Origin of the sequence: Psychrobacter sp. AOP7-A1-24 (genome assembly GCF_052376235.1) — a bacterium.
Classification (GTDB): domain Bacteria; phylum Pseudomonadota; class Gammaproteobacteria; order Pseudomonadales; family Moraxellaceae; genus Psychrobacter.
This window is the reverse complement of sequence record NZ_JBQSVM010000021.1, coordinates 1-57,671: the sequence shown is the minus strand read 5'-3', so window position 1 is coordinate 57,671 and position 57,671 is coordinate 1. Positions and strand designations below refer to the sequence as shown.

The window sequence follows — 57,671 nt, the reverse complement described above, 5'->3', positions numbered from 1 at the left end:
CTGCTGTATCAGGGAAGTTGGCAGTACCACTGATAAAGAACCAACCTTTAAAGACGAAGATATAAATCAAAATAGTAGTCAAACCTGTCAACATACCAGCGATCGCGCCAAGGTTGTTGATACGTTTTGAGAATATACCCATCATTAATGCAGGGAAGAGGGAAGCACCAGCGATACCAAATGCCAACGCAACTACCTGTGCGGCAAATCCTGGTGGATTCATACCCAGGTAAGTAGCAACTACAATCGCGACACCCATCGTAATACGCGCGACCTTGAGCTCCCCTTTGTCAGTGATGTTTGGATTCAGGTTCCGTTTGATTAAATCATGACTAATCGCTGACGAGATAGCGAGCAATAGGCCGGCAGCAGTTGATAGTGCAGCAGCGAGACCACCTGCGGCGATTAGACCAATAACCCAAGAGGGTAGTTGTGCAATTTCTGGGTTAGCCAATACTAAGATATCAGCGTTGACGTCGAGCTCGTTACCAGCCCAGCCTGCATCTGCAAAGCGGCCATCAAGTTCTAAGTCGTGCGCAGCACGTGCTGTTTCAACTGCAGTTGTTGCAGCGCCTACATCACCACCTTCAGTCTGTGCATTGGTCAGTGCCACTTCTGCAGCGCCCAGTCCACTATCGTTGTACATCTGAATACGACCATCATTATTAAGGTCAGTATATTTAATCAAACCAGTATCTTCCCAAGTCTTCATCCAGTCTGGACGTTGATCATAGTCGATTGCAGGCTCTGCAACACCTTGAGGGTAGATAGTATCGATAAGGTTTAAGCGTGCCATTGCGCCAACAGCAGGTGCTGTGAAGTATAGTAATGAAATAAATACTAACGTCCAACCAGCGGTCCAACGTGCATCGGCAACCTTAGGAACTGTGAAAAAGCGAATAATAACGTGGGGAAGACCCGCTGTACCAATCATGAGTGACAATGTGAACAGCACCATGTTTAGTTTGTTAGGTACGTCAGCTGTATATGCCGTGAATCCCAAATCGGTCACAACTTGATCAAGCTTGGTGAGGATAGGGATACCAGAATCGACATGGTTTGAAAATAAACCCAAACCTGGAATTGGATTGCCTGTTAATTCAAGTGAGATAAAAACAGCAGGAATGGTATAAGCAATCATCAGAACCACATACTGCGCAACCTGCGTGTAGGTAATCCCTTTCATACCGCCAAGAACCGCGTAAAAGAATACAACAATCGCAGCAATAATAAGACCTGTATCGTTCTCTACTTCTAAGAATCGTGAAAACGCAACACCAGCACCTGTCATCTGACCAATAACATACGTGGTAGAGGCGATAATCAAACAAACCACGGCAATCATTGCAGCGGTTTTTGAATAAAAGCGATCTCCAATAAAATCAGGTACAGTGAACTTGCCAAATTTACGTAAGTACGGAGCCAGTAGCATGGCTAGTAGCACATAGCCACCTGTCCAGCCCATTAAGTAGGTCGATGCGCCATAACCGCCAGCAGCAAGCAAACCTGCCATAGAAATAAAAGATGCTGCACTCATCCAGTCAGCAGCTGTCGCCATACCGTTGACTACGGGATGTACACCACCGCCCGCTACATAGAACTCACTGGTCGTCCCAGCCCGAGCCCAAATCGCAATACCAAAATACAGAGCGAAAGATAGGCCTACGAAAATAATATTAACTAAATACTGACTCATGGTCTATTCCTCATCTACGCCATATTGTTTATCTAACTTATTCATACGCCATGCGTAGAAGAAAATTAAAATGATAAACACCCCGATGGAACCTTGCTGGGCGAACCAAAAGCCCAAGTCAGTGCCCCCGACTTTGATGCCGGCCAACAGAGGACGCAATAAAATAGCAAAACCATAAGAACATAGTGCCCAAACTACTAGGCTACCTAAGATGAGACGGACATTGGCACGCCAATAACCGGATGGATCGTTATGACCTTTCATGGGACAACTCCTTTTGTCTTCCCTAAAAAATACCAACAATATAAAGCAGTACCTGACTATTTTTTATCAAACAAGCATAAAAAATAGTCAGGTACTGCTTTATATAGTGAAAACGATGATATGTGATAAGACATTTATAGTTCGTTAGTTCTCTACTTCAAGTAAGATAACGAACACTTTAAACATCACATTAATCTAAACCATCGAATGGTAAAACAATATTTCTTGAGGAAGACAGAAGGGTGGACTATCCAGTGTCTTTTTAACAATCTCGTCTTCCTGACAAGAGTTTTAATGTTCGTAACGTTCTAACCTATTGTGCTGACTAACAATATTGATAACTATAAAACAGCATAAGCGGATATAAAATTTATATTAGCACGGTTTAATAAACATTATTGCAAATAACTAAGCATGAGTTATAGATAAATTACCAAAAATTAGTTTGCGCCGTATTCGTTAAAAAACCTAACGTTACGGAAACAGTACGGCAGTCGTGTAGTTTATGCGGTTAAATTGTCACTTAATCTATTCTATATAATATCAAACATAAGCATTATTTATTTTAAAAATAATTATACGAAGTCGATAAGTAAACGTGATGGTCGCACGTCGCTCAATATCTATATCATGCACATGTCTTTTGGTATCAGGTGTTTTGCGTAGAGTCTTGTATAGTCTATAGCAATCAAAATATGATATCGATACGAAACTTAAGTAATGCATATAAAGAGTGAATAAGGAGCCCATATGAACGAGGGGATAGTAGGTTGGTTTAATAACATCGTAAATTATGGTGTCGGTATTATCTGGGGTAACAATGACTGGCTGATTGCTAGCAACCCTTGGTATGGACTACTGATGTTCTTACTAATTGGTGCGGGTCTTTACTTCACCGTCGCGACACGTTTTATTCAGTTTCGCCACTTTGGTCATATGTGGAAGTTGTTACGTGTGTCGAACCAAGGACGCAAAGATGGTGGCATTAGCTCATTTGAAGCATTGATGACGTCACTAGCAGCGCGTGTCGGTACTGGTAATTTGGCAGGTGTGGCAATTGCAATCTATTTGGGTGGCCCAGGTGCTGTATTCTGGATGTGGATGACGGCACTTGTCGGTATGTCGACCAGTTTTATCGAGTCAACCCTAGCACAGGCATACAAAGTACCACATAATGATAATGTGTACCGCGGTGGCCCTGCTTATTATATCGAAAAAGGTCTAGGCAAACGCTGGCTCGCAGTGTTTTTCTCATTATGTTTGTTAGTAGCCTTTGGTTTGGCGTTCAATGGCGTACAGTCAAACACCATCGCTCAAGCGACCAATGAAGCTTTTGGTGTGCCAACGTGGATGACGGGTTTGGTATTAGTTGTACTGGTAGCACCAGTGGTGTTCGGTGGTTTGCGCTCAGTAGCTCGTATCGCGGGTAAAATTGTACCAGTGATGGCTATCTTGTACATTTTGCTAGCAGTATTTATTATCGTGACTAACTTCAGCCAGTTCCCAGCAGCGATCGCGTTGATTGTAAAATCAGCATTTGGCTTTGAGCAAGCGGCAGGCGGTGTTATTGGTTATGGTATTGCGCAGGCAATGATCAACGGTATCAAACGTGGTTTGTTTTCTAACGAAGCAGGTATGGGTTCAGCGCCGAATGCTGCAGCAACGGCAAAAAGTCATCCTGATCATCCAGCAGTGCAAGGTTTCATGCAGATGCTAGGTGTATTTATGGATACCATTATCATTTGTACCGCGACGGCATCGATTATTATCTTGTCTGGCGTGGTCGATCCTAATGTCGAGCAAGAAGGTATTCAGCTAACTCAGTTGGCTTTATCACAGTATGTGGGTGACCTAGGTGTGGTGTTCGTGGCGATTGCGATTTTCTTCTTCTCATTTACGTCTATCATCGCCAACTACAGCTATGGCGAATCAAATCTTGAATTTATTTCTGGTACTAAAAATGCCAAAGTAATGATCATGATTTTCCGCTTTCTTGTGTTAGGTATGGTATTTATCGGTGCAGTTGCCAGTCTACCTGCCATATGGAACTTCGCTGACTTATCTATGGGTATGATGGCGATAGTTAACTTAGTGGCTATCTTAATGTTGTCTCCTGTAGCATTAAGAATACTGCGTGACTATGAGCGTCAGGTAAAAGAAGGTAAAACAGGCGATCAAATTAAGTTTAATCCCGATGACTTTGTAAAACTCAAAGATGAAGCCAATCGTGATGCTTGGACAGATTAAGCAGCATAGATGAGTAAAAACCGTTTGTTTTAAGCACTAAAAAACCGCCTTTCTCTTCATGAGAGAAAGGCGGTTTTTATTGGAGCACAGTTTTAATAATACTAACTGTCATTGCTTAAACTAGCATTATTTTGATTTACATGTTTGGATAGTTAGGACCGCCGCCACCTTCTGGGGTTACCCAAGTGATGTTTTGTGAAGGGTCTTTGATATCACAAGTTTTACAATGCACACAGTTCTGTGCATTAATGACAAACTTAGCACCTTCAGCGTCTTTGACCACTTCATATACACCGGCTGGGCAATAAAGACGAGCAGGCTCAGCGTACAGTGGTAAATTGATGGATACAGGCACTGTTGAATCTGTAAGTTTTAGATGCGTTGGCTGATCTTCTGCGTGGTTGGTGTTCGAGATGAATACCGACGACAACTTATCAAATACCAGCTTACCATCAGGCTTGAGGTAGGTTGGTTGATAAGCATGATTAGCGCGATCCAACTGATCGTAGTCTGGGATATTGTCATGCAAAGTGAGTGGCATTTTACCTTTTAACAAGTTGTGCTCGATAAAGGTGAAAGCGCCACCCATGAGCAGACCCATACGGTGAATCGCAGGCGAGAAGTTGCGCGACTCATAGTTGTCTTGATACAACCATGATTCTTTATACATTGTACTATAAGCAACCACTTCATCATGCTGACGTTCAGCTTGCAACGCCTCAAAGATAGCTTCGGCTGCGAGCATGCCTGACTTCATCGAGGTATGAGTACCTTTGATTTTTGCTGGGTTTAGGAAACCAGCGTCATCACCTACCAACACGCCACCTGGGAAAGTAAACTTCGGTAATGAGTTTAGACCACCTTTGGTCAGAGCACGTGCGCCGTAAGAAATGCGCTTACCGCCTTCTAAAACGTTTTTGATAACAGGGTGCGTTTTCAAGCGCTGCATTTCATCAAATGGAGACATGTAAGGGTTGTGGTAAGACAAATCAGCCACAAGACCAAAGCTTACTTGGTTGTTTTCATCAAAGTACAACCACCAGCCACCAGTAGAGCCAGTTTCAGTCAATGGCCAGCCAAGACCATGCATAACAACGCCTTGCTCATGCTTTTCAGGCTCAACTTCCCACAGCTCTTTTAGACCAATACCATAATGCTGAGGATCAGAGTCTTTATCTAGATCGAAGCGGCTGATTAAGCGTTTGCCTAAATGCCCACGGCTGCCTTCGGCAAAAATAGTATATTTGGCAAGAAGTTCATAACCAGGCTCAAAACTTGGCTTGGCTTCACCATTGGCGGCCACACCCATATCACCAGTTAATACACCTCGTACTGAACCGTCGTCATTGTATAAGATGTTATCAGCAGGGAAGCCTGGGAACATCATGACTTCAAGCTCTTCTGCTTGTACTGCTAACCAACGAACGACATTACCTAGCGAGACAATATAGTTGCCATCGTTATGCATCGGACCTGGAATTAAAGAGTCAGGCACTTTGGTTGAGCGTGTGGCAGAGTTTAGATAATAGAAACGATCTTCTGTCGCTGGCACGTTAAGCGGTGCGCCTTTTTCTTTCCAGTCAGGAATCAACTCATTTAGAGCGCGTGGCTCAATGACTGCACCAGACAACGTATGGGCACCAAACTCAGAGCCTTTTTCGACCACACAAACCATAAACTCATCATTACCAGCTTCAATAGCAAGCTGGCGCAAACGTATGGCAGCAGATAGACCTGCAGGTCCACCACCAACGATGATGACATCGAACTCCATTGATTCTCGTTCGATTTCAGGTTCCGCGGCAACTGGCTCTACGACTGGTTCTGCTTTATCTAGCGTTGCAGTATCTGTCGCTACTGGTGCGTCAGCATTCACAGTATTACCATCACTAACTGGCGTTTGATTGTCTTGCTCTTGCATACCTACTCCTAAACTTTTAGTGGCTTATCTCAGGGCATCATTAGCTTAACAACTGAATAATAGACTTGCGGCGCTAACGTCACTCAGACATATGGCTGCCCGATAAAACTGTCTTTGCGGCATCAATTGACCCGTTATGGTTAATACCAATTTATCTAAGGATATCAACGCATAACGTAAGATGTGTCATCAATACAACACCCACTTGACCATTTCAATAAAAAATCGTTACTCATTATAAAAGAAAAGTCCTACAAACACGATACGCATTTATGAGTATCGATGCTAAGGTAATGTTAAGAAAATGAAGTTGTTATAACGATAAAGTTTCATCATACCTGAAACAAAAATTTATAGTAATAACAGATAAGCCAAACTTTGAATACTAAATAAAGGGATTAACAATGAATAACGATAATAATAGCACTGAAGACAGCCATAAAAAACTTACAGAGTCCCCAGCCAGTGAGCCTTCCGGCCTAGATAGCTTAGACAATTTGGATGCATTAAACCAGTATATTAAGTCTACTAAAGGCACTCGTGAAGGGCGTGCGATACCACCGCTTGAAAGGTGGCATCCTGAAGATATTGCTGACATGGATTTGACTATCAAAGCAAATGGAGAGTGGTGGCATGAAGGCGGGAAAATGACCCGTGAGTCATTGGTCAGCTTGTTTGCCACGATACTATGGAAAGAAGAAAATAATGGCACTACTGAGTACTTTCTAAAAACCCCTGTACAGAAAATCCGTATCCAAGTAGAAGATGCACCACTTCTGATAAATGATGTCGGTATTATCCATGAAGATGATATGAGTTGGTTGGAGTTTACAACGACGACAGGGGACGTAGTTCGCTTAGACGAGGAGCATCCGATCGTATTAAAGGCGTATAATTCTAATAAGAGCGATTTTAATGACAGCGACTTTAATAATAAAACGAATCAGCTGAATACAACTGACGATGTTGTAGACTCTCAAAATTTAGCGTCTGCAGAACAAGTACGCCCCTACATGATGGTTAGAAATGGCTTGACCGCGCTTATCGGTCGTAATACTTTTTATCACCTGACTGAAATCGGAGCGTTAACAGAAGCCAATGGTAAGACGATATTAACGCTACAAAGTGGCGACCAGTCTTATTCATTATCAATGTCTACTGATTAGGTATTATGTTTATCTATTAATTGCTGTATGCCGATGAGTGCTATAATTTTATAGTGTCGTCTAAGCATGGGTTTGAAAAACTCTTATCATCTAAAGACGGCTAATAAACAGCCGAGATAGAGTAATGCCATACACACTATATATAGCGCATTTAATTGGGTAATGAAATTGATGAATAATACGATAATGGCATTCGCATAAATATGGACATCATGAATAATCAGACAGCCGAAAAATTTAGAATACGTGCCGATATATCTGTTGACCGGAGTCTAAAAGCTATTGATCTAGTAGATATCAATAAATATGCTGGTAACACAGTTGTAAGCGATAAAAACCGTAGCGCGCCCATTGGACTGTTCGATTCTGGTGTTGGTGGTTTGTCTGTTTACTTGCACTTAGCACAGCAACTGCCTACTGAGCGTTACATATATTACGCTGATACGCTAAATGTACCTTATGGCAATCGTGATAGCGAAGATATTGAAGTACTGACGTTAAAGGCTGTAGAGTGGTTACATCAGCAAGGCTGTAAGCTAATTGTTATTGCTTGCAATAGCGCTTCAGCATATGCGCTAGATACTGCCCGACGCTGCTATCCGCACATACCTATTGTGGGTCTTGTTCCTGCATTAAAACCTGCGGTATTGTCGAGCAAGAGCGGTCACGTAGCGGTGTTAGCGACCAAAGCGACTTTGAACGGTACCTTGTTAAATGACGTTATTCTCAATTTTGCTAAACCTAATAACACAGTAGTCACTAAATACTTTGATCCACAACTGGTGCCTTGGGTGGAAGCAGGTATGTCAGAACAAGACGAGACAGCCGAAAGATTACGTCAACAGGTACGAATATTTGCTAATGAAGGTGTCGATCAGTTAGTGTTAGGGTGTACACATTATCCATTTTTTAAGACATTTTTATTAGCTGAGATTGCACAACAGCAGCTATCAATACAAGTCATTGACTCTGGTCAAGCGATTGCTGAACGGGTTAGACAGCTATTGATTGCAAACAACTTATCTGCATCGTGTATGAGCGAAAGACAGAAAAGTCTGACACCAAAATCTAGTCCGACAAACACCATTACTAGATCACCATTAACTTTTCACGCTACTAAATATAGTGATAGACTATGCGCTTTAGTTGAACGCTTACTTGGTACAGAGATGGCATTGCAATACAATACTATGCTGACTAGTTAACATCAAAGTTAGTGATATTGATATGCTATATACAGTGCTAACTCAGTCAAAATAAATTGAGTACATCTTTTCAAGCTAAGAGTATGCTAGGCTGAGCAAAACAAGATTTTTGTGTTCTATCTCACACCTTATCCTTTTTATGTCACGACCTACGCTTAGAGGTAATTGTGCCAAATCGTCGCTATCATATTCATATTATATGCGCTGACAACGACCAGTTGTTGGTTCTAGACAGCTTAGCGATATTCTTTCAGGCACGCGCATTTCTGACATATGATGTTTCTAGTAAGTTATCCAAAGCCTCTTTTTATGGGCGCCAGTGTATTGATTCTTGTGATTATGCAGTCATGATCGTTGGCGACAGCTACGGGACTGTTCAAAAAAACGGCGTCAGCCAGATGCATTTGAGTTATCTTAATGCCAAAGCAAAGCTTAAGCCGCTACTCGTTCTGGTTAAAAACCACTCTCAAGACGCCGTCATCAGTCGACAACTTCAAGAGTTTATTAAGTTAGTCACCAAGCAAGATAACCAGCTACATTACTATGATACAGAAGAAGATATCGAGCCACTATTGGTACAAGCTCATTATAATGCAGTCGCTAATAATAAAATGGTAGGTGGCTGGGTCAGAGCGAATGATGAAGAGAGTACTATTAGTAAAAAGGTCGTTCATGAGAAGCCGGTCGATGTATTACTTCGTACTACCAAGGTAGAAAAAAATAGTCCTGATGACGAAGACTTTATATCGGATAAAGTCAGTGAGCCACTTGAATTAACAGAGTTTTTTGAGATTCAATATAGTGCTCAAGCTTATGAGGGTGGTAATCTAACGGACGTGACTAGATCCCTCACACTCTCATGGCACGAGATACTCATGACACTCACGAGAATACCGTCTACTTTTTCGAGCTATGGGTTGCAAAATGCTATCAATCGCTTGATTACCTCTAAAGCGGAAATAGATATCAAAAAAGAGATGCCAAACGTTCATGCTGTCTCACGCTGCCAAATCTCTCAAGCTGATATCAATAATTTGCAACGTAAGCTAGTCGGTGCAAATTGGATACAGCTGATGACGTATGGCACGCGGGTCTCACAAGAGCTTTGGAAGCTTACCTTCTACGCAAAAAACCTACTGCAAAATAATATCTCGAGTACGAACGAACAATACTCATAATTATTTGATAGCGTGCTCAATAACACTTATATAAAACGTCCACTTTGGCATCATGGCTACGTTTTGTAATACAAAGCATACGTGCAATGCTTGTGAATCTTCCTCAGACCCGTAATAATAAAGTCAGTCAGTTAACTATGTTCACAGCGTTAGCTGTTTTAGAATGACAACTAATAATATTAATAATTAGGGAGAGCGTACGATGAGCAATGCTAAAAATGACGAATTAAAAAGAGATATTGATGATCTAGAAAAGTCGATGCATGATGCTGATCAGTTTCATACGTTAGAAGAGCAAGTAGCTGATATGAAACGCCGCGGTATAGATCCTAGCAAAGCTTACAAAGATTTGGACAATAAAGCGGAAGATGAAGACTGGGGCGATGCGACTTGGAAAGAAAACGGTAAGTGGGAGCCAAAAACTGCTGCTGACTTAGACGAAAAAGCTCGTGAGAACTGGAATGGCGACAATGGTCAGCCTAAGCCACCACCTATTGTTTGAATACGTTTTTTAAGTCGAGTAGATAGGTTGTTTTAGTAATTGTCTATAAATAAAAAAGCCACGCTAACAATAGCGTGGCTTTTTTGATGCGTTCAAATAGTATTACTTATCTTGCTACTATGACCCTTGGTCTATACGAATAAGTTTGATAGTGCCATCAGCGTCAGTAACGCGGCGATAACGTGTATTGCTAGAAGTTGACGAGCTCACTGATGGTTGAGAGGAGTAGCTACTAGGCGCAGTCGTTTGCTGTTGAATTAACTGTCCCATGCGATCGGCAGGTGCAGGATTCAAGGGTTTACTGTTTGCAGGCTGACCGTATTGAGGTTGACTTGGTGCTGCATTACCAACGATTGCGCGATAGAACTTCTGACCTGCACGTCCGTCAGCTGGAAAAATACCGCGACTAGTCTGGTATTGCTGAATAGCGGTACGAGTATTGTCTCCGATAATGCCATCGACACCACCAATGTCATAACCTGCGTTTAGCAATGCCTGTTGAATGTCTTTAGCTTGCTGGCGGCTGATACCAGGATCGTCTGTTGGCCACGCAGTGATAAAGTCTGTCTTGCTACTGTCTTCACGAGTGATCAAATCTGATAAGTGTGCGATCGCCAGTGCGTAGTTTTCTGAAGCGTTATAAGAGTAAAACGTATCAAAGTTTTTACCTACTAGGAAAGCAGGGCCTTCTATACCAGCTGGTAGTAATAAGCCTGCACTGTTTAAGTCAGAGGGTAACGGACTACCATTAGCCAATGTCAGACCTTGGTTGCGCCAATGGCTTATCGATTTTTTATCTTTACGATTAGAAGCGGCCCAGAACCCATCAGGTAGTTTAACTTCATAACCCCAAGGCTCGCCAGTACGATAGCCGCGATTGTCCAAGAAGTTCGCCGTAGAAGCGAGTGCATCAGGGACGCTATTGACCAAGTCACGACGACCGTCACCATCAAAATCTACGGCCAATTCTAAAAAGGTACTCGGCATAAACTGTGTCTGCCCAAAGGCGCCTGCCCATGAGCCGGTCATATCGTTGGGTGCGATATCGCCATTTTGCACGATTTTTAGCGCATTGGCGTATTCACCTTGGAAATAGCTCTGACGACGATCAAAACAAGACAATGTTGCTAAAGATTCAAATAACGGCTTTTTACCTAACGTTTGACCGAAGTTAGACTCTACGCCCCAGACACCAAGTACATGCTCAGCTTTTACGCCATAACGCGACTCAATTTGACGTAGGGTTGAACCCCATTGACGTTTGGCTCGGATACCATCTTCGACACGCTCTTTATCGACTAGTGCTGATAAATAATCCCAGACATCTTTTTGAAACTCTGGCTGATAGTTAAGCGATTGAATCACGCTAGGATCAGGTTGGCTGGGACGGTAGTTGTTAAAAGTAAAACTATCCACGCCGCGGAATTTACTAGAGTTTTTTAGTCCATCTAGACATTGTTGGAATTCAGCATTAGATAAATTTGGTGCTTCTGGTCGGGCAGCTTGGGCTGTGCTTGCTAAGCTGATGCCGACAGCAACACCAAGCAGCGACAAAGTAGATAAGGAAGTCAAACGCATGAAAATATCCTATAAACGTTAAAATCGTTATTGAGAGATAAAAGACGAAAAATGATATTAACGTAGAGTAACCAATCTAAACAGTAAAGAAAAGCTGTCGAAGTACCAAGGTTATAAATAATTACGTTAGTTTGATATAGGTGTGAGGTGTGAGGTGTGAGGATGAGGATGAGTTTATGTTGATTCAACATGGAAACTGCCGTGGTATAACGCCAGTTTCTATGTGATTTCGAGAGTGAGACAGCTAGCTAGGGTTATGAAGCAGTCGCTTCATCTGATGTATAAAATGTTATAACGTTTACGACGCTTCTATCACAGAATTTAACTCGTCTATCAAACTATGAATCCGTGCCGCATTTTTACCCATATCACTCTTACCGATACGTGATTTACTACGGATATCGACCAAACGTTCGTTACCATTATCGGTTACACGAATCACCACATCATCTTTAAAGCCAAACCAAGTGGTGGTATCTGTGGCTTCAATGATGCCTTTGTCAGCATCAGTATTGACAAGCTCCCAGCCTAAGTTTTCAATGGCTTGTTTGGATGCGTCAACCAATTCAGGCTGTGATTGAGAGTAGGTCAACGTCTGCAGGTCAGGATAGGCAGTGCGCTGTTGTTCAGCAGTTTCTGCGCCTGCGTACTCGACTGGATTTGATGCATCTGCACGTAGTGGCACAATCGCGATAAACTCAGGTGGATTCACTAGATCGGTTGAAATGTCATGAATCGGCGGTACGCTTTTGGCATTATTCATCATACCGAGTGGCAAAGCGATAGCAATTGCAGAAAATATAACGGTTACTGCTGCGCTAGCAAGGCTGACCGTTTTACGTTTGAATATAACTTGGATAGCAAGTAGTACGAGAGCTGCAATACCAACAAACAGACCGAACCTAAACCCTGTCATTGCAGTGCCTAAGTCTAAAAACCCGAATTTATGAAGTGGTGCTGGTAGTGCAACCAGCAAAAACGCGATTAAGCTTATCATGCTTACTAAAATTTTCATTAGGACGCTCATTTATTTCTTAGTAGACGCGAAGTATATTCTATTTATCACTCAACAACCATACATGCTCTGTCACGGTTAAGTCAGATGCTGAGCCTATAGAAGCAGATTCGCTAGTGAGTTCGGTAATTTGATAGCGCCCGCCACAATATTGCTGTAATTGCTCGCTATTAATAGAAAAAGGAGGTCCGTTTTTTTTACTTTGGTCATAATTAAGCGTGATTAATAACTGTGAAGCTTTGCCGCTAATTTTACGTATCTGTTCGCTATACTGCATACGCATATCAGCTGGTAGGGCGATTAATGCCGCTTTGTCATATACTGCATTAATAGTACCAATATCTTTAGCAGTTAGTGCAAAGATATCAGCTACCCATAAAGTAATGGTTTGTCCCGACAACTGGCCTTGATAGTATTTAATTGTTGGATTGTCTGCCTGTTGATAGACAGTAGGTTCGATATTTTGCTCAGCAAAGAATGCTTGTACGGCTGTTTCGACCAACTCAACGCCTACCACATCATAGCCTTGCATCGCTAGCCAAACCATGTCGATTGATTTGCCACATAGCGGAATGAAAACACGACTACCAGTAGGTATATCTAAGCGGTTAAAGTACTCAATCAACAATGGGTTGACCGCAGATTGATTGAAACCAATACGGCCTTCTTGCCAACGTTTATGCCAAAACTCAGGGTTCATGCTGTAATCCTTTATCTGCACGTTTTTGATATAAGCGATTCTAATATTAATCTGATATATCAAACGAGAAAATAATAAAAAGCCAAACACCTATAGTATAAGTGTTTGGCTGATATCTAACATTGCGCTAAGAAATCTTTTGAATGAATAATGTCCTATTCAACTTAGCTAACCATATATTTACTAAACTCTTGACGCAGTTTGGCTAGCTTCGGCGGTATCGCAAAGTTGCAATAAGCCTGTCCTGGATTTCTGTTAAAGAAATCTTGATGTGAGTCTTCTGCTTGATAGAACTCAACAGCTGGATGTACTTCCGTCACTACGTCCACACCCATATCGCGTAACTTATTAATAGTACGATCTACAGTCGGTTTTTGACCGTCTTCGGTATAAAACACCACACTGCGATACTGACTACCAACGTCATTGCCTTGACGATCCATCGTGGTGGGATCGTGCGTAGCAAAGAAGACATCAAGTATTACTTCTAATGGGACGATGGACTCATCAAATTCGACTTTGATGACTTCGACATGGCCAGTCGTACCACTACAGACGGCTTCATAATTGGCAGAAACAGCATCACCGCCCATGTAGCCTGAAACGACAGATTGCACGCCTTTTACTGATAAAAAAACGGACTCGGTGCACCAAAAGCAGCCGCCGCCTAATACGATCGTTTGCATAATTTTTCCTATTATTATAAATATGGGTAAGTGCTATATTTGGTAGCAATGGTTTCGTTTTTCAATGTTATTTTTCAACATCACGTTTTCAACGTCTCATTACCCTTAGCATTATTTATTCAGTTTCGTAAGTTATTCAGCTTAGCAGGCGAGCCAAAGACGATAAGTAACAAACAGTAATGTTATAATGGGCTTTTGCTACGTCGCTTATTTATCAACTGACAATGATGAGCCAGCTCATCAGCTATTTCTTATTAAGTTCTATTCTAAAAAACGAGTCGCCCTATGAGCCAATCCCAGCCTACTGTCAAACATGACACCCTATTTGACAAACCGTTTACTACGCCGTTGGATAAGGCGGCACGCTTTTCCTTTGACGAGCAGGTAGTGGCTTGTTTCCCTGATATGATTCGTCGCAGTGTGCCCGGTTATGGTCAGGTACTGGCGATGCTGCCAATATTTGCTCGTCGTCACTGCAAGTACCGTCAGCAGAGCGATAGCGGTCAACGTGTTAGCCGTATTTATGATTTAGGTTGTTCATTGGGCGCCGCGAGTATGACATTAGCTGGTGAATTTGAACCACAAGATTTGCAAATCAAAGCCATTGATATCTCACCAGCGATGACGACAGAAGCGACCACGTTACTGAGTGAGAACTATTCTGAGCACGATATCGAAGTAGTCACCGCGGATATTCGTGATGTTGAGCTTGAGCCATGTGATATGGTGATTTTAAACTTAACGTTACAGTTTTTGCCAGCTGCCGATAGAGTGGCGATATTAGAGAAGATTTATGCGGCACTGAGCGAAGGCGGCATATTAGTGTTAACTGAAAAAACTCACGCATTTGACGAGCAGTACGATGCGTGGTTGGTTGAGCGTTATTACGATTTTAAACGCGCCAATGGTTATACTGAGATGGAAATCAGCGGTAAGCGTAATGCACTAGAGAATGTATTGATTACTGATACGTTAGACGAGCATCATGCACGTTTGAGCGATGTTGGCTTTAAACGTCATCTGACATGGTTTCAGTTTTTAAACTTTGTTTCTGTGGTGGCGTTTAAATAATCCTTACTTTTAACACAGTTATTTCTTAATCAATACGGTAATCTGCTTTTATGCTCAACGACACTATCATCAACGCCGAACGTGAACTATATCTAACCTTATTAGAGTTGGCACAGCAGCAGCCGAACGCTTATGAATGGCTTAAACAATTACCAACGTGGCTAGGTGATATAAAAAACAAAGCTAACTATGCGCACGCGCCTGCTTACCAAGCGTCAGTCGCTCGTTTGCCAAACTTAGCTGTCAATAACGTCGATCTAAATAGCGACACATTGACAATTGAAGCAAACCTAAATGAATCTCAGCACAAACAAACAACAGCACTGCTAAAGCAGCTGATGCCATGGCGCAAAGGACCATTTCAGATTGGCGGACAAATCGGCGATGATGAGTCAGGTATTAAGATTGATACCGAGTGGCATAGCGACTGGAAATGGAAACGTGTTGCGCCGCATTTAAGTCGATTAGATGGTCGCCGCGTATTGGATGTGGGCGGAGGCTCTGGTTATCACGGCTGGCGCATGGCAGGAGCAGGAGCGGATACCGTTATTATCGTTGATCCGTCATGCTTGTTCTACCATCAGTTTATGGCGATTCGTCATTTCGTTGGTACAGCAGATGCTTATAAAGCGCATTATACTCCTGTACCGCTTGAAGCATTACCTGAGCATAGTCAGCTGTTTGATACCGTATTTAGCATGGGAGTGCTGTACCATCGCCAGTCACCGTTTGAGCATTTACAACAGCTCAAAGGGCAGTTAGTTAAAGGTGGTGAATTGGTACTAGAAACCTTGGTGATTGAAGGTGATGCCAATACCGTACTGGTGCCACATGACCGCTACGCGCAGATGAATAACGTCTATTTCTTACCATCGGTGGCGGCATTAATTGGTTGGTTAGAGAAAGCAGGGCTCTCAGATGTACGCTGCGTCGATGTAGCAGTCACCTCGACCGAGGAACAACGACAAACCGAATGGATGACTTATCACTCGCTAGCAGATTTCTTAGATCCTAATGATTCGACCAAGACCGTCGAAGGATATCCTGCTCCCATGCGTGCGACTTTGATTGCGAAAAAGTAACATTGATAGTGGTAGCTAACATAAGGAAAGCATTATGAGTACATCAAAGACTTTGATCGTAGCTACTATCAGCTTACTATCGCTACCTGCTATGGCAGGTTATGGGACTGTATCCGAGGGCTGGGGCTTTGTACAAGACGACTGGCAAGTGGTTTGTGATAATACGCGGACTTGTCGAGCTGCTGGATACGCAAGTGAAGCGCTAATAGATGAGCCTGCCTCAATCTTGTTTACAGCATTACCAAAAGTAGCTCTGCCAAAAACGCAAATTCAGTTTATATCAGAGGTGCCGCTAGACGACCTTAAGCGTGTTGAGCTTTGGCTGAACAATAAAAGCTATGGTGTGCTGCAATCCAACAAAGAAGACAGTCTATTATATGATTTGTCAGCCAAACAGACCCAAGCACTGCTTGACCATGCTCGTATCGCGACTAAGATAGAGATTAGAGCAGGAGACAATCGATGGCAGATCAGCGATAAAGGTATGTCGGCAGTACTGCTAAAACTAGAAGATGTGCAAGGTCGGGTAGGGACGTCGATAGCATTGGTCAGTAAGAATAACCAAAATCGTCAACATCCTAGAGCAGCTTTGCCAAAACCAATCATTCAAAAAGGATTTACGTATTCAGCAGAAGACAACAAAACACTCGCTCCATCAAAGCTGGCCTATTTTCAAAAGAATATTGATAAGTGGGTTGATATTAATGCCGAGCAGCTTATAGGTTATAAGGACGTAATGGGCGACTGTGAGCTGATTAACCCAAAGACTGAAACATATCAGCGTATGTCAGAGTATGGCTCTACGATGCTTGGTTGGGACTTTATACCAGTTGATGATAGCTATACGTTAGCCGCGCATACTTGCTGGTTAGGCGCTTACAACTCTAGTAATGGCTATTGGCTCATTGATGATACAGAACCTAGCAAGCCTACGCTGATCACGACAGCAGGGAATGATTATTTTGATGGTGAGATTTCGGCCACTCACAAAGACCGAGGCCTCGGTGACTGCTGGAACCGTACTGCATGGACATGGAATGGTGAGACATTTGCTAAGAGCGAAGAGTCAAGTACAGGCATGTGCCGAGGTTTTGCTGGTGGAGCGTGGGACCTACCAACTTATGTGAGTCAGGTTATAAAAAATGATGCTAAGAATCGATAGCTTTTTTGATCCAAAAGACTGTGATTCAAATGACTTTGACTCAAAAGCCTAACACCTTATAAAGCACAGCAGTCATAAGCTATATAGCCTTTGACCTTTCTATTTATGTCGCAAGCTGTGCCATAAGATAAACGTTGAGAATGGCTAATTAGATTAACCATTTTTTGAAAGCGACTTCCATTACTATCTTAAGGATAAAACCAACAGAACCTGCGCCTAGGGCTAGAAATATCCAAAAAGTACCAGCACGACCAGCTTCAGACGTTTTAGAGATATCCCACATAATAAAAAACAAGAAAGCGATGAATATTGGCAATAAGACGTACAATCCCCAACTGGTGACAGTACTGGCGGCAATAGCAAACATGGCGTAATCCTATAATAGAGTAGTAATGCGTCTTCTATATTTTAGAAGAGCCGTACAAACCATTATTATAACGTGGAAGCAGTCAGGTATAAACGACTGTCCAGTATCGAGCAACAGTAACGCTACAATTCACGTTATGAGTTATTTATCAGCTTTGCATCATTGATATTAGTCAGCCTAAATCAAGATAACGGTAAGATTTTAGTGCTAATTTTAGCGCAAATGGTGCAATAAAGCGCAAAGATTGTTATATTTACAGGTTACTTATCTTTTTACATTATTCGATCCCTGCAATGTCGATCGCTATTATAATAAGCAGTTATCGATTGCTCGCATTCGCACTGTTTTTGTTGTTTATTTAATTGAGTTCAAATTCCTATGTCACAAACCCAAATTGATACGCTTGCATCCCTCTTTAATGATGCCATTCAAACCCTACAAGCAGAAGGTACGCTACCAAGCGATTGGCAAAACAACAGTCAAATTACCCGTACGAAAGATTTAAGTCATGGTGATTTTGCCAGTAATATCGCGCTAACGGCAGCGAAAGCGGCCAAAGCCAATCCACGTCAACTTGCTGAAAAAATTGTCAGCGCATTGCCTGATAATCAAGATATCCGCCAAGTAGAAATCGCAGGCCCAGGGTTTATCAATGTATTCTTAAATTCGGAAGCTAAATTTTCTGTATTGGACGATATTTTCACATTGCAAGATCGCTTTGGTTTGAACAATCAGTTCGACGGTCAAAAAGTCCAAGTTGAATTCGTCTCTGCCAATCCAACGTCAAGTCTGCACGTCGGTCACGGTCGTGGTGCTGCGTTTGGTATGAGCGTCGCTAACTTGCTAGAAGCCATCGGCTATGACGTCACGCGTGAGTATTATGTCAATGATGCTGGTCGTCAAATGGACATCTTAGCAACCAGTACTTATTTGCGTTATTTAGAAGCCAATGGCGAGCAAGTGACTTTTCCTGTCAACGCCTATCAAGGTGACTATGTCAGTGACATCGCCCAGACGCTAAAAACACAACATGGTGATAGTTACGTACATAGCTTTGCAGATGTTGCCAAAGACGTGCCAGAAGATGCTCAGTTTGAGATCAATGCTGATGGCGAAAAAACCGTTATCTCAGGTGATAAAGAAGCGCATATTGATGGCTTGATTGCCAATAGTAAAACTTTGCTAGGTGAGAGCTATACACTATTTCTAAATGCAGCACTAAGCAGCATTTTGGCGGATATCAAAGACGACTTAAACGACTTTGGTGTGAGCTACGAGTGTTGGTTTAGCGAAAGATCTATCGATAGCGAGATTGAACCTGTACTACAGATACTAGATGACAAAGGCTATCTATACGAAAAAGACGGCAACATATGGTTTAAATCGACCGATTTCGGCGATGAAAAGGACCGTGTTGTACGCCGTGCCAATGGTCAATCGACGTATTTTGCCTCTGACATCGCTTATCATAAAAACAAGTTCGATCGCGGCTTTGACAAAGTCATTAACGTTTGGGGCGCAGACCACCATGGTTATGTCCCACGCGTAAAAGCCGCTCTATTGGCTCTTGGTATCGATGCCGAGCGTCTAGATGTGGTGCTCGTGCAGTTTGTCGCGTTGTGGCGCGGTAGTGAAAAAGTACAAATGTCTTCACGCTCAGGTCAGTTTGTGACCTTGCGTGAGTTACGTGCAGAAGTCGGTAATGATGCTGCACGATTCTACTATGTGGCGCGCAAGCCTGAAGTACATGTTGATTTTGACTTAGAACTTGCCAAATCACAAAGCAAAGACAATCAGGTATATTATATTCAATATGCTCATGCGCGTGTTTGCCGTGTGTTAGAAAAACTGGCAACTTATGATTTGACCGTAGATGATGCCGTTGGTTTGGCACATCAAGACTTGCTGAGTGCGCCAAATGAAGACGAGCTAATCAAACTGTTAGCAGGCTATCCAGCGACGTTACTCCGCGCAGCAACTGGTTACGAGCCGCATGTTTTGACCAACTACCTAAAAGAACTAGCGGCATTGTTCCATGGTTGGTATGACACCAACCGCATCTTGCCAATGAGCCTGACGTCAGGTGAAACGCCAAGTCAAGATGAGCTAGACTTAATGCAAGCACGTCTGCGCTTATCCAAAGCCGTCAGACAGGTGTTAGTGAATGGTCTTAGTCTACTAGGCTTGTCTGCACCGTCTAGTATGTAGTGTTTTTTTTACATGTAGAAAGCTATTGTTCGTATAGAAAAATTTCTAACATGTGAAATAAATATAGGCAGCTGATAGCATTAATTTGATGATAGTTAAATCCAGTAGGGAGAACGAGATCCATGCTAGCCAAAAAACCTAAAGGCGCAACAGAAAAGCGCAAATCAAGTAGCGTATCAGGCTTATTGTGGATGTTTGTTGGGGCAGTATTGACCCTTATGATCGGGGTGTTTATCTACCTCTCACCATTATTTAACTTCAGTCCTGCTGATGGTAGCGCTGAGAACGATCCTGATCGTCAAGTACAGCCACGTGTGGATACTGATACCGATAATGGCGATTATGAGTTCTACGATATTTTGCCAAATCAGGAAATGGCAACCATTCCTGATGAAGATATTGCTGATATTGAGAATAATCAAATAGACGGTATCGACGCGTTTGAACCAGACGTTGTTGTGACTCAACCAGAGAGCGATACAGCCAGTACAGAAAATACGGGCAGTTTAGACACTTCGGAAGGTGCGACTGTCGAACCAGCTAGTGGTAGCAATACTGGGTCTGGTGGGGATATCGTTGTTGTTGAAGAAAATGCCACTTATGATGGTACGCCAACTACCAGTACTAACAACGCTACGACTCGTAACAACAATGCAGGGTCAGGTGAGGCAAATGTCCAAGCTGCCACACCTGCAGCGACCTATATTTTACAGATTAATAGTTTTAGTGATGCAGATGAAGCGGATCGTCGGCGTGCACAAGTACTGATGGCGGGTGTTGATGCTAGGGTGGTCAAGAACACGACGGGTAATGGCTTACCAATCTATCAAGTCATCTCGCGTCCTTTGAATAACCGTCAAGCAGTGACAACGGCGCAGCAACGTCTACAAAATAATGGTATAGACTCTATTATCGTTGAACAGCGTCGCTAGATTAAGTCGTTTACAGTTATTATATTTATTAAAAAAGCGTCGTAATGACGCTTTTTTTATCTCTGTATTTTATCAAAAGCTTTTCGACGGTTTTATGCTATTAAACGTTCATTAAGAGTATGGTTATGACAGTATCTAACTCAGCAACACCGCAAGCAGGCATCATTAAAGCGTTCTTTCAAAAATACTTTATCGATGCGTTCACTGGGATGGCTTTAGGGCTATTTGTCACGTTGATTGCGGGTCTCATTATTTCACAAATCGGTGGCTGGTTAGATTTGCCAGCATTGGTCGCGGTCGGGAAACTTGCCTCGATATTAATGGGTGCTGGTATTGGGGTAGGTATCGCTTATTATCTCAAAGCGCCAACACTAGTGATGCTCAGCTGTCTCGTGGCAGGTATGCTTGGTGCTCATTCTGAAGCGCTAATGGCAGGTACGTTATTTACGCCACAAGTGGGTGGACCTGCAACGTTTGTAGCGTTGCCTGGTAATCCGATAGGCGCCTATCTGACCTCTGTGTTTGCTTATCGTGCGGGTAGTTGGGTGGCAGGAAGGACCAAGCTTGATATTTTATTGGTTCCGTTATTGGTATGTGCAGTTGCATTGGCTGTCTGTGCGCTATTGAATCCACCTATCGTTGATGCTGTCGCTGCTATCGGTCAAGGTATTCAGGCGGCTACGGAACTTCAGCCATTATTAATGGGCATTGTCATTGCAGTCGTGGTTGGTATTTTATTAACTCTGCCTACTTCTAGCGCAGCTATTTGTATCGCTATTGGGCTTGGCGGTGTCGCGGGTGGGGCAGCTGTGGTTGGCTGCGCGGCACATATGGTTGGCTTTGCCGTTGCAAGTTTTAAAGACAATGGTGTTAGTGGTGTCGTCTCTCAAGGCTTAGGTACCAGTATGCTACAAATCCCTAATGTGCTCAAAAAGCCTATCGTTTTATTACCAGCTGTGATTGCCAGTGCTATCGTTGGGCCTATCGCGACTGTTGGGTTTGGCTTGGCTTGCACGGCAACAGGAGCAGGCATGGGTACGGCTGGTTTGGTTGGTGTATTTGGGGTGATTGAGGCATCACAAGAGATTATGAGTACTAGTCAGCTATGGACGGCGATTATTCTGTTGATGTTCGTTTTGCCTGCGGTGATTGCAGGGTTAGTGGCTTACATCATGCGCCGTATGGGCTGGTTAGTCGCTGGTGATATGAAACTGCCTTAGTGACTGAAAAGAGAGTGAGAAAGTCATATCTTACAGTGGGCTAAAACACGCCCAAAAAAAGCGTCTGAGCAGAGTTTGCTAGACGCTTTTTTTTAAATTAATAACCATTTATATATAATGAATTACTAATTGAACGATACATTAAGCAATTTTAGGTACTTTACCTTCATTGATAACATCTGCATCAACCATCACAGTTTTAGCATTTTCCATAGAAGGTAGTTCATACATAGTTTCAAGCAGCGCATTTTCTACGATAGAACGTAGACCACGAGCACCCGTTTTACGTTCCATTGCTTTTTTGGCGATGGCATCTAGTGCTTCCTGAGTAAAGCTAATCTCAGCACCTTCCATGTCAAATAAGTACTTGTACTGTTTTACCAGTGCGTTCTTTGGTTCAGTCAGAATCTGTACCAAGGCTTCCTCATCCAGCTCCTGTAAAGCCGCAAGTACAGGCAGACGACCGATTAGCTCAGGGATTAGACCAAACTTGATTAAATCTTCTGGCTCAACCTGCTGTAGCAAGTCTGAGCTACGACGGCTGTCGTCTTTTGAGCTGACATCAGCGTTAAAACCAATACCACCTTTCTCAGTACGCTGCTGAATGACGCTATCAAGACCCGCAAATGCACCACCAACGATAATTAGGATGTTGCTGGTATCAACTTGGATAAGCTCTTGCTGTGGATGCTTACGTCCACCGTGCGGCGGGATAGCAGCAACAGTACCTTCGATTAGCTTTAGTAGCGCTTGTTGTACGCCTTCACCTGATACATCACGGGTGATAGATGGATTGTCGCCTTTCTTGCTGATTTTGTCGATTTCATCAATATAGATGATACCTTGCTCAGCTTTGGCCACATCATAATCAGAAGCTTGGAGTAGCTTTTGTACGATGTTTTCAACATCTTCACCAACATAACCAGCTTCGGTCAAGGTAGTAGCATCAGCCATTGCAAAAGGGACATCAAGCAGACGTGCTAAGGTTTGCGCTAGCAATGTTTTACCAGAGCCAGTTGGGCCAATCAGCAAGATATTACTCTTAGCCAATTCAACCATCGCATCATCAGCGCCGATTTTAGCTTTTTTGCTATCGTGAGCTAGTGTCTGGCTAACTTTTAGGCGTTTATAATGGTTATAGACAGCAACAGCCAATGCTTTTTTGGCGGCGTCCTGACCGATGACATAGTCATCAAGCTTGGCACGCAACTCTTTTGGCGTTGGTAGTTTTTTATTAACCCAGGAAGTATCAACTTCGCTATCGTCATCATCGTGCTCTGCGCTATCTGCGATTAAATCAGTACATAGCTCGATACATTCATTACAGATATTGGCATCGTCAGCAGCAATCAGTTGCTGTACATCGCTTTTGGCTTTACCGCAAAACGAACACTGCGGGGTATTATCTTCTGCCATAAAAGGCGCTCCTAAAATTTAAAACTGGTTAGTTTATTTGCAGTATATCGATTGCTCTATCAGTGTCATACCCTGCAAAACAATAGATATGACATTGGTTGTGAGTTGCCGTATAGCAAATAAACTATAAAAGGTCTGATGGTCTTGCTCTCAATTGAGATGCGTCACACTAATGCTGAGATTACAAAGATTCAGGGCGACGCTCTAATACTTCGTCGACTAAACCGTATTCTTTGGCTTCTTGTGCATCTAACCAATAATCACGCTCAACGTCTTTTTCGATTTTTTCTACTGGTTGACCAGTACGCTCAGCTAAGATGCTATTCAGACGTGCACGAGTTTTAAGGATTTCACGAGCATTAATTTCGATATCAGTTGCCTGACCTTGCGCACCGCCTGAAGGCTGGTGAATCATGACACGAGCGTTAGCAAGTGAATAGCGCTTGCCCTTTTGACCAGCAGCCAACAGGAATGAACCCATGCTATAAGCACCGCCCATACAAATAGTAGATACTTCAGGCTTGATGAAGTTCATGGTGTCAAAAATAGCCAAGCCAGCACTTACTGAACCACCTGGTGAGTTGATATATAAATGGATATCTTTGTCAGGGTTTTCAGCTTCTAAGAATAGTAACTGTGCGACGATAAGGTTCGCCATGTTGTCTTCGACCTGACCAGTCAAAAAGATAACGCGCTCACGTAATAGACGTGAAAAAATATCAAACGAGCGTTCACCGCGTGAGGACTGTTCAACCACCATAGGTACTAATGCAGCTTGTGTGGTTTGTACTTCTTTGTGCGCACTCATCAGCATGTCAAAATGCGGGTTGGTAGTGATGCGATCATAATCTGTCATAGAAAAGTCCTATCGATAAATGTAAAAAATAAAATGGATTAAATGATTTTGTTGTCTAGTAGTTTTTGACTAATGGGTTGTTTATAAGGGGGCTGCGCTCACTATTCAAGCCTATACAATTGGTTTGTGCATAAAATAGACGAAAAAGTGAGCATACTCTGTTTTTATATTTTTCTGTATGAGCTGAAAAATAACTTTCTAATCAAAAATATTTAAGAGAAATAAGTACTGGCTTAAATATCCCTTTGTCAGGTGATTACTACAATTTCTTATCCCGACACAGACGCCTTGGATCTCATGCTACCTCACTTTTTAACATAGAATACCTGATTAATAGCATGACAATCTACCTATCTTGCTAGTTGATTGTATAAGTAGCCCATCGTTAACAGAAACGTTAATTCCATTTCATGATCAAACGTGCTTAGTATGCCATTAACAATGGACACGATATGTTCAAGCAATACAAGCTCCAGTTATGATATGTAGGGTAACAGCCGTGCTGAAAAACGGTGCATATTCTCGATAAAATGCTACGATTTGGTGCAAATATAGCTGACTATCGATAAAGAATTAGCAGCAAGTTTGGGTCAGAAAATAGTAAAACCGATACTACTATTACCACCAGTGAACATACACAGTAAAAACTAATGCAAAATCACTGTATTAGATATATAGGCTGGTTTTTTGCTCTAGTAGGTTTATACAAGTTGGCACAATGATTGTATAAATAGTAGTATTAATGATTTTTACTTTATGTAACCTAGTTTTTGTTTCGATAGCGCTTATTTTACAGCGATTAAGCGTTGATGGTTACGTAAGACGCTAGATCATATTTGACGAGTATATAAGATGAGTTGGGCTTCTTCCTTAGCACTGAGTTTTGACACTGTTCGACGTACGACTACCCAAGGCGAGTCTATTGATAAAACGCGGCTTTATCATCGTAAGCATACTGGTGCACTGATGGTACAACGTGCTCTGTATCCTGAGCCCAGCAGTCAGCAAGGTATTTGCCATATCCTGATGTTGTACCCGCCAGCAGGTATCGCGGGTGGTGATACGCTGACCATAGACCTGAATTTAGATAGTGATAGCCATGCTGTCATCACTACGCCAGGGGCAGGTAAGTGGTATGGCAAAGACAGCGTTAGCCAAAAATATAAGGCATCATCGAACAACAACGATACGCATCAAAGCATGGAACAAGGTGAGATAGCAGATTACGCTAGTCAAAACGTACAGGCCGTGATGGCAACAGATACTCGCTTAGAATGGTTACCGCAAGAGAGTATCATCTATAACGAAGCCAATATGCATGCGGTCAATCGCTTTGATTTAAAAAAATCTTCTAGCCTACTGACATGGGAAGTTAGTGTGTTTGGGCGGCAAGCATATGATGAGCAGTTTTTGAAAGGGCGTTACCATACTGGCTTGAGTATCTACCGAGAGGGTAAGGTTGTCGTTGCTGAACGTGTGGCACAGTCGGCAAAAAATCGCTGGTTTACCTCAAATTTAGGATTAGCGAACCAGCATATTTATGGATCGTTTTGGGCCGTGCCAAGTTTGAGTGATGTTCAGGAAAACCTTGCGCTGTCTGCATCGCAAACCACACAATCAACCGAAACTGCCCAAGCAACTATCAAGCAGTCATTGACTCGCTATCTAGATAATACGATAGCAGCACTACGTCAAAGCATTGCACAGGACAAACTGCCTGTCTATTGTACTCATAATGGCCAAGCGATTAATATTCGTTACATTGGCTCAGATGTACGCGGCTGTTTTGAGGCTTTTTATCAGCTGAGAGAAGTCTTGCGCGATCATTGGTGGCAGCTTGAGCCTTGTCGTCCTCGTATTTGGGATACTTAAGACAGTGCTAGCTAATAGTATTTGCTAATAGCTGCGTTGCGATTACGCTTCGAACGTTTTTGGTCGATATCTAACGCTTTGAAAACTTCTAATCTGCTATAAGTATAATTAGTCTGCTATAAATATAGTGATAAATACAATAAGGAATTGTCATGCATTTGACTCCAACTGAGAAAGACAAACTCATGCTATTTACGGCTGGAATGGTTGCTGAGCGCCGTAAAAATCGTGGTGTTAAGCTCAACTATCCTGAAGCCGTTGCTTATATTAGTATGCTGCTTATGGAAGGGGCACGGGATGGCAAAAGAGTGGCTGAGTTGATGAGTGAAGGTGCCACGTATTTGTCTGCTGATGACGTGATGGAAGGTGTGGCAGAGATGGTAGATGAAGTGCAAATCGAAGCGACTTTTCCTGATGGTACCAAATTGGTCACGGTACATAGTCCCATCGTATAACGCTGTATACCATTGTTATAGCACCGAAATGCTCACTATAAAATAAGGCGGCTCTCATGCAAGTAGGCGAATACCATATCCAAGATGGCGATATTATCTTAAACCAAGGGCGACAAGTACAGACCATCAGTGTCAGCAATACTGGCGATCGACCTATTCAAATCGGCTCGCATTATCACTTCTATGAAGTCAATGATGCTTTAAGCTTTGAGAGAGAGAAAACTCGAGGCTTTCGTCTAAATATTATTTCTGGAACAGCGGTACGTTTTGAGCCTGGTCAATCTCGGGAAGTAGAGTTGGTCGCTTATGCTGGCAAGCAAGATGTATACGGTTTTGCTGGGCGTGTTATGGGCGCCACTAGCTCAGATGCAGCATCAAACAATACAGATAATGAGAGCCCTACAGCAACATCACAAAAGAAAGTGAGTCGACATATTTACGCTGAGCATTTTGGTCCTACAACAGGCGATAAAGTCCGCCTCGCCGATACCGAGCTTTGGTTGCAGGTTGAGGCAGATTTGACCAGTCACAAAGATGCTACTGTTGACCAGAAAGAAATGTCACCAAGCGGTGAAAATAGCAGTAAACCCACTGAGATAAAAGGTGAGGAAGTTAAGTTCGGTGGTGGTAAAGTCATTCGTGATGGTATGGGACAAGGACAACTGCTAGGCGATGAAGTTGCTGATACAGTGATTACCAATGCATTGGTCGTTGACTATACCGGTATTTATAAAGCCGATATCGGTATCAAAGACGGTCGCATTAGTGCTATTGGCAAATCTGGCAATCCTGATATTCAGCCTGCTATCGATATTCCTATCGGCGGCGCTACTGAAATTATTTCTGGTGAAGGTAAAATCCTGACAGCAGGTGGTGTTGATAGTCATATTCACTTTATCGCGCCCCAGCAGTGTGAGACCGCGCTTATGTCAGGTGTGACTACGATGCTAGGTGGTGGTACAGGACCAGCTCAAGGCACACTTGCTACCACCTGTACGCCAGGGGCTTATCATATTGGTTCAATGCTAAAGTCGACCGACAGCATTCCTATGAATATTGGGTTGCTAGGTAAAGGTAACGTGAGCGTGCCAGAGCCGATTGCTGAGCAAATCGAAGCAGGCGCAGTAGGATTAAAGCTGCATGAAGACTGGGGCACGACGCCGCAAGCCATTGATAATTGTTTGAGCGTCGCTGAAGACTATGATGTGCAAGTCGCTATTCATACTGATACCTTAAACGAAAGTGGCTATCTAGAGAGTACGCTAGGCGCTTTTAAAAACCGTTGTATTCATACTTTTCATACTGAAGGTGCGGGTGGCGGCCATGCGCCTGATATTTTAAAAGCAATTGGCGAGTCGCATGTATTGCCATCTTCAACCAATCCAACCAGACCATACACCGTCAATACCATTGATGAGCATCTCGATATGCTGATGGTTTGTCATCATCTGAGTCCTTCCATCGCTGAAGATGTGGCGTTTGCTGAAAGCCGTATTCGCCAAGAAACCATTGCGGCAGAAGACATACTGCACGACTTGGGAGCGATATCGATGATGAGTAGTGACTCACAAGCAATGGGACGAGTGGGTGAAGTTGTTATTCGTACGTGGCAAACGGCGCACAAAATGAAAGTCCAACGCGGGCATCTAGCGCCAGATGCAACGGCCGACAAAGAGCATCAAGAGCAGTGCATTACATTGACGGACTATGATAAAAGCGCAGATAACGATAATTTCCGTATCAAACGCTATATCGCAAAATACACCATAAATCCTGCCATTACCCATGGTATTAGCGATATGGTCGGGTCTATCGAAGTAGGTAAGTGGGCGGATATGGTGCTATGGTCGCCGAAGTTTTTTGGGGTAAAGCCTGAATGCATCATCAAAGGCGGACTTATCGCTGCAGTACCAATGGGCGATATCAATGCCTCTATACCGACACCTCAGCCTGTGCATTATCGTCCAATGTTTGCCACGTATCCAAAATCGGTTGCCCAAACCAGCATTACCTTTATGTCGCAAGCTGCGATAGACAAAAAAGTGGATAAGCAGCTTGGATTGAGCAAAGTCATTCAACCAGTACACGGTATTCGTAAAATTAGTAAAAGCGATATGCGTTTCAACAGCTATTGCCCAGATATGGACATCAATCCTGAGACCTATGAAGTACGCGCTGATGGTAAGACGCTTACCTGTGAGCCAGCTGATGTACTGCCCATGGCGCAGCGTTACTTTTTATTCTAATGCTTATTTTAATGTTTAGATACGCATACACACAGGCGATATTAAAGAGCGCGCCTTAAACCATATAGCTAGTTTGTGTGGCACGAATTTCTTTCTAGTACTTTTATCATCAATACTATTAAACGATAGTTTGAGCAACAGTAAGCAGAGCACTTTATCTATGAAAATATTTAATACCCGTTTAAGTACACTGAGCGACACTCAAAAAACACAAATAGCAGAACAGTACAAATCCGATAACTATCTACTGTTAGACTTCGATACACGTCAGCATTCTCGCTTTAGAGCCGTTACGGTTTCAGGGGAGGCGGTTGGTATTGACCTTCCTCGTACAGGCGTATTAAAAGGCAATGATGTTCTTATCAACGCATCAGGAGAGTTGATACAGGTCATCGCTAAGCCACAAGCCGTAACAAAGGTAACCGCTGCTGATGATTTTCTATTAATGAAAGGCGCTTATCATTTGGGTAATCGTCATGTGCCGTTGATGTTTGAGCACAGTTTGGATCAAGGTGATGCAGGCTATGCGCTATATTTTGAAAACGATCATGTACTGGCACAAATGCTAGAAAACCTTGGTCTACATACCGAGTCTACATCAGTGCCATTTGAGCCTGAAACGGGTGCTTATCAAACTGGCCAAGGGCATTCGCATAGTCACTCTCATTCCCATGCCCATTCGCACAGTCATAGCCATGATGACAGCCATGGCCATAGCCACGATGCCGCACCTACAGGTAGTCTAAGCGATGACTGAAACCAGTGTCCAGCCTGAGCAGTCTAGACAGCTAGGACAGTTACTGATGCTGGCCTCCAGCAACCTACCTATTGGTAGCTATACCTACTCGCAAGGTGTAGAGTCAGCGATTGAGTCAGGCATTGTCTTTGATGAAGCCAGTACTCTTACTTTCATGCAGGACTATCTAGCGCTAGCAGTTGTTGGCTACGAGCTGCCTGTGTTAGGACTCATAATGTGTGCGCTTAATCAAGAAAATGAAGCGCTAGCAGCGAATCTAGCACATGATTATCATGCTGGCTTAGAAAGCAAAGAGTTTGTATTGGAATCTCAGCAGTTAGCACAAGCGATGGTCTCTTGGCTCAATGAAGTATTAAGTCTTGGTATACCCACGGAAGTGCTTGAAGATGGGTTTTTGCCACTTTTCGCCCATATTGCTCAACATTGGCAACTGCCACTTGCACAATCTATGACCACCTATGGATTTGCTCAAGTAGAGAATATGGTGCTCGCTGCTGTGAAGACAGTACCGCTAGGGCAGATGGCAGGTCAGCGTATTCTATGGCAATTACAAAACGATTTGGGCGCTCAAGTAGATACTCTGAGTGTTGATGTACGACAAGCTTTTGAGAGTGTCATTATTTCAAAAGATACACTCGCTGACATGGCTATAAGCGCTACGCAGCATAACGAGCAGCTGTGCCAAGACCTCTATGATAGGCTTAATATCTCTAACAATTTACCCAACTTGGCTATCCTTTCGAGTATGCATGAGGAGCAATACAGTCGGTTGTTCCGTTCATAGCCATACCTTCTTATTTATTTATACTGATTGATATATAAACTGTTTTAGGAAATCAATATGTCTCTAACCCCGATCAAACCAAAAAACGCCCACGCTGCATCAGAGTTACAGACTGATAGCGACAGTCGAAACCAGTCTTCTTTATCGTGCCTACGCCTTGGTATTGGTGGACCAGTCGGTAGTGGCAAAACAGCTCTGACCCTACAGCTGTGCCAAAACCTGCGTGATACAGTCAATATGGCAGTTGTGACCAATGATATTTATACCAAAGAAGATTCGCAGTTTTTGACCCGCAATAATGCCATGCCAGCTGAACGTATTCGCGGTGTAGAGACTGGCGGTTGCCCGCATACTGCCATTCGTGAAGACGCCTCTATCAATCTAACAACCATCGCTGAGTTACAAGCAACTTTTGAAGGCTTGGAGATGATTATTATCGAATCAGGTGGCGATAACCTAGCGGCGACGTTTAGCCCAGAGCTGTCTGATTTGACCTTATATGTCATCGACGTTTCTGCAGGCGATAAAATTCCTCGTAAGGGTGGACCTGGGATTACCAAATCTGATTTGTTGATTATTAATAAAACGGATCTTGCACCGATGGTGGGTGCTTCGCTTGAGGTGATGGAACGTGATGCGAAAAAAATGCGTGGCGACAAGCCTTTTGTTTTTAGCAATATGAAAACAGGTGATGGACTAGCAGAGATCATCGCCTTTATCAAAGAACATGGCATGCTTGCTTAGAGAATAGGTGAACTTTTACCATCAGAATATAAATAACAAGGAAAAACCACATGACACAGTGTACAAAAGCTCCTCATACCAAAGGCTCTCATTTCTCACCAGTATTCTCAACTCGTAACATCGTGTCTGGATCAACGGTAATGATGACATCACTGATGCTGCCGTCATTAGCACAGGCGCATTCAGGTCATATTCACACCGCCGCATCGCATGCACCTTCGTTTCTAGGAACATTACAAGCTGGACTGATTCATCCAGTAACTGGGCTTGATCATTTGTTTTTGGCAGTTGGTATGGGTATGTTGTTTTATGGTCTACAAAAGCAGCGTCTAGGGATGATGTCATTGACAGCAGGGTTGTCGCTAGGTGCGGTATTGGGTACGGCTGGTGTGCTGATTGTTGGTATTGGCTTTGCTGCATCATCTGGGCTGATTGAAGTGGCAATATCACTGTCGATAGTGATGTTGGCTATGGTCCTGATGAGTCAAAAAAGCAGACAGGCGGCATTTTCAGCGCAAACTCATACAGCAAGCACGCCAAGCATTCAGCAATTATCATTGTTTGGTTTTGGTGGTTTGGCAGTGTTTCATGGCATGGCGCATGCGATGGAAGTACCAGCAAATGTCGGTGTGAGCGGTCAGTTAGGATTTTATGCAGGGATGTTGGTCACGATGCTAACGCTATATGCAGTTGGTACGCTGGTTGGTCAGCAGCTACAGCAGCGTTTAGGTGGCAACTTATGGCTACAGCGTGGTCTAGTGCTGCTAGGGTTGAGCGCTGTGTTTGCACCTGTGTTGGTTTAAGTATTCTTGACGCTACAAACAAAGTATTTGTAGATTCGATAGTTATGGCTAATTTTAGCTATCGAAACTCATAAAAAATGCGCCCCCGATTAAAAGATCGGGTGCGCATTTTAGTTTTGATAACCGACTAAAGCATATCTAAAAAGACAGCCGGTCTTATCAATTACATTGCTTGCTGCTGTTGTTGCTGAGCGGCTAGCAAGTCTTGGTAGCTAACTTCTTTGTCAGTTACTTTGCCTTGCTCGATCAAGTAATCTACTACTTGGTCTTCTAGTACAACTGACTCAATGTTAGCGCGCTGCTGTTGATCGTTGGTGTAGTATTCGATAACTTCAGCTGGATCTTCGTAGTTTTCAGCGGCTTCTTTGATGAAAGTTTCTACACGCGCTTGATCTACTTCTAAGCCTTTAGTGTCGATAACACGGGCAACGATGATACCAAGACGGGCAGCACGTAGCGCTTGCTCTTCAAACAGCTCATTTGGCAGCATGTCTTTATCGAAGCTATCAGCATTGGCGCCGAACTGCTGAGAAAAACGTTGCATCATCATGTTGCGTTGACGCTCAATTTCTTGCTCTAGCATCGCGTTTGGTACGTCAAACTCGTTCTTTTCTAGCAATGCGTCAAAAGTCGCTTGCTTAACTTGGCTACGCGCAGCATTTTTGATTTCGCGTTCCATGTTTTTGCGTACGTCTTCTTTCAACTTCTCAACGCCGCCTTCTTTTACACCGAATAGCTCTAGGAACTCTTCATTGATTTCAGGTAGCTTAGATCTTTCAACCAATTTTACGTTGATTTTGAACTGGGCTTCTTTACCAGCTAAGTTCTCAGCTTGGTAGTCTTCTGGGAAAGTCACGTCAATGATTTTTTCTTCGCCAGCTTTCATGCCTTTGATACCAGTTTCAAAACCTGGGATCATTTGGTTACTACCGATAACCAATTTGAAGTCTTCGCTAGAGCCGCCTTCGAATTTTTCGCCGTCGATTGAACCTTCAAAGTCAAAAGTGACTTGGTTGTCTTTCGCAGCCATGCCCTTTTTCTCAACGAATTCTTCACGTTGCTTTTGTAGGTTTTCGATCATAGTGTCAACGTCTTCTTCACTAACTTGTGCAGTGTGACGCTCAACTTCAATCTCATCGATACCTTGTACGTCTACTTCTGGGAAGATTTCAACAGTGGCTTGGTATACCAAGAAATCGTCTTCAAGTTTTACGTCGTCGATGTTAGGCATGCCAACAGCGCGGATGTCTTCAGATTTGATCGCTTCAAAAACCGTATCACGGATCACATCGTTGATAACTTCTTGTTGAATGCCAGCACCGTACTGAGAGCGGATGTGTGACATAGGGACGTTACCTTTACGGAAACCGTCAATCTTGGCAGTTTTCGCAACTTGGCGAATACGACCTTCAACTTTGTTTTGAATTTTTTCAACGGGTACTTTAACCGTTAGCTGGGTTTCTTTATTAGATAGCTTGTTGGTTGTGACTTGTAAATCTGTAGCCATGTTAATTACACCTTTAGGATTAAGTAGTACGTTTGATTAATGAAATAGTACTTAGGGTTAAATGGTAATAGACAGACCGCGCCTCAAATTACGGGCATGTACGACGGGCTGCCGTTGAACTAAATAGGGGATAGCGCACAACTTCAAATTCAGTGTCAGTAGCAATTGCCGCTGATACCGAAAGGTGAACTTATTGAGGTTGTCCATGCCATCAAATATCGATAATAAACCGTTAATCCAGCGCATAATAACGCTTTTTGGTGCATTATACAGCCAAATAACGGATTTCAACAAAATTTTAAAAGTAGAACAGTATAATCTATCTGTTTATTAAAGTAAAAATTATCTCTTTGATGGCATGTTTCTTTATGTTGCTTGCCTTTATATGGTTTAACTTTATATAAAAGATCAGCCATATCTATAGCCAATAAATCAGCCAACGAATAAAAAACAGCGATAAGGTTTTAAGCGTATTATGAGTATCAAGCGCACTTATAGATAGAGAGCTATAAAGCACTTATAAAAGTAGCTGTGCCAATAACTGCTGGATTGCCTGACCACGATGACTGATGCTGTTTTTATCAGCAGCGCTCAGACTAGCCGCACTGGCTTGCAAATCAGGCAACCAAAACAATGGATCGTACCCAAAACCGCCGTCACCATGTAGCGAATCCAAGATTTCGCCATGCCATAATCCTTGGGCGATGATTGGTAATGGATCATCAGCATGACGCACCATCGCCAGTACGCAAACAAACAGTCCTTTAACAGGAGTATCTGGCTTTGCTGCACGGATAGGCTGCAAGTCAGCGATGAGCCTGGCGTTATTTTTATCATCGTTACCGTGCTCACCAGCATAGCGAGCAGAGTAGATACCTGGCGCATTACCTAGTACAGGCACGCACAGTCCTGAATCATCAGCAAGTGCAGGAAGTCCACTGATACGGCTCGCATGACGAGCTTTGATAATGGCATTTTCTACAAAACTTAGACCATCTTCGATGGCGTCTTCGATATCGAGCTGACCTTGCGGGATGATCGTCACGTCCAAGTTCGCTTCAGCAAATAGCCGTTTAAACTCAGCCAACTTGCCTTTATTATTACTGGCCAGCACCCATTGGTTAGCGGTTGTCGGGTGGGCAGCAGTTAACGAGGTATCAGTGGTGCTCATAGAGTTATTCCGTAATATAAAGATGATGAAGAGCTATTGTTCGAGTAGGTTTTATTTATCTTCTGTAAGGCTAATCGATAAATGATTTGTCGTTTTAAGTGGTTATACTAATAATGATAACGCATGAGTTTGGAGTGCGTGCAATTCCTGCTTAATAAATAACCAATCGCTATGCAGATTGTACGGGCTATAACATTTGGTAACTGATATTATTGGTTGCTATTGCTATAATAGGCGACAAGCTACAGTGAATTATATCTTATGGCTTGTGAACATTAAGTCAATAAAAGCCTATAAAGTCAAACGTTTGGCTTTTGGGCAAAGAATAATAGCAATAAGTAACCGATAGGTTAATTTTGGATTCATAATGATACGTGATATTGTATTAATCAGTACGGCGTATCAAGCGACAAAAGTCACTTCAAACAATAAACTCAGCCAATTTAGCTCAGTACTATTTATGTCTTTAATGTGCATCTTTTTAAGGTAAATCTGTTTTTAGGCATACCTATTTATAGAGATACTAACTTCATTGATATTCGTTTTAGAAATAGAGAGTATGAGTGGCTAAATAAGCAAGGATAAAATAATTATGTCAAACATCAAATTACCAGATCTTCCATATGCAAAAGATGCGTTAGAGCCACATATCAGTGCAGAGACGCTAGAGTATCATCATGACAAGCATCACAATGCATATGTCACTAAGCTCAACGACTTGCTACCAGGTTCTGGCCTAGAAGACAAAACATTGCCAGAAATCATCGTAGCGACGGCTAAAGATGACAGCAAGCAAGGTATGTTCAACCAAGCAGCTCAAGTATGGAACCACACGTTCTACTGGAACTGCATGACGCCAACAGACGGCGGCGGTGAACCTACTGGCGATCTAAAAGCGAAAATCGAAGAAGACTTCGGTAGCTACGACAAGTTCCGTGAAGAGTTCAAAAACGCAGCATTGACTCAGTTTGGTTCAGGTTGGGCATGGCTAGTCGCTGATAAAGTCGGTGGCAAACTGTCAATCGCCAAAACGGCTAATGCTGATACCCCACTTGCACATGACCAAGTTGCTGTATTGACTTGTGATGTATGGGAACACGCCTACTATGTAGATTACCGTAACCGTCGTCCTGACTATGTTGACACGTTCCTAGACAAGCTAGTGAACTGGGACTACGCAAACGCAAAATATAAAGGTCAAGATGCTGGTGTCGAAGAGTAATCTTTAACAACTAAGTGTTTGATTGATAAAAAGGATACCGTAAGGTGTCCTTTTTTTTGTGCCACAATTTTTTGTTAACAGGGGAGGAGCAAATTATATAAAAGGCTTTAACCCATAAAAATCTTCTATTTTGTAAATGATAATCATTTACAAATAAACTATTTTACGCTATTGTCAGTTAAAGACTAAATCTATGAATAATGAAAACTGCGAAGGACAAAATCTATGCAGCAGTTGTAAAGCGCTACTGAGCTTGACTTTATAGTATTGAGATTCATAGTGTTTAACTTCGCAAACTTACTTTCCTTATCTCATCCTCAATTTTATGGATAAAATTATGAATAAACAAAATATCGGCCAAACTGTTTTAGCGTCTATGCTGGCCGTTTTTTCTTTGCTATCTATGAGTACTAGCGCGATGGCTCATCCAGGACACGATCATGGGGCTAATGAGTCCATGCTTGTACATGTGCTATTTTATGGTGCTATTGCGGCTGCCGTTGCGTTTGCTGTGTTTATTGCATATCGTCAATTTAGTAAGAAAAATGAGAAATAAGCAACGCGCATAACGATAAGACAATAACACTCATAACGATAAGACAATAAGGAAGTTTATTATGCTCCATACTCTTCTCACAAAACTAGATAGTGCTCGACCTTTTGCCCGAGTTTCTGCCCACTGTGATATCCCTTGTGGTATTTATGACAGCACACCCGCTCAAATTTTTGCGTTAAGTGTACTACGTTATTGCTACCAAATTGAGGCATTAACCGACAGCCGTGCAGACCAGGCTAAACTAGTACGTTTGGTCGCAGATAAAGAAAAACATGCTGAGTCTGTCAAACATGAAGTGCGTATTATTTGGGGTGATTACTTCAAAGGTCCATTGCTAGAAAAGTACCCAAATATCCATACACTAGCGCATGACATCATGCTCGCTGGTTCTGCTGCCAAACAGCATATCGATGTGGACAACGCACAAAAATTGGTCGATTTGGTCAATGAGTTTGCGGCAACATTTTGGGATTCAAAAGGCGTAGAAACCTACCGTGCTGTTTGCCCGTATGAGCCAAAAGTAGAAACCGTTTATCCCAAACTAGGCTAAGTTGTATACTTAATATCAGCTCAAAACACGATTACATGAAATTTAAAGTCATGAAAGTCATTGGTAACAGCATGCACCCGACCCTTGAGTCGGGTGCTTTTGTATTGCTATGTCAGCATACTTATTTAGTGCCGTCTCCTGCTGTATTGACCGATTCAAATAGATGTCTGTCTCGTCTATCTTTAAAGCGTCTATTATCTGATAAATTGAAATTAAAGGTGGGCGATATTGTCGCAGTAAACCATCCAAAATATGGTCATATTATTAAGCGAGTAACTCAGCTAGAATACAGCCTAGTATCCGAAGGCATAGACAAGCGATCACAAAAGCGACACATCATGCGTCTGCGTCTAAAAGGCGATAATCGTATTGCCAGCACTAGCGAAGAAGCGATGGGCTGGGTAGAGGCCCATAATCTTATCGGAAAGGTGATTTATCAGTTAAATAGATAGAAAAAAGCCCATCATCAAGACAGGCTCATTCTATAATATTGGTGTGGTGTTCAAATTTTACAGCAGCGATTGGTTAAGCCACACCACCGTTAGCGCCGATATTTTGCCCAGTGATCCAAGCCGCCTCTTCACTAACTAAAAATGCTACCACACGAGCAATATCAACTGGTTCGCCAATACGGTTGAACGCTGACATGCTGGCGAGCTTTTCGATGGTTTCGTCCGATTTTTCTTGATTGAATAGCTCGGTATCTGTTGGACCAGGTGACACAGCGTTGACCGTAATTCCTCGCCCGCCAATCTCTTTGGCAAAGACTCGGGTCATCTGCTCGACTGCGCCTTTAGTCGCGCAATAAGTACCATAAGTGGGTAGCATCATACGAGTCGTGGTGCTAGATAGGTTGACGATACGCCCGCCGTCATTAAGCTTAGTTGCCGCCTCACGAAGTGTATTAAATGTGCCTTTTGCATTAACGGCAAAGATACGGTCAAAGTCTTCGTCGGTGGTTTCTGCAATGGGTTTATTATCCATTATACCGGCGCTATTCACTAAGATATCAGGCTTACCAAACGCATTGATAGTGGTGTCAAACAGCGCAGCGACTTGCTGAGAGTCACTGACATCTGCTTGCACAGCGATGGCTTCACCGCCTGCCGACTTAATCTGACTGACGACATCATTGGCTGCTGCGTCATCGTTTGCATAGTTAATGACGGTTTTGGCCCCTGATTCTGCTAGTAGCATGGCTATCTGTGCGCCGATACCTTTTGATGAACCGGTCACAATCGCGACTTTGTTATTTAGTGTTGTCATTGTTTTTAGCCTTTTTGATTTGATTAATTGCTTATACTATTGTCTAAAGCTTTTTCATCTAGTTTTCTTAGAACAAATTTACCTTGCTCTGCTACGTTAGAAGATTTGTCAGCTGCAAATTTTTCTGCAAAAATCCTAGATTGAATGCCTAGATTCTCAATATTTCTTATAAGAAATTCTGCTGAAACTTGTCTTACAATAGGAGATCGATCAGCCGCTGCTTCATTTAATAGTTCCAGAAAAGGCGGTTGTACGTTAATTTTCCTTTCAGCAATAATAGGTATCAGCTTTCCTTTGCCATATACCTTATCAATCCACTGCCACCCTTGTCCTTTAACCCACGTCATACGACTTTCAAATAGGCTACGATACGCTTTTGCTCTGACATAAGGTTGAATAGCCTCGCTAGCAATTTCATTGAGATAATTATCGAGAATATCTGTGCGACCAATTTGCGAAAGTAATGATGGCATTGGTCCTGATGTAGATGCTATCAAATGGGATTTAAGCAGTAAGGCCATTTCCTCTGTGGCAATCATATCTAAAAACTTTTGATTGTCAGCTTCTTCAACTCTTCCCCACGAGTGCCAATTAAGTAGAAGCACGCATAGTACTTCAGCAACGTATTCAGGTTTTGTACTTCTGAATAATGACGGAAGTATCTCAATTGCAGCTTTACGAACTTGTGGCACCCAATCATTTAATCTGCGCACAACTAAAGCAAAGAAGAAAGCATTTGGTGCGCCACCTGATAACGCGAGTAAACTTTTTTCTCGTTTATGCCCATCTCCATTGACGATACCTAACCAAGTTGATTCCGCGTTTGGTTTAAACGAAAGCTTCCATTCGGAACGAGTAGCAGAGAGCAGACTGGCAACAAGTTCACTACGAATGAGACGTTCCCAATAATCTAAATTCACTAGCTTCAGATTGGACGTTATTTGAATAAGCGATGATATATCTCCTCTATAATCGTTACTAGAGTCGATTGAGAGAGTAAAATCTTTGATAGCTGATACGATGTCGTCTTTTGTTCCTCGATACTTTTGCATGACTGGTTACTCTTTTAGTTAAATCACCTCAAACCTAAATCTACTCAACGCTTCTCGCAGCGTCGCAATATTATAATAGGCATGCGCATTGACAGTATTTTGAAAGAAAATATAAAGCGTATCAAAATGCTGATGCTGATTGGCAATCGCCTGCGCCCAGTCCTGCATCTCCGCCTCACTATAACGATAGTCATGACGGTCAGCCGCGCTCATGGCATCCCACCAGCCCGTATTATTGCCGTGCATGCGTAGATAGCCCGTGCGCTCAGTAAATATCAATCGTGACGGCGGTAATCCGCCAACCTTTGGATAATCAACGCTACACCAAATCAGTCCTTGCTGCACAAAGCTATCGACCACTTGCGGCGTATGCCAGCCGTTATGACGAAACTCAATAGCGAGTGGATAGTCTTGAAACCAACTGACAAGATCTGCTAGATATAAACGATGCTCACGAGTACGGTCAAAGCCGTGTGGGAACTGAAGTAATAAAGGCGCTAAAGCGTTTGCTTCGATAAGTGGGGATAAGGCGTTGAGAAATGCTTGTGCATGCTCGGCAGTGCCTTTACGTGCATGAGTAAAGTCTTGATGCAGTTTGACGGCAAATTTTAACTCGCTGTCCGCCTGTACATAAGCTTTATCAATCATCCCAGCAAAGGCTTTTTGTCCGATGGGGGCATAAAAGGTGCTATTAATCTCGACTGCGCCGTATTGCTTGGCATATTCACGTAAGAAATCAGTCTTTTTAGTGCCAGTAGGGTACAGCGTACCGAGCAAATCGGTATCGCTATAACCACCAGTGCCAAGATAAATGCGCGGGGTAGGGGAACTGTCCATGTTGACCACTCACTGCCGTTTTGGGTAATAAAGTTTACTACGATATCTTTTATTGTCGCTTATTCGACAAGTTACTTTTTACGTGACCAAAGCCATTCAATCAGTGCTAGTAGCGCGTCATTGTCTGTGCCAATGCTTTTTTTGTCGCTACCAAGCTCACGACGGATTGCTGCGCGTCCATCATTGAATAGCGATTGCGCATAGCTGGTCGCATCATCGACACCCATCAGTTTTACATAGGTTGATTTATCTAGTTTTTCATCGCTACCCGCAGGTTTACCAAGGGTATCAGTCGTCATGGTGACGTCTAGCACATCGTCCTGCACTTGAAAGGCTAGACCGATATGTTGCGCGCACTCTTGTAGTGCCATACGCTGCGGGGCAGTTGCACCAGCACAGACGCCGCCCATCAGCATCGATGCCTCAATCAATGCGCCTGTTTTATCGCGATGAATGGCTTCTAGATCATTCTGCGCGATATTGGCACTGGCTTCAGCGTTTAGATCGAGCATTTGACCAGACACCATGCGTCTGGCGCGCGGCGCAAATATTGCCAATAGCTGACTTGCAATATCTGCATCAAATGGCGCAAAGGTTGGCATTTCTGCGGTTAATACTTCAAAGGCTAGCGTCTGCAATACATCTCCTGCCAGTAGAGCCGTCGCTTCATCGAAGACAATATGGGCAGTCGGCTGCCCACGACGCAGTGCGTCATCATCCATACACGGCAAATCATCATGTACCAATGAATAAGTATGTAGCAGCTCCACCGCCAATGCAGCACGGCGCGACATATCGTAATCCGAGTCGTTTTCTATTAGCGCATCTAGATCCCCACTAAGGGTATCAACGTCATCATTACTATCGTCTGAATATTTATTAATACTGGCAAAAGCGCTAGCCACCATCAATGGACGAACGAGTTTACCTTGTCCAGTCATGACATAACGGCAAGCATCTACCAGCGGACTAGGGAGCTTGGCATAAGCAAACAAAACCTCAATATCTTGCGCCAGTTGGGCGCGTACTGCACCGTGAAATTGCTCAGTGCTTTGGAAAGAGATAAAGTCAGAAAGCATAAAGCCAGTAGAGGTAGTACTAGAAGTAAGGGAAACAGTCATAATCCAACCATTTATCAGGGATATAGTAAAACTTATTAGGGATAAGGTAAAAACGCTATTAGTGTAGCATGATAGGTCATATCGCTTATGTGACACACGGTATCAATCGATGTTTTTTTGCACTTTTCTGCCAAAGTCCATTTAAAAAACAGAGCAGTCTTAGCTGCAATATAACGACAAGATTTCGTTACGGATGGATGATGTCACTCTTTGGTTGAATATGTTCTGATAAAAGAGCAAGCTAGACTGGTGCGTGAATCTCATTACAGTAGCTAAATGGCATTAATTAAAAGGCAATTATTAATTAGTGGTAACGGACTGTCATTCCAAAGATGGCATACATTACGTCAAAAACACGAAATAAATCTAAAATGACAATTCAGTATACATTTATTCACTAAAACACTTTTAGCGCAAGGTAAATGCCTGCAAGTGATTTAAGAGTGACTTGCGAGTATGGTATTAGCTTGTGACAGTTAGGGGCATAATCCCCTACACTAATTGACGTGAAAATGGTCTGATGATGACCTTACTGAGTTTCTTCTCAGGAAGCTCAATCGTCGATACTGAGTGCTAGACCAAGTCTCAGTCAGTATTTTGAACATCAGTACCTGCAACAGCAGTATATAAATGAAGCGCTATATGATGTCATGCAAGAGACGCAAAATACGTGCATCATTATGAGTGCTGGATAATAAAGACATATTCACTGGTGAGCTGGTTATATGTTTGTCTTTATAACATGACAAGCGCACAGTGCTCTTACCCATTTTACTAACAGTAACTGGCTATTTATTTTAATTAAAAACGTAGCTTTCGTTATATAGAAAGGAGTTTCAAATGGTATACCAAGGAAATCGCATCACGGTGACAATGCTAGAGGATGGCATCGCCAATATGCAGTACAACGCCGAAAATGAGAGCGTGAACAAATTTGATGCCGAAACCAACAAGCAGTTTGGTGAAGCAGTTAGTGCCTTAGAAAAAGCTGACGACGTAAAAGGTCTTATCGTAACCTCAGCCAAAGGCGTGTTTATCGCTGGTGCTGATATCACAGAGTTCGTCGGTTCTTTCAAAAAATCAGAAAGCGAGATCAAAGATTGGGTCGTTCATGTCAATGACGCGTTCAATCGTTTTGAAGATTTGCCATTCCCGAAAATTGCTGCCATTAATGGCGCGGCGATGGGCGGCGGTTGTGAAATGACTTTGGTTTGTGAATACCGTGTCATGAGTGACAAAGCAATCATCGGTCTGCCAGAAACTCAGCTAGGTATCTTCCCAGGTTTTGGTGGTACTGTTCGTAGTACGCGTATCATCGGTATCGATAACGCACTTGAGCTGATCGCTACTGGTAGCCCAAAGAAAGCATTGCCAGCATTGAAGCTAGGCTTGGTTGATGCGACTGTACCTGCTGACGACTTGCAAGATGCAGCAATTGACCTAGTCAAAAAATGTATCTCAGGTGAGCTTGATTGGAAAGCAAAACGCGAAGAAAAACTGGCTCCAGTTAAGCTAAACCAGCTTGAGCAAGCCATGGCGTTCAACAGTGCCAAAGGTGCTATTTTTGCTAAAGCCAACCCCAAGCAATATCCAGCGCCAGCACTAGCGATCGGCGCCATCGAAAAACACGTCAACTTACCACGTGATAAAGCGATCGAAGTAGAAGCTGCTGGTTTTGCTAAAGCGGCTAAGACGCCACAAGCAGAAAGCTTGGTTGGTCTATTCTTGAATGATCAATTGGTTAAAAAGCTAGCGAAGCAACACAGTAAACAAGCACATGAAATCAATGAAGCGGCTGTACTAGGTGCTGGTATCATGGGCGGCGGTATCGCGTATCAAGCAGCCAGCAAAGGCTTGCCAATCATCATGAAAGATATCAAGTCTGAGCAATTAGACCTTGGTATGGGCGAAGCCAGCAAGTTGCTTGGTAAAATGGTTGAACGTAAGAAAATGACCCCAGCGAAAATGGGTGAAACGTTAAGTCGTATCCGTCCTACTTTGAACTACGGTGATTTTGCTGAGACTGATATCGTTATCGAAGCGGTCGTAGAAAATCCAAACGTGAAACGTGCGGTACTAAAAGAAGTAGAAGGTCTAGTAAAAGACGATTGTATCCTAGCGTCAAACACCTCGACTATCTCTATTACTTATCTAGCAGAAGCACTTGAGCGTCCAGAAAACTTCGTTGGTATGCATTTCTTTAACCCAGTACACCGTATGCCATTGGTAGAAGTTATCCGCGGTGAGAAATCATCTGAAGAAGCGGTTGCGACTACTGTTGCACTAGCTTCTAAAATGGGTAAAGTGCCAGTTGTGGTTAATGACTGCCCAGGCTTCTTGGTCAACCGTGTATTGTTCCCATACTTCGGTGCGTTTGACTTGCTAGTTAAGCAAGGCGCTGACTTTGCTCATGTCGATAAAGTCATGGAAAAATTCGGCTGGCCAATGGGTCCTGCTTATCTAATCGACGTGGTCGGTCTAGATACAGGTGTACACGGCGCAGAAGTTATGGCTGACGGTTTCCCAGATCGCATGAAGCCTGACTACAAAGGTGCTATCCAGCATCTATATGACAATGAGCGTCTAGGTCAGAAAAACGGTATCGGCTTCTATAAATACGAAACAGACAAGCGCGGAAAGCCAAAGAAAGTTGCTGATGAAGCTACTTACGAGTTGCTAAAAGCCACGACTGATAGCGAAAAGCAAGAGTTTGACGATCAAGCAATCATCGATCGCACTATGATTGCCTTCTGTAACGAAACTGTTCGCTGCCTAGAAGATAACATCGTAAGCACGCCTGCTGAGGCTGATATGGCGATGATTATGGGTGTAGGTTTCCCTCCATTCCGAGGTGGCCCTTGCCGTTATGTTGACCAAATGGGTCTAGATAACTACTTGGCACTATGTGAAAAGTACGCACATCTTGGCAAAGCTTATGAAGCGCCGCAAAAGATTCGCGACATGGCAGCTGCAGGCGAGACTTTTTACGCAACAGCGTAATAGTCAGTCATTACTAGGATGAAGTGCCGTACGTTTATTATTTTGCATGAAAGCAATTGAGGCATGAATCGTCTCCAGTAGTAAACGTACGATTATAGTTGGTTCGGTTTAGGGCTAGTACAAGGAAATCAAGCGCAAATGTACCTATTGTACTTTGAGCAAGATTAATGAGGTAATAGTTGTAAGTAGGGCTGACTACACTGACAATAAAAATTGAAAAGGAAGATAGTATGACAACTTTAAGTCCAAAAGATGTGGTCATCGTAGATGGCGTACGCTCGGCAATGGGCAAGACCAAAAACGGTATGTTCCGTCATGTACGTGCTGACAGCATGTCGGCGGAACTAGTACGTGCGCTAGTAGAACGTAATGACTTTGACACCAATGATATCGAAGATATTATCTGGGGCTGTGTAAACCAAACGCTAGAGCAAGGCTTGAACATCGGTCGTAACATCGGTTTACTAGCTGGTATCCCAAAAACCGCCGGTGGCCAAACGGTTAACCGTCTATGTGGTTCTTCTATGCAAGCGCTACATACTGCGGCTGCTCAAATCATGACTAACCAAGGTGATATCTTCATCATCGGTGGTGTTGAGCATATGGGCCACGTAGGCATGATGCACGGTGTTGATTTGAACCCTGCTGCTTCTAAACATTATGCAAAAGCGTCAAATATGATGGGCTTGACAGCTGAAATGCTAGGTCGTATGAACAACATCACGCGCGAAGAGCAAGACGCGTTTGGTCTTGAGTCACATCGCCGTGCATGGGCTGCAACCACTGAAGGTCGTTTTGACAATGAAATCATCGGTATCGAAGGTCATGATGCTGCTGGCCGTCTACAACTATGTACGGTTGATGAAGTGATTCGTCCAGACGCAACAATGGAGCAAATGCAAAAGCTACGTCCAGCGTTTGATCCAAAAGGCGGTACGGTGACGGCTGCTACTTCATCTGCGTTATCTGACGGTGCGTCAGCGATGCTAGTAATGAGCGCACAAAAAGCTAAAGACCTAGGTCTAAAACCACGCGCTCGTATCCGTAGCATGGCTGTTGCTGGCTGTGATGCCGCTATCATGGGTTATGGTCCTGTTCCTGCTACCCAAAAAGCGCTGAAACGTGCTGGCATGAGTCTTGATGATATGCAGACCATCGAGCTGAACGAAGCATTTGCTGCTCAAGGTCTATCAGTACTAAAAGGTCTGAACTTGACTGACAAGCAAGACATCGTCAACATCAACGGTGGTGCCATTGCTCTAGGTCATCCATTAGGGTGTTCTGGCGCTCGTATCACCGTAACATTGCTAAACGCAATGGAGCAGTCGGATACTGAAATCGGTCTAGCGACGATGTGTATTGGTCTTGGCCAAGGTATCGCTACTGTTATTGAGCGTGTTTAATATTGAGTATTTCGTATAGTCTCATTTGTATAAGTAAGACTATTTGAACATTCAATAAATAGTTACCTGCTAATAAAAAACCTCTAGTCATAACGGCTGGAGGTTTTTTTATGGGTTAAATGAATGTTTAGCCAGTTAGTAAATCATGGAGTCGAAAATCAAAGTATTACAGCGATTAAAATTATCTCCATTGACGCATTCATGAAACTATGACTAAATAAGAGAAAGATGAACTATGGCAATGTTTATGATAATTCTAAAATAGCTTTTAGTTGAAACTGTCAGTCGTACAAGGAGTGTACTATGATTAATGATCGCACCTATCGAATCGCTCGTGAGAATACCCAAGCCATGATTGTTGATGTGCAAGAGCGCTTAACGCCGCATATCTATGATCACGAAAATATCATCAAAAAAACCGTTACTCTTATTAAAGGGTTGCAGGCGCTCAATGTTCCCATCATGCTCAATGAGCAATATAAAAAAGGATTAGGCGATACCTTGCCAGAGCTACGCGAAGTACTCGAAGAAGATAATGCCAAAAGCTTTGAAAAGGTGACGTTTAGTGCCTGCGATAACAACGACTCATGGCATCATCTGGCACAGCAAAACCGAAGCACTGTGCTACTTTTTGGTGCTGAGGCGCATGTCTGTATTATGCAGACGGCTCTAGATTTATTGGATAATGGTATGCAGCCAGTCATCATTGGTGACGCGGTGGGTTCTCGTTTCCCTTACGATAAAAAGCAAGCAATTCGCCGTATTCGCCGTGCGGGCGGCGTAATCAGCACTGTTGAATCAATCTTATTTGAGCTGTGCCGCAGCAGTGAAGATCCTGCATTTAAAACCATTATTAATTTAATTAAGTAGGTGGTTAAGCTTTAGTTGCTTAAAGACTTGGATAAATAGGGATTCAGTTCGCTTGTTTATTGACCGACTTATAATAAATAGTGCTTGGTAAAATAAGCGCTATTTTTTTTGATTATGGCAACCATCTGCTAACGCTCGTAGGATATCAAGCTAACTATAATACCTTTAGCAATAAAACGTAAAATCTTCAGAATTATAAGTATTAATAACCAATAACTAGAGAAGTACAGAGAAAAATCATGCCACAAGCCAGCTCTATATCATTAACTGACCCAAAATCTACTTCACATATCGATATCGACGATGTCACTCATTTCTTATTGGAGTTAGATGCGCTCAAAAGAGTCAATCGTCGCAGCTATGTGACACAGACCACTCGTAAAGAAAACTCTGCCGAACATTCTTGGCATTTGGCGATGGCTTGTTGGTCGATTGCTGAATTATTTGCGTTGGACGTCAATCATGAAAACCTACTGAAGATGGCGCTAGTCCATGATTTAGGTGAAATTGATGCGGGCGATACTTTTTTGTATGCTGATACGCGCAAAGATGCGCATGTTGAAGAGCGTGCTGGCATTGCCAGATTACAACGTGAGCGAGGTAATGGCATTAATGATTTAAGCGAGGTGTGGGAAGCCCAAGAAACAGGAAGTAGCAAAGAGAGCCAGTTACTCAGAGTGGTCGATCGCTTATTGCCGTTTTTACTTAATCTAAATACCAACGGCACAACATGGATTGAGCTTGGCGTCACGCGCTCGCAGGTGGCGGGTGCTCATGCATTTATCAAAGATAGCTTTCCTCCTATCCATGATTGGCTCTCACGTAATATTAAATATGCAACTCAGCAGGGCTGGCTGATTGATGCGTAAATCTACATAGATAACCGGTATAAAAAAAGCCCAGTTAAGCATGATGATGTACGCTTAACTGGGTTAATATTTTGAGTGTTTTTATACAAGTATGTTATTGAGCGTTCGCCATTCCTAGCAACTGGCCCATTTGCACGATGCCGTTGGCTTGCATGTTATCTAGCCAGTCAGCCCTTGCCGTTTTTGGTAACACCACGATAGCTGTTGAGCCCAAATAGAAGCGTCCAAGCTCTTCGCCTGCCGCAAACTGCATGTCATGATCGGACTCGAATATGTCGTCAGTACGAGCAATCTTGCCAGTGGCGACAGTTTCAATACCAGCGACGATCATAGCGCCAACCATCACAACAGCTGCTTTGCCATACTTGGTATCAAACATACATACCAGACGCTCATTACGCGCAAACAAATCCGGCACATTAGCCGCCGTAGTATTGTTGACCGAAAACAGGGTGCCAGGGACATAGCGAGTCTTGGTCAATGTGCCAGTAAATGGCATATGCACACGGTGGTAATTACTAGGTGCTAAGTAGATGGTCGCAAAACTACCATCAGCGAAATAATTGCCATCTTCACTATCAGCAAGTAATTGGCCGATATCATAGTGACGACCTTTTGCTTGCAGTAGCTTGTGGTCTTCGATTTGTCCTAACTGAGAGATAATACCGTCCGCAGGACTCACGATACCGTTTGCAGTGGCGTCGATGGCTCGAGCGTCTTCTCTAAGCTCGCGGGTAAAAAAGTCATTAAAACTTTCGTAAGCGTTCAGGCTTTGGCGCTCGTACTCGTCTAAGCTGATGTTATAAGCTTTGGCAAAGCTACGAATAAAAGTGCGTTTGACATAAGGGTGGCGACTGGCGGCCAAACGTCCAGCGACTTTACTGAGCTTTTGCTGCGGCACAAGCTGTTGTAAGGTGGTAAATACATTCATAATAAGGCTACCAAAATAAGGTGTAATGTAATAAATAATAGTCAAGTTAGTGACGGTATTTTATCATGGACAGCATATTATTGTATGGCCATAATCTGTTAAGGAATCAGTAAATGAAAGCACTCATACAACGGGTGAAGTGCGCTAGTGTGGTCGTTGACCAGCAGTGTATTGGTGAGATTGAGCATGGGGTATTGTCGTATATCGGCTTGGGTCACGAAGACGACTTTACCGCTGCACAGCGTATGATCGATAAAATACTGACCTATCGTATTTTTGAAAACGATGACGATCCTGCTAAATTTGGTAAACTGGATAAAAACGTTCAGCAGGTTGGTGGTGGGCTATTATTAGTCTCGCAATTTACCTTGATGGCAAAAACAGACAAAGGTCGCCGACCAGACTTTGGTGGTGCGATGGCACCTGCTGCTGCGCAAGCGTTATTTGAACAACTGGTCGATTATGCCAAAACCAAACATTCGAACGTAGCAACGGGTCAGTTTGGTGCGGATATGCAAGTGTCGAGCGTCAATGATGGGCCGCTTAATTTTTTGTTAGAAATCTGATTTTGGAGTGTCATTAAGCTGTCATAATTAATCCGTTTAATAGATAGAGACTGGTGAGTATATATCGCCTTTTTACATGCTAGATTTTGTCCGCTAACATCGAGAATGTCCTATGTATAATGAGCAAATTTTGATTGTTGAAGATGAGCCTGCGATTCGTGAAATGGTTGTCATGACGTTAGAGATGGCTGGATTTGATAGCTTGCAAGCAGCTGACGTGTCAGAGGCGCATCAGCAAGTGGTCGATCACAGACCGTCGTTAATACTGTTAGATTGGATGTTACCGGGTGACAAGAGCGGTGTGGATTTTTGTCGCATGCTCAAAAACGATGAGCTACTCTCTGAAATACCCGTCATTATGCTAACGGCAAAAAGCGAAGAAGACAGTAAGGTACATGGTCTTGATGCAGGCGCAGATGATTATATGACCAAGCCTTTTTCGACTCGTGAACTGATTTCTAGAATCAAAGCTGTACTACGTCGTAGTAGCGCGATGAGTAGCGACAAACCTATCGAAATTGGACAGTTAAGTTTAGATACCAAAAGCCAGCGTGTGACAGCTGCGGGTAAAATCGTTGATGTTGGGCCCACAGAGTATCGCCTATTGGCATTTTTTATGAGTCACCCTGAGCGCGCCTATACACGCACGCAGCTACTCGATCAGGTGTGGGGTGGCAATGTATATATCGAAGATCGAACCATCGATGTGCATATCAAACGTCTACGTAAGTTACTGCGGCCTTATGAGTGTGATACATTGATACAGACGGTACGTGGAACAGGCTATCGATTTTCTAGCCTGATTGAGCCAAGTTAATCTTGTACAAATAATGCCGCAGCAATATTGAGGCAGCGGATAGTGGTAAGGATAAAAAATGGACAAGATAGTGCCAGCACAAAGTGAGCAATCAGCTTTACTAGAGCAAATCTCTACTCAAAGTACGGCAGAGCAACTCAAAAAAATCGGTAGTGCACTACGAGCCCTGCGCGATGCCGTGATTCTGCTCAATGATAATGACGGGCTAGAGTGGTGGAATCAAGCAGCACAAGACTTATTGCTACTGCAACCAGAGGATAAAGGTCAGAACATCTTTGACTTTATCGCCGTACCTGAGTTCCGCCAGTATTATGAAGGCACAACGATACCTAACGATGGCGTCCATATAGAGTCATGGCGAGACCCTAGCCGATACCTGAAGTGCGAACTGACGCCTTTCGGTGATGAAAAACTGCTGTTTGTATACGATGTGACCCGCCTGAGGCACTTAGAACAAATGCGTCAAGATTTTGTGGCGAATGTCTCACATGAGCTTAGAACACCATTGACTGTGATGATGGGCTATCTAGAAAATTTCTCCGATCAACCCGACATGCCGCCGCAATGGCGCCGTGGTTTTGAGCTGATGACGCAGCAAACTGCCCGTATGAACAGAATCGTAAATGACTTACTACTACTGTCTAAGATCGAAATTGAAGAATCGCACGAACTACATTACATAGATATGACTAAGCTACTGACCAATATCTACGACGATGCACAAGCGTACAACCAAGCGTATAAACACATTATTCATTTGCATATCGATACGTATGACGGGTTGTACGGGTCAGAGATGTATTTGAATAGTGCATTGTCTAACTTGGTAATCAATGCAATAAAATATACACCAAAGGGTGGCAATATCACCATCAGCTGGACGAGGGCGTCTGATGGCTGTCGTTTCGCTGTCGAAGACGATGGTATCGGTATTGCGCCAGAGCATATTGCCCGTTTGACAGAGCGTTTTTATCGTATTGACAAAGGCCGTAGCCGTGCAACAGGCGGTACAGGGTTGGGGTTAGCGATTGTAAAACACGTATTGCACCAGCACGAAGCGCAACTGCAAATCGATTCAGTAGAAGGGGAAGGGTCAACATTTAGTGTGGTATTTCCTTCAAACTATGTCAGGTCTGCTACGGCCAACTAATGTAATTTTTGGCCTATATTAAGGATAGTTTTTTGGTAGCAGTTTCTTGATTAATATAAACCTAGCACTACTTTAAATTAGGCTCAACGATATACTTTCAAATATCTATCAATCCTTTTGCAGAAGTGGATAAGGGTTCACCGCATTGCCGTTAATATAGATTCCATAATGCACGTGTGGCGGCGTTCCTTTTGCATTACCGCTATCACCCACATAACCTATCACGTCGCCTTGGTTTACCCAGTCATTGGGGGAGATGTCAGCATAGTCTTCTAGATGAGCGTAGTAATGTCCTGCACCACCCGGTCCTACCACCACGACCACACGTCCACCCAATGTATTCTCACCAACCTTGCTTACTACCCCTTGCGTAGTCGACTGCACGGGAGTATTGCGCGGTGCAAAGATATCGATACCTTCGTGGGAGCGACCTTGGCTACGTGCAGCGCCCCAAGTATCGGTCAGGTTTCGTTCTGGTAGTGGACTAGGTAAGCTATTTTCTGTCGGCAGCTCTTGTTGCAATAGACTCAATTGCTGCCATTTGGCAACCACAAACGACTGTGTTTGTTGACTGATACTGGGTAGAAGTTTATCGAAGACAAATAATAGTGCTAGCAATACAATAGCCTTAATCAATAGGCTGATTAAACGACTAAAAAAAGAAGGTCTGGGAGGCTGGTTGTTTCCATCTGCTAGCATTAATGTCTCTTATGTATTTTATGTTGTTTGAGGTTCTATTATAAAAGCTTCGTCTCATAACGTATGTATCGCATTGTTATCTATAGCTTTTACCCCCATAGATATCCTTATGAACAAAGATATAGACAGTAAGTATAGTTTTATCTATGTAATACCTTTACCGTGTCTCGACGTTGCTACTGATGGTTAATACTTTATGAATGATGCTTTTAAGCCTGCTGATATTTCTGTCACGTGCGAAACGGCACTGGTTATCGATACCGAAACAGATCAAGGCAGTGACCCTAGACCTATCCAAGTTGCTACTATCAATGTAGCAACTGGTTTTGAGTGGATGAAATACTTCAACAGTGGTCGATCCATTTCACCTATTGTCATCAAAGTACATGGCATTATTGATGATGATGTGGCTGGACTTGAGCGTTTTGAATTGGAACAGTTCGAATTGCCAGAGTACTTGATTGGTCATAACGTACGTTTTGATTGGCGTGTGATTGGCAGTCCTTCTACTAAGCTGATTTGTACGGTAAGGCTTGCGCGGGCCGCCTTTCCAGAGTGGCATGCTTACGGTCAGTCTAAGTGTATCGAGCAGCTATTGGGTAAGGGTGAGGCGAGTACAATGACGATTGCCGCTCATGATGCGCTTGGTGATGCTCGAATGTGCTATCTGCTGTATAAAGCGTGCTGCGAGCGTCTAGAGATTGCGCCGACAGATTTTGCGGCGGCACACGCTATCTCTAATAAAGCAACCCCTGTGAGCAAGATGCCGTTTGGCAAGTATAAAGGCAAGCCGATCAAAGATGTGCCCATCAGCTATGTTAAATGGATGATAGGCAATATTCATAACATGCAGCCATCGCTGTATTCGGCACTGACTAAACGCTTAAAACTGGATGAAGCGGAAAACGCAGAAAAGTAACCTACATTACTACGCGTCTACTATATAAAATGTCATATGGCGATAAGCTTATGGTTGGTCATGTAACCATTTAACCGCCATCTGCCATAGCTGCGGTGCTTTGATATTAGTCTTACTACTAAAATAGCGCATATGACCGATATGATTTAGTCCAAAATCTTCAGGATCTAAGAATCGCTTTTCTACAGGCATTTTTGTAAACACCCTTATCATGTCGTCCATATTTTCACTATTGGCGATATCATCATCACTAAAGCCAAGCCACAATGCTGGCATACTGAGCTCATCATAAAAATGCGATTGTATGCTTTTGCCAAATCCGGTTTTAACATAGCCTGCGCCGTTGCACCATTCACGCCATTGACGAGCCACACCGCGTGGCAGCGGCTCACCCATACCGATTTTATCTGACGGTGTATAGCCCAGTGTTAAATTAGTCAATGGAATAAACGCATCCATAAATCCCATGGCTTTGAGCTTATAAGGCATGCCCATATTTTTGATGCAACCTGACGAGCAAGCGACATTGAACACTGAGCCAATCGCCTGATAGTTAGGCATCAAGCCAATAAGCTGACCGCCTGCGCTATGACCGATAAGATGATAAGACGCATTAGGAAACTCATCTTGTAAGGCATCCAGTACAGCTGGCATGTCGTGGCGACCCCAACTGATCAATGAAGCGCTACATTTCGCCAGATCAGTCGATAGTGAATCACCGATTCCTTCATTATCAAAGGTTAGCACTCCAAAGCCGCTTTCTGCTAGGTAGATCGCAAAATTATGATAAAAGTGACGTTTAATACCTGTGGCTGGTGCCATCATGATTGCTTTTTTTGGCGCATCTTTAGGGCGATAGATAGTGGCTGCCAATGCTTGGTTGCGATCGGTCATAATACTTAATGAGTAAGTATTAACATTGCTTGAGTCATTCATATTACTTCTATTAGTGAGATTGTTATTAACAACGGAGCTCGATGGCTCGGTAGTAGGAGAAGCGTTATGATTATCCATGGCTATACCTTAGTATTTTTATTAGTAGATAATGAATATTGAGCTATGATGAACAGTAGATATTCATCTAAAAAGTGTAGTCGTTGCGTAGTGATAAATCGTTGTGACTATGTGGTAGCATTGCTTATGTTAAGATAAATGCTGGCAAGGCAGTTGCTCAAATATGACTTCCAAGTTTTGTATGACTTGGTTGGGTTTGTCCTATGAATCATGTGCATGACACTATAAATGATAGGTGTCGGTATGCAGCCTTCACTAATAACAAGCACTCAATAAGAACTGATAGATAATTAAGGAAGCTATATGCAAATGAAAATCAACGATGATACTTATGACGTAATCACAAGTAAAGACATTACAAATATTGAAAAAGCAGTCGATAAGTCAACCTTGTCAATGCCGCTTGTGGCCGTTTATTGCGGTTCGCGCTTGGGCAAGGGTGATGTGTATGAACAGGCGGCACGCGAGCTAGGTAGTGCCTTGGCAAAGAACGGCATGGGTCTGGTGTATGGTGGCGCTAGTATCGGTCTAATGGGTGCGGTTGCGGATGAAGTAATCAATGGCGGCGCTCAAGCAGTGGGTGTGATCCCAACCTTTATGCTCAAGCACGAAATCGCTCATGAGCAGCTGACACGCTTGCATTTGACTGACACTATGCACACGCGTAAGACTGTCATGGCAGAGTATGCCGATGCTTTTATCACGCTACCAGGCGGGCTAGGAACATTAGAAGAAATCATGGAAATCGCTACGTGGCGTCAATTGTATCAGCACGAAAAACCGATGATTATTCTGAATATCAATGGTTTTTATGATCGTATGATCGAGCACTTAAAATATACCACTGAGCAAGGCTTTATGAAGCAGGAAGATTTGGATCGACTAGTGGTATGCAATACCATCAGTGAAGCAATCAATATGTTACAGACAGTGGTGACTATAGATGATGATATAGATACAGAAAAGATGGCTGGCAGCAATAGCTAATCCGGATAGCCTTGATTAATACATAGCGAACGCTTAAATATTAAGAGCTATTGCAACAAAAGGAGCAGGTAACCAAATCTCAGTTATCTGCTCCTTTTTTGTGTCTACTAAAAAATTATCAATAAAACATGTTAACTAGGCTTCAGCAGGCGTGAGATCGTCCAATGCTACTTCACGAATACTATGATTGACATGAGCCATCGCGATTGGGAATCCACGTTGCTCAGCGAGCTCACGTGCGACTTCATCAACAGCCAGACTATCGTTATGGACAAGGTATGACCACTCATGGGCATAGCGACTACAATTCATAGGCGTATCATTCTCTATCAAACCTAGATCTGTTAGCTCATTAACTATTTGATCAGCAGCAATCAAGGTCGAAGATGCTTTGACGTTTTCTGCACGGGCATAGCGTATATTAGAGTATAAACTCACATCGGCAACTCGCAGAGTATCATCCTGTCCAGGAATCTGCTGTCCACCATATAGCGCGTTACCAACAGTACGTGCGCTGTTAAACGTCGGTACAAACTCAGCCACGTATTCAATTGCTTGCTGGCTACGTGCTTGTAGAGGTGCTTTATCCCAACCATCTTCAATATAATGCACATATTGTTGTGGCAGTTTGGGCTGCGCACTGTTTTCATTCGATGCGACAAGACCATCATCAAATAAAGTAATGGCATTACTCATACCATGAATCTGAAAATATCCGCCAGGATAAGGAGTAAGCTGCGCCATCCCCTCTGGAGTACCTCGTTGACCATAGACGATAATCTCTGGTATCTGTCCGCCAGCGTCGTCCCAATGGGTCACATAAGACGATTTAAACTCAACCATACGCGTGACCTCGACACCAACCATATCATCGATGACACCAGTACGGAATCCACAAGCATTGACTAAGTAATCAACTTCGATAGACTCAGGCTGAGAGGCACTGTCTTGATTGTGAGCTTGTTGATAGTCGATACGCCATTTGGTGACATGATGGTCAGCGTTAGTACAATTTTCACAGTCTACTGGTACAACTCTTTGCACAGCAGTTTCAGTGAATACATGCGCATTATCATATTCTTCAAGCGCAAGCTTGGCAGAAGCTGCTAAACGAAAAATATTCCAGCCATATTCTTGGACAACAATTAACGGAAATTTAACTTTGTTTAAGTCCAAATATCTAGCGACTGGAATCATCCACTCATCAACTGTACTCGGTACAGCGACTTGCTCACGTTCCGACAGTTCAATCAGTTGCTCATGGCTATAAAGCTGATAGTAATCTTCTGGCTCACCTAATACCTTGTTGTTGGCATCTTGCTCGATCAGCTCTTGATAAGCATCGGTCAAAATATCTAAACGCGGTAGTAAATCTTCAGGTAGTCCTTCGTCACGTGTCGGTACGGCAAACACCGTAGGGCGAACGTCAATAGTATGCGGGTATAAACGCAATATATCGATACATTGCTTAAGTAGTGCTACGCAATCTTCGTCCGGTATTTCACGGTATAGGTTGCCACCTGCATGCAAATGGCACATAGGTGGACCATCAATAAGTGATTTTTTCTTCTCAAATAAGTAGGTCTCTAGACCTAGCGCCGCCAGTCGGATCGCAATCGTTGATCCCGCAGTACCACCGCCTAAAATACCCACACGCTTTTTAGGTTGATTGTTTTGTGCCGCGTAAGGTAATACCTCAGAATGAGCGTCACGGTTAAAGGATTGAGCGTAGTTTTTATCGAAAGACTGAGTCATTGTCGTCATTATATCCTTTATAGCAGCTGTATTAGGCCATGCTCGGTATATGTGTTAAGTGTTCTATGTTTCCTGATATATGTGCGAAAGGGATTAAGTTCAACACATAAATCCGAACTTCAATATTCATATTCTCTATTGTTTAGCGTTTCTTCATCTTCATATGTCTATTTTACGAAGAACTACAGACGATATGATGGGAAATACGTAAGTACATGCATGAGTTTTGTCAACGAGTCGCTATATGTGTGAAGTTTGTCAGTCAAAAATTTTGGCTTAAGGATAGGGTAAGCAAGAGAGGTGGCAAACTTATGAAATCAGAAATAGCCTAGCTTTGTTATTTTGTAAGATGTGACCATTAATGATACGAGGAATAACGTCACAAGATTGATATTTGTCACGCTATTCCAAGTAGTTATTAGTTATTAGGTATGAACTGAAGCGAAAACGTCAAGATAAAAAAGTAGCCTATCCTTAATTGTATAGGTAGGCCGCTTTTTTGCTTTTGTTAAAAGTTGCTAGTGTTCAAGGGTTGTGATTGTTACTCCGATGTTTTTTCTACCAGCTCGCCATCGATTTGGATAGGGACATTGGTAGTGATGCCATCAGCGTAAGCAGTCATACCATAAGCGGCACGATCAAGTGTCCCAGTAGCACGGAAACCAACGACTGGCTCTTTAGTAAGAGGGCTATTAGCGATTTTATTTAATGTGACATCCAAGGTCAGCGGTTTGGTTTGACCTAATAGAGTGAAGTCACCCGTTACTTTAGCCTGCTGTGGATTGATAAATTTGACCTGAGTAGATTTGAAAGTCATGGTTGGATACTTTTCGACGTTGAAAAACTCATCTTTCTTTAAATGCTTGTCACGAGCATCCCAGTTTGTATCAATACTGTCGGTTGCAATGGTAAAGTTCATGCTCGTTTCATCGGGTGCTTTGATATCGTAATTCACCATACCTTTAACATCATTGAAGTGGCCCATGGTGGTTGAAAACCCCATGTGATTGACAGAAAAACCAACACGAGTATGTGAATCATCCAACTGCCACTGTGTCGGTAGGGCAGCGCTTGCCATAGTAGTCGCTGCCAATGCTGAGCCAACGAGTAATGCTTTCGTGACCGTACTTATTTTAGTATTTATCATTAAATAATCCTTATTTAATCCAGTTGAGTTATGAGCGAGATTGAGTTAGTAAAAGTTATGGTAAGAGTGAGTATATATAGCGTAGATTTACTATTTGGGCATACTATATATGATTGAAAGATAAGATTG

Annotated in this window: 52 protein-coding genes (1 of these 52 running past the window's edge); 31 read left to right on the top strand and 21 right to left on the bottom strand. The window is 43.0% G+C overall.

Annotated elements, in window-relative coordinates; all coding sequences use genetic code 11:
• Together ACT3QQ_RS08865 and ACT3QQ_RS08860 are read right to left on the bottom strand one after the other, a co-directional pair.
• Positions 1–1,696, bottom strand: the 5' portion of a protein-coding gene (locus ACT3QQ_RS08865) for a sodium:solute symporter family protein (protein WP_444527722.1). Its footprint begins 173 nt before the window's first position; only the first 1,696 of its 1,869 coding nucleotides appear in the window; it begins with the start codon at positions 1,694–1,696; the stop codon falls past the left edge of the window.
• A 3-nt stretch (positions 1,697–1,699) separates the two neighbouring features.
• Positions 1,700–1,960 carry a DUF4212 domain-containing protein gene (locus ACT3QQ_RS08860; RefSeq protein WP_444523088.1) on the bottom strand — a complete coding sequence of 87 codons (261 nt, stop codon included), beginning with the start codon at positions 1,958–1,960 and terminating at the stop codon, positions 1,700–1,702.
• Positions 1,961–2,710: 750 nt separating this feature from the next.
• Here ACT3QQ_RS08860 and ACT3QQ_RS08855 point away from each other — a divergent pair.
• Positions 2,711–4,207 (top strand): alanine/glycine:cation symporter family protein, encoded by a 1,497-nt coding sequence (locus ACT3QQ_RS08855; protein WP_444527721.1) that lies wholly within the window; start codon positions 2,711–2,713, stop codon positions 4,205–4,207.
• 136 nt (positions 4,208–4,343) lie between these two features.
• On the opposite strand, the gene ACT3QQ_RS08850 is transcribed toward ACT3QQ_RS08855, so the two are convergent.
• Positions 4,344–5,981, bottom strand: a complete 1,638-nt coding sequence (locus tag ACT3QQ_RS08850) for an electron transfer flavoprotein-ubiquinone oxidoreductase (RefSeq protein ID WP_444527727.1) — start codon at positions 5,979–5,981, stop codon at positions 4,344–4,346.
• A 551-nt stretch (positions 5,982–6,532) separates the two neighbouring features.
• Here ACT3QQ_RS08850 and ACT3QQ_RS08845 point away from each other — a divergent pair.
• The 4 genes from ACT3QQ_RS08845 to ACT3QQ_RS08830 all read left to right on the top strand — a co-directional run bounded on the left by ACT3QQ_RS08845 (position 6,533) and on the right by ACT3QQ_RS08830 (position 10,179).
• Positions 6,533–7,294, top strand: coding sequence for a DUF1285 domain-containing protein (locus ACT3QQ_RS08845; protein WP_444527720.1), 762 nt, complete (start codon positions 6,533–6,535; stop codon positions 7,292–7,294).
• Positions 7,295–7,506: 212 nt separating this feature from the next.
• Positions 7,507–8,499 (top strand): glutamate racemase, encoded by a 993-nt coding sequence (murI, locus tag ACT3QQ_RS08840; protein ID WP_444527719.1) that lies wholly within the window; start codon positions 7,507–7,509, stop codon positions 8,497–8,499.
• A gap of 167 nt (positions 8,500–8,666) precedes the next feature.
• Positions 8,667–9,677 (top strand): DUF4062 domain-containing protein, encoded by a 1,011-nt coding sequence (locus ACT3QQ_RS08835; RefSeq protein ID WP_444527718.1) that lies wholly within the window; start codon positions 8,667–8,669, stop codon positions 9,675–9,677.
• A gap of 202 nt (positions 9,678–9,879) precedes the next feature.
• On the top strand, positions 9,880–10,179 hold the full coding sequence (locus tag ACT3QQ_RS08830) for a hypothetical protein (RefSeq protein ID WP_444527717.1): 300 nt from the start codon (positions 9,880–9,882) through the stop codon (positions 10,177–10,179).
• 117 nt (positions 10,180–10,296) lie between these two features.
• On the opposite strand, the gene ACT3QQ_RS08825 is transcribed toward ACT3QQ_RS08830, so the two are convergent.
• From ACT3QQ_RS08825 to msrA, 4 genes are all read right to left on the bottom strand, one after another.
• Complete coding sequence (locus ACT3QQ_RS08825; protein ID WP_444527716.1) at positions 10,297–11,757, bottom strand: lytic murein transglycosylase; 1,461 nt, start codon at positions 11,755–11,757, stop codon at positions 10,297–10,299.
• A 298-nt stretch (positions 11,758–12,055) separates the two neighbouring features.
• The gene (locus ACT3QQ_RS08820) at positions 12,056–12,772 is read right to left on the bottom strand and encodes a DUF1499 domain-containing protein (RefSeq protein WP_444527715.1); all 717 of its coding nucleotides are present in this window, start codon (positions 12,770–12,772) and stop codon (positions 12,056–12,058) included.
• Positions 12,773–12,812: 40 nt separating this feature from the next.
• On the bottom strand, positions 12,813–13,472 hold the full coding sequence (gene tmpT, locus ACT3QQ_RS08815) for a thiopurine S-methyltransferase (protein WP_444527714.1): 660 nt from the start codon (positions 13,470–13,472) through the stop codon (positions 12,813–12,815).
• Between the two features lie 164 nt (positions 13,473–13,636).
• The gene (gene msrA, locus ACT3QQ_RS08810) at positions 13,637–14,158 is read right to left on the bottom strand and encodes a peptide-methionine (S)-S-oxide reductase MsrA (protein WP_444527713.1); all 522 of its coding nucleotides are present in this window, start codon (positions 14,156–14,158) and stop codon (positions 13,637–13,639) included.
• A 285-nt stretch (positions 14,159–14,443) separates the two neighbouring features.
• On the opposite strand from msrA, the gene cmoA reads away from it, so the two are divergent.
• The 3 genes from cmoA to ACT3QQ_RS08795 are packed head-to-tail and all read left to right on the top strand — an operon-like array spanning position 14,444 to position 17,473.
• Complete coding sequence (gene cmoA / locus ACT3QQ_RS08805; protein WP_444527712.1) at positions 14,444–15,229, top strand: carboxy-S-adenosyl-L-methionine synthase CmoA; 786 nt, start codon at positions 14,444–14,446, stop codon at positions 15,227–15,229.
• A gap of 50 nt (positions 15,230–15,279) precedes the next feature.
• Entirely contained in the window at positions 15,280–16,311 is a 1,032-nt protein-coding gene (gene cmoB, locus ACT3QQ_RS08800) for a tRNA 5-methoxyuridine(34)/uridine 5-oxyacetic acid(34) synthase CmoB (RefSeq protein WP_444527711.1), read from the top strand.
• 34 nt (positions 16,312–16,345) lie between these two features.
• Positions 16,346–17,473, top strand: coding sequence for a DUF1176 domain-containing protein (locus ACT3QQ_RS08795; RefSeq protein WP_444527710.1), 1,128 nt, complete (start codon positions 16,346–16,348; stop codon positions 17,471–17,473).
• Between the two features lie 148 nt (positions 17,474–17,621).
• Here the strand turns inward: ACT3QQ_RS08795 and ACT3QQ_RS08790 are convergent, their stop codons facing one another.
• Complete coding sequence (locus ACT3QQ_RS08790) at positions 17,622–17,840, bottom strand: DUF2788 domain-containing protein (RefSeq protein WP_101205310.1); 219 nt, start codon at positions 17,838–17,840, stop codon at positions 17,622–17,624.
• A gap of 378 nt (positions 17,841–18,218) precedes the next feature.
• Here ACT3QQ_RS08790 and argS point away from each other — a divergent pair, with 378 nt between their 5' ends.
• The 3 genes from argS to ACT3QQ_RS08775 all read left to right on the top strand — a co-directional run bounded on the left by argS (position 18,219) and on the right by ACT3QQ_RS08775 (position 22,200).
• A complete protein-coding gene (gene argS / locus ACT3QQ_RS08785) occupies positions 18,219–20,048 on the top strand; it encodes an arginine--tRNA ligase (RefSeq protein ID WP_444527709.1) in 1,830 nt (609 codons plus the stop codon).
• Positions 20,049–20,170: 122 nt separating this feature from the next.
• Entirely contained in the window at positions 20,171–20,980 is an 810-nt protein-coding gene (locus tag ACT3QQ_RS08780; protein WP_444527708.1) for an SPOR domain-containing protein, read from the top strand.
• A gap of 125 nt (positions 20,981–21,105) precedes the next feature.
• On the top strand, positions 21,106–22,200 hold the full coding sequence (locus ACT3QQ_RS08775; RefSeq protein ID WP_444527707.1) for a PTS transporter subunit IIC: 1,095 nt from the start codon (positions 21,106–21,108) through the stop codon (positions 22,198–22,200).
• A gap of 141 nt (positions 22,201–22,341) precedes the next feature.
• On the opposite strand, the gene clpX is transcribed toward ACT3QQ_RS08775, so the two are convergent.
• A complete protein-coding gene (gene clpX, locus ACT3QQ_RS08770) occupies positions 22,342–23,616 on the bottom strand; it encodes an ATP-dependent protease ATP-binding subunit ClpX (protein WP_444527706.1) in 1,275 nt (424 codons plus the stop codon).
• A 181-nt stretch (positions 23,617–23,797) separates the two neighbouring features.
• Positions 23,798–24,424, bottom strand: coding sequence for an ATP-dependent Clp endopeptidase proteolytic subunit ClpP (gene clpP / locus ACT3QQ_RS08765; RefSeq protein ID WP_197411852.1), 627 nt, complete (start codon positions 24,422–24,424; stop codon positions 23,798–23,800).
• Positions 24,425–25,324: 900 nt separating this feature from the next.
• On the opposite strand from clpP, the gene ACT3QQ_RS08760 reads away from it, so the two are divergent.
• From ACT3QQ_RS08760 to ACT3QQ_RS08730, 7 genes are all read left to right on the top strand, one after another.
• Positions 25,325–26,344 carry an urease accessory protein UreD gene (locus ACT3QQ_RS08760; RefSeq protein WP_444527705.1) on the top strand — a complete coding sequence of 340 codons (1,020 nt, stop codon included), beginning with the start codon at positions 25,325–25,327 and terminating at the stop codon, positions 26,342–26,344.
• Positions 26,345–26,496: 152 nt separating this feature from the next.
• A complete protein-coding gene (gene ureA, locus ACT3QQ_RS08755) occupies positions 26,497–26,799 on the top strand; it encodes an urease subunit gamma (protein ID WP_444527704.1) in 303 nt (100 codons plus the stop codon).
• Positions 26,800–26,855: 56 nt separating this feature from the next.
• Positions 26,856–29,045 carry an urease subunit alpha gene (gene ureC / locus ACT3QQ_RS08750; RefSeq protein WP_444527703.1) on the top strand — a complete coding sequence of 730 codons (2,190 nt, stop codon included), beginning with the start codon at positions 26,856–26,858 and terminating at the stop codon, positions 29,043–29,045.
• Positions 29,046–29,205: 160 nt separating this feature from the next.
• Entirely contained in the window at positions 29,206–29,802 is a 597-nt protein-coding gene (gene ureE, locus ACT3QQ_RS08745; protein WP_444527702.1) for an urease accessory protein UreE, read from the top strand.
• A complete protein-coding gene (locus ACT3QQ_RS08740) occupies positions 29,795–30,586 on the top strand; it encodes an urease accessory protein UreF (protein WP_444527701.1) in 792 nt (263 codons plus the stop codon). The genes ureE and ACT3QQ_RS08740 overlap by 8 nt, the downstream gene beginning before the upstream one ends.
• Positions 30,587–30,643: 57 nt before the next feature.
• Positions 30,644–31,330: an urease accessory protein UreG gene (gene ureG, locus ACT3QQ_RS08735; protein ID WP_444527700.1), complete on the top strand. Its 687-nt coding sequence runs from the start codon at positions 30,644–30,646 to the stop codon at positions 31,328–31,330.
• 50 nt (positions 31,331–31,380) lie between these two features.
• Positions 31,381–32,133, top strand: coding sequence for a HupE/UreJ family protein (locus tag ACT3QQ_RS08730; protein ID WP_444527699.1), 753 nt, complete (start codon positions 31,381–31,383; stop codon positions 32,131–32,133).
• 163 nt (positions 32,134–32,296) lie between these two features.
• On the opposite strand, the gene tig is transcribed toward ACT3QQ_RS08730, so the two are convergent.
• Both tig and rdgB read right to left on the bottom strand, forming a co-directional pair.
• Complete coding sequence (tig, locus tag ACT3QQ_RS08725; protein ID WP_444527698.1) at positions 32,297–33,640, bottom strand: trigger factor; 1,344 nt, start codon at positions 33,638–33,640, stop codon at positions 32,297–32,299.
• Between the two features lie 517 nt (positions 33,641–34,157).
• Positions 34,158–34,811 carry an RdgB/HAM1 family non-canonical purine NTP pyrophosphatase gene (gene rdgB / locus ACT3QQ_RS08720; protein WP_444527697.1) on the bottom strand — a complete coding sequence of 218 codons (654 nt, stop codon included), beginning with the start codon at positions 34,809–34,811 and terminating at the stop codon, positions 34,158–34,160.
• A gap of 592 nt (positions 34,812–35,403) precedes the next feature.
• Here rdgB and ACT3QQ_RS08715 point away from each other — a divergent pair.
• The 4 genes from ACT3QQ_RS08715 to ACT3QQ_RS08700 all read left to right on the top strand — a co-directional run bounded on the left by ACT3QQ_RS08715 (position 35,404) and on the right by ACT3QQ_RS08700 (position 37,591).
• Positions 35,404–36,033, top strand: coding sequence for a superoxide dismutase (locus ACT3QQ_RS08715; protein ID WP_444527696.1), 630 nt, complete (start codon positions 35,404–35,406; stop codon positions 36,031–36,033).
• Between the two features lie 337 nt (positions 36,034–36,370).
• Positions 36,371–36,589, top strand: a complete 219-nt coding sequence (locus tag ACT3QQ_RS08710) for a hypothetical protein (RefSeq protein WP_444527695.1) — start codon at positions 36,371–36,373, stop codon at positions 36,587–36,589.
• Positions 36,590–36,650: 61 nt separating this feature from the next.
• Positions 36,651–37,139, top strand: a complete 489-nt coding sequence (gene sodN, locus ACT3QQ_RS08705) for a superoxide dismutase, Ni (RefSeq protein ID WP_444527694.1) — start codon at positions 36,651–36,653, stop codon at positions 37,137–37,139.
• 35 nt (positions 37,140–37,174) lie between these two features.
• Positions 37,175–37,591: a S26 family signal peptidase gene (locus ACT3QQ_RS08700; protein WP_444527693.1), complete on the top strand. Its 417-nt coding sequence runs from the start codon at positions 37,175–37,177 to the stop codon at positions 37,589–37,591.
• 73 nt (positions 37,592–37,664) lie between these two features.
• Here the strand turns inward: ACT3QQ_RS08700 and ACT3QQ_RS08695 are convergent, their stop codons facing one another.
• The 4 genes from ACT3QQ_RS08695 to ACT3QQ_RS08680 all read right to left on the bottom strand — a co-directional run bounded on the left by ACT3QQ_RS08695 (position 37,665) and on the right by ACT3QQ_RS08680 (position 41,415).
• Positions 37,665–38,405, bottom strand: a complete 741-nt coding sequence (locus tag ACT3QQ_RS08695; protein WP_444527692.1) for an SDR family oxidoreductase — start codon at positions 38,403–38,405, stop codon at positions 37,665–37,667.
• A gap of 23 nt (positions 38,406–38,428) precedes the next feature.
• A complete protein-coding gene (locus tag ACT3QQ_RS08690) occupies positions 38,429–39,457 on the bottom strand; it encodes a hypothetical protein (RefSeq protein WP_444527691.1) in 1,029 nt (342 codons plus the stop codon).
• A gap of 18 nt (positions 39,458–39,475) precedes the next feature.
• Complete coding sequence (locus ACT3QQ_RS08685; protein WP_444527690.1) at positions 39,476–40,294, bottom strand: DUF72 domain-containing protein; 819 nt, start codon at positions 40,292–40,294, stop codon at positions 39,476–39,478.
• Positions 40,295–40,365: 71 nt separating this feature from the next.
• Positions 40,366–41,415 carry a polyprenyl synthetase family protein gene (locus tag ACT3QQ_RS08680; protein ID WP_444527689.1) on the bottom strand — a complete coding sequence of 350 codons (1,050 nt, stop codon included), beginning with the start codon at positions 41,413–41,415 and terminating at the stop codon, positions 40,366–40,368.
• Positions 41,416–42,255: 840 nt separating this feature from the next.
• On the opposite strand from ACT3QQ_RS08680, the gene fadB reads away from it, so the two are divergent.
• From fadB to ACT3QQ_RS08660, 4 genes are all read left to right on the top strand, one after another.
• The gene (fadB, locus tag ACT3QQ_RS08675) at positions 42,256–44,415 is read left to right on the top strand and encodes a fatty acid oxidation complex subunit alpha FadB (protein ID WP_444527688.1); all 2,160 of its coding nucleotides are present in this window, start codon (positions 42,256–42,258) and stop codon (positions 44,413–44,415) included.
• Positions 44,416–44,645: 230 nt separating this feature from the next.
• Positions 44,646–45,818, top strand: coding sequence for an acetyl-CoA C-acyltransferase FadA (gene fadA, locus ACT3QQ_RS08670; protein ID WP_444521235.1), 1,173 nt, complete (start codon positions 44,646–44,648; stop codon positions 45,816–45,818).
• Between the two features lie 303 nt (positions 45,819–46,121).
• A complete protein-coding gene (locus ACT3QQ_RS08665) occupies positions 46,122–46,688 on the top strand; it encodes an isochorismatase family protein (protein ID WP_444527687.1) in 567 nt (188 codons plus the stop codon).
• Positions 46,689–46,927: 239 nt separating this feature from the next.
• Positions 46,928–47,557, top strand: a complete 630-nt coding sequence (locus tag ACT3QQ_RS08660) for an HD domain-containing protein (protein WP_444527686.1) — start codon at positions 46,928–46,930, stop codon at positions 47,555–47,557.
• Between the two features lie 94 nt (positions 47,558–47,651).
• On the opposite strand, the gene asd is transcribed toward ACT3QQ_RS08660, so the two are convergent.
• The gene (gene asd, locus ACT3QQ_RS08655) at positions 47,652–48,488 is read right to left on the bottom strand and encodes an archaetidylserine decarboxylase (RefSeq protein WP_444527685.1); all 837 of its coding nucleotides are present in this window, start codon (positions 48,486–48,488) and stop codon (positions 47,652–47,654) included.
• Between the two features lie 113 nt (positions 48,489–48,601).
• Here asd and dtd point away from each other — a divergent pair, with 113 nt between their 5' ends.
• The 3 genes from dtd (at position 48,602) to phoR (ending at position 51,021) form a co-directional block, all read left to right on the top strand.
• Entirely contained in the window at positions 48,602–49,054 is a 453-nt protein-coding gene (gene dtd, locus ACT3QQ_RS08650) for a D-aminoacyl-tRNA deacylase (protein ID WP_444527684.1), read from the top strand.
• Positions 49,055–49,166: 112 nt separating this feature from the next.
• On the top strand, positions 49,167–49,871 hold the full coding sequence (phoB, locus tag ACT3QQ_RS08645) for a phosphate regulon transcriptional regulator PhoB (protein WP_444521230.1): 705 nt from the start codon (positions 49,167–49,169) through the stop codon (positions 49,869–49,871).
• Positions 49,872–49,929: 58 nt separating this feature from the next.
• The gene (gene phoR / locus ACT3QQ_RS08640) at positions 49,930–51,021 is read left to right on the top strand and encodes a phosphate regulon sensor histidine kinase PhoR (protein WP_444527683.1); all 1,092 of its coding nucleotides are present in this window, start codon (positions 49,930–49,932) and stop codon (positions 51,019–51,021) included.
• Between the two features lie 108 nt (positions 51,022–51,129).
• Here the strand turns inward: phoR and ACT3QQ_RS08635 are convergent, their stop codons facing one another.
• The gene (locus ACT3QQ_RS08635) at positions 51,130–51,720 is read right to left on the bottom strand and encodes a M23 family metallopeptidase (RefSeq protein ID WP_444527682.1); all 591 of its coding nucleotides are present in this window, start codon (positions 51,718–51,720) and stop codon (positions 51,130–51,132) included.
• Between the two features lie 196 nt (positions 51,721–51,916).
• Between ACT3QQ_RS08635 and ACT3QQ_RS08630 the strand changes: the two genes are divergently transcribed.
• Positions 51,917–52,639 (top strand): putative quorum-sensing-regulated virulence factor, encoded by a 723-nt coding sequence (locus ACT3QQ_RS08630; protein WP_444527681.1) that lies wholly within the window; start codon positions 51,917–51,919, stop codon positions 52,637–52,639.
• A 48-nt stretch (positions 52,640–52,687) separates the two neighbouring features.
• Here the strand turns inward: ACT3QQ_RS08630 and ACT3QQ_RS08625 are convergent, their stop codons facing one another.
• Positions 52,688–53,653, bottom strand: coding sequence for an alpha/beta hydrolase family protein (locus ACT3QQ_RS08625; protein ID WP_444527680.1), 966 nt, complete (start codon positions 53,651–53,653; stop codon positions 52,688–52,690).
• A gap of 303 nt (positions 53,654–53,956) precedes the next feature.
• On the opposite strand from ACT3QQ_RS08625, the gene ACT3QQ_RS08620 reads away from it, so the two are divergent.
• The gene (locus ACT3QQ_RS08620; protein WP_444527679.1) at positions 53,957–54,640 is read left to right on the top strand and encodes a TIGR00730 family Rossman fold protein; all 684 of its coding nucleotides are present in this window, start codon (positions 53,957–53,959) and stop codon (positions 54,638–54,640) included.
• A 135-nt stretch (positions 54,641–54,775) separates the two neighbouring features.
• Here ACT3QQ_RS08620 and ACT3QQ_RS08615 read toward each other — a convergent pair whose 3' ends face one another.
• Positions 54,776–56,404, bottom strand: a complete 1,629-nt coding sequence (locus ACT3QQ_RS08615; RefSeq protein WP_444527678.1) for an FAD-dependent oxidoreductase — start codon at positions 56,402–56,404, stop codon at positions 54,776–54,778.
• A 532-nt stretch (positions 56,405–56,936) separates the two neighbouring features.
• On the bottom strand, positions 56,937–57,542 hold the full coding sequence (locus ACT3QQ_RS08610; RefSeq protein WP_444527677.1) for a YceI family protein: 606 nt from the start codon (positions 57,540–57,542) through the stop codon (positions 56,937–56,939).
• Between the last annotated feature and the right edge of the window lie 129 nt (positions 57,543–57,671).

What these genes read in the sequence shown, in the direction of transcription:
- ACT3QQ_RS08860 (WP_444523088.1), bottom strand. Translation starts at nt 1,960, where the DNA reads ATGAAAGGTCATAACGATCCATCCGGTTATTGGCGTGCCAATGTCCGT.
- ACT3QQ_RS08855 (WP_444527721.1), top strand. Translation starts at nt 2,711, where the DNA reads ATGAACGAGGGGATAGTAGGTTGGTTTAATAACATCGTAAATTATGGT.
- ACT3QQ_RS08850 (WP_444527727.1), bottom strand. Translation starts at nt 5,981, where the DNA reads ATGGAGTTCGATGTCATCATCGTTGGTGGTGGACCTGCAGGTCTATCT.
- ACT3QQ_RS08845 (WP_444527720.1), top strand. Translation starts at nt 6,533, where the DNA reads ATGAATAACGATAATAATAGCACTGAAGACAGCCATAAAAAACTTACA.
- murI (WP_444527719.1), top strand. Translation starts at nt 7,507, where the DNA reads ATGAATAATCAGACAGCCGAAAAATTTAGAATACGTGCCGATATATCT.
- ACT3QQ_RS08830 (WP_444527717.1), top strand. Translation starts at nt 9,880, where the DNA reads ATGAGCAATGCTAAAAATGACGAATTAAAAAGAGATATTGATGATCTA.
- ACT3QQ_RS08825 (WP_444527716.1), bottom strand. Translation starts at nt 11,757, where the DNA reads ATGCGTTTGACTTCCTTATCTACTTTGTCGCTGCTTGGTGTTGCTGTC.
- ACT3QQ_RS08820 (WP_444527715.1), bottom strand. Translation starts at nt 12,772, where the DNA reads ATGAAAATTTTAGTAAGCATGATAAGCTTAATCGCGTTTTTGCTGGTT.
- tmpT (WP_444527714.1), bottom strand. Translation starts at nt 13,472, where the DNA reads ATGAACCCTGAGTTTTGGCATAAACGTTGGCAAGAAGGCCGTATTGGT.
- msrA (WP_444527713.1), bottom strand. Translation starts at nt 14,158, where the DNA reads ATGCAAACGATCGTATTAGGCGGCGGCTGCTTTTGGTGCACCGAGTCC.
- cmoA (WP_444527712.1), top strand. Translation starts at nt 14,444, where the DNA reads ATGAGCCAATCCCAGCCTACTGTCAAACATGACACCCTATTTGACAAA.
- cmoB (WP_444527711.1), top strand. Translation starts at nt 15,280, where the DNA reads ATGCTCAACGACACTATCATCAACGCCGAACGTGAACTATATCTAACC.
- ACT3QQ_RS08795 (WP_444527710.1), top strand. Translation starts at nt 16,346, where the DNA reads ATGAGTACATCAAAGACTTTGATCGTAGCTACTATCAGCTTACTATCG.
- ACT3QQ_RS08790 (WP_101205310.1), bottom strand. Translation starts at nt 17,840, where the DNA reads ATGTTTGCTATTGCCGCCAGTACTGTCACCAGTTGGGGATTGTACGTC.
- argS (WP_444527709.1), top strand. Translation starts at nt 18,219, where the DNA reads ATGTCACAAACCCAAATTGATACGCTTGCATCCCTCTTTAATGATGCC.
- ACT3QQ_RS08780 (WP_444527708.1), top strand. Translation starts at nt 20,171, where the DNA reads ATGCTAGCCAAAAAACCTAAAGGCGCAACAGAAAAGCGCAAATCAAGT.
- ACT3QQ_RS08775 (WP_444527707.1), top strand. Translation starts at nt 21,106, where the DNA reads ATGACAGTATCTAACTCAGCAACACCGCAAGCAGGCATCATTAAAGCG.
- clpX (WP_444527706.1), bottom strand. Translation starts at nt 23,616, where the DNA reads ATGGCAGAAGATAATACCCCGCAGTGTTCGTTTTGCGGTAAAGCCAAA.
- clpP (WP_197411852.1), bottom strand. Translation starts at nt 24,424, where the DNA reads ATGAGTGCGCACAAAGAAGTACAAACCACACAAGCTGCATTAGTACCT.
- ACT3QQ_RS08760 (WP_444527705.1), top strand. Translation starts at nt 25,325, where the DNA reads ATGAGTTGGGCTTCTTCCTTAGCACTGAGTTTTGACACTGTTCGACGT.
- ureA (WP_444527704.1), top strand. Translation starts at nt 26,497, where the DNA reads ATGCATTTGACTCCAACTGAGAAAGACAAACTCATGCTATTTACGGCT.
- ureC (WP_444527703.1), top strand. Translation starts at nt 26,856, where the DNA reads ATGCAAGTAGGCGAATACCATATCCAAGATGGCGATATTATCTTAAAC.
- ureE (WP_444527702.1), top strand. Translation starts at nt 29,206, where the DNA reads ATGAAAATATTTAATACCCGTTTAAGTACACTGAGCGACACTCAAAAA.
- ACT3QQ_RS08740 (WP_444527701.1), top strand. Translation starts at nt 29,795, where the DNA reads ATGACTGAAACCAGTGTCCAGCCTGAGCAGTCTAGACAGCTAGGACAG.
- ureG (WP_444527700.1), top strand. Translation starts at nt 30,644, where the DNA reads ATGTCTCTAACCCCGATCAAACCAAAAAACGCCCACGCTGCATCAGAG.
- ACT3QQ_RS08730 (WP_444527699.1), top strand. Translation starts at nt 31,381, where the DNA reads ATGACACAGTGTACAAAAGCTCCTCATACCAAAGGCTCTCATTTCTCA.
- tig (WP_444527698.1), bottom strand. Translation starts at nt 33,640, where the DNA reads ATGGCTACAGATTTACAAGTCACAACCAACAAGCTATCTAATAAAGAA.
- rdgB (WP_444527697.1), bottom strand. Translation starts at nt 34,811, where the DNA reads ATGAGCACCACTGATACCTCGTTAACTGCTGCCCACCCGACAACCGCT.
- ACT3QQ_RS08715 (WP_444527696.1), top strand. Translation starts at nt 35,404, where the DNA reads ATGTCAAACATCAAATTACCAGATCTTCCATATGCAAAAGATGCGTTA.
- ACT3QQ_RS08710 (WP_444527695.1), top strand. Translation starts at nt 36,371, where the DNA reads ATGAATAAACAAAATATCGGCCAAACTGTTTTAGCGTCTATGCTGGCC.
- sodN (WP_444527694.1), top strand. Translation starts at nt 36,651, where the DNA reads ATGCTCCATACTCTTCTCACAAAACTAGATAGTGCTCGACCTTTTGCC.
- ACT3QQ_RS08700 (WP_444527693.1), top strand. Translation starts at nt 37,175, where the DNA reads ATGAAATTTAAAGTCATGAAAGTCATTGGTAACAGCATGCACCCGACC.
- ACT3QQ_RS08695 (WP_444527692.1), bottom strand. Translation starts at nt 38,405, where the DNA reads ATGACAACACTAAATAACAAAGTCGCGATTGTGACCGGTTCATCAAAA.
- ACT3QQ_RS08690 (WP_444527691.1), bottom strand. Translation starts at nt 39,457, where the DNA reads ATGCAAAAGTATCGAGGAACAAAAGACGACATCGTATCAGCTATCAAA.
- ACT3QQ_RS08685 (WP_444527690.1), bottom strand. Translation starts at nt 40,294, where the DNA reads ATGGACAGTTCCCCTACCCCGCGCATTTATCTTGGCACTGGTGGTTAT.
- ACT3QQ_RS08680 (WP_444527689.1), bottom strand. Translation starts at nt 41,415, where the DNA reads ATGACTGTTTCCCTTACTTCTAGTACTACCTCTACTGGCTTTATGCTT.
- fadB (WP_444527688.1), top strand. Translation starts at nt 42,256, where the DNA reads ATGGTATACCAAGGAAATCGCATCACGGTGACAATGCTAGAGGATGGC.
- fadA (WP_444521235.1), top strand. Translation starts at nt 44,646, where the DNA reads ATGACAACTTTAAGTCCAAAAGATGTGGTCATCGTAGATGGCGTACGC.
- ACT3QQ_RS08665 (WP_444527687.1), top strand. Translation starts at nt 46,122, where the DNA reads ATGATTAATGATCGCACCTATCGAATCGCTCGTGAGAATACCCAAGCC.
- ACT3QQ_RS08660 (WP_444527686.1), top strand. Translation starts at nt 46,928, where the DNA reads ATGCCACAAGCCAGCTCTATATCATTAACTGACCCAAAATCTACTTCA.
- asd (WP_444527685.1), bottom strand. Translation starts at nt 48,488, where the DNA reads ATGAATGTATTTACCACCTTACAACAGCTTGTGCCGCAGCAAAAGCTC.
- dtd (WP_444527684.1), top strand. Translation starts at nt 48,602, where the DNA reads ATGAAAGCACTCATACAACGGGTGAAGTGCGCTAGTGTGGTCGTTGAC.
- phoB (WP_444521230.1), top strand. Translation starts at nt 49,167, where the DNA reads ATGTATAATGAGCAAATTTTGATTGTTGAAGATGAGCCTGCGATTCGT.
- phoR (WP_444527683.1), top strand. Translation starts at nt 49,930, where the DNA reads ATGGACAAGATAGTGCCAGCACAAAGTGAGCAATCAGCTTTACTAGAG.
- ACT3QQ_RS08635 (WP_444527682.1), bottom strand. Translation starts at nt 51,720, where the DNA reads ATGCTAGCAGATGGAAACAACCAGCCTCCCAGACCTTCTTTTTTTAGT.
- ACT3QQ_RS08630 (WP_444527681.1), top strand. Translation starts at nt 51,917, where the DNA reads ATGAATGATGCTTTTAAGCCTGCTGATATTTCTGTCACGTGCGAAACG.
- ACT3QQ_RS08625 (WP_444527680.1), bottom strand. Translation starts at nt 53,653, where the DNA reads ATGGATAATCATAACGCTTCTCCTACTACCGAGCCATCGAGCTCCGTT.
- ACT3QQ_RS08620 (WP_444527679.1), top strand. Translation starts at nt 53,957, where the DNA reads ATGCAAATGAAAATCAACGATGATACTTATGACGTAATCACAAGTAAA.
- ACT3QQ_RS08615 (WP_444527678.1), bottom strand. Translation starts at nt 56,404, where the DNA reads ATGACGACAATGACTCAGTCTTTCGATAAAAACTACGCTCAATCCTTT.
- ACT3QQ_RS08610 (WP_444527677.1), bottom strand. Translation starts at nt 57,542, where the DNA reads ATGATAAATACTAAAATAAGTACGGTCACGAAAGCATTACTCGTTGGC.